At 65.3% G+C, this 55,442-nt stretch carries 56 protein-coding genes and 3 pseudogenes (2 of these 59 cut by a window edge); 28 read left to right on the top strand and 31 right to left on the bottom strand.

The genetic code is table 11. The features are described 5' to 3' along the window. From CP556_RS04395 to CP556_RS04380, 4 genes are all read right to left on the bottom strand, one after another. Positions 1–1,153, bottom strand: the 5' portion of a protein-coding gene (locus CP556_RS04395; RefSeq protein WP_098724518.1) for a DHH family phosphoesterase. It extends 38 nt beyond the left edge of the window; only the first 1,153 of its 1,191 coding nucleotides appear in the window; the start codon lies at positions 1,151–1,153; its stop codon lies off the left edge, out of view. Between the two features lie 145 nt (positions 1,154–1,298). Continuing rightward, positions 1,299–2,201: an NAD-dependent epimerase/dehydratase family protein gene (locus tag CP556_RS04390; protein ID WP_098724517.1), complete on the bottom strand. Its 903-nt coding sequence runs from the start codon at positions 2,199–2,201 to the stop codon at positions 1,299–1,301. 119 nt (positions 2,202–2,320) lie between these two features. Next, on the bottom strand, positions 2,321–3,568 hold the full coding sequence (locus CP556_RS04385) for a sulfite oxidase (RefSeq protein WP_098724516.1): 1,248 nt from the start codon (positions 3,566–3,568) through the stop codon (positions 2,321–2,323). Positions 3,569–3,670: 102 nt separating this feature from the next. Further along, entirely contained in the window at positions 3,671–4,096 is a 426-nt protein-coding gene (locus CP556_RS04380; protein ID WP_098724515.1) for a DUF5791 family protein, read from the bottom strand. 251 nt (positions 4,097–4,347) lie between these two features. On the opposite strand from CP556_RS04380, the gene CP556_RS04375 reads away from it, so the two are divergent. The 5 genes from CP556_RS04375 to CP556_RS04355 all read left to right on the top strand — a co-directional run bounded on the left by CP556_RS04375 (position 4,348) and on the right by CP556_RS04355 (position 10,813). Then, on the top strand, positions 4,348–5,430 hold the full coding sequence (locus CP556_RS04375; RefSeq protein ID WP_098727280.1) for a tubulin/FtsZ family protein: 1,083 nt from the start codon (positions 4,348–4,350) through the stop codon (positions 5,428–5,430). Positions 5,431–5,483: 53 nt separating this feature from the next. Further along, positions 5,484–7,406 (top strand): glycoside hydrolase family 2 protein, encoded by a 1,923-nt coding sequence (locus CP556_RS04370; RefSeq protein ID WP_098724514.1) that lies wholly within the window; start codon positions 5,484–5,486, stop codon positions 7,404–7,406. Positions 7,407–7,719: 313 nt separating this feature from the next. Beyond that, positions 7,720–8,601 carry a coiled-coil protein gene (locus CP556_RS04365; protein ID WP_098724513.1) on the top strand — a complete coding sequence of 294 codons (882 nt, stop codon included), beginning with the start codon at positions 7,720–7,722 and terminating at the stop codon, positions 8,599–8,601. 313 nt (positions 8,602–8,914) lie between these two features. After that, positions 8,915–9,349 (top strand): nuclear transport factor 2 family protein, encoded by a 435-nt coding sequence (locus CP556_RS04360; protein WP_098724512.1) that lies wholly within the window; start codon positions 8,915–8,917, stop codon positions 9,347–9,349. A gap of 90 nt (positions 9,350–9,439) precedes the next feature. Then, the gene (locus CP556_RS04355; protein WP_098724511.1) at positions 9,440–10,813 is read left to right on the top strand and encodes a carboxylate--amine ligase; all 1,374 of its coding nucleotides are present in this window, start codon (positions 9,440–9,442) and stop codon (positions 10,811–10,813) included. A gap of 56 nt (positions 10,814–10,869) precedes the next feature. Here the strand turns inward: CP556_RS04355 and CP556_RS26550 are convergent, their stop codons facing one another. Continuing rightward, positions 10,870–11,034 carry a hypothetical protein gene (locus CP556_RS26550; protein ID WP_255291402.1) on the bottom strand — a complete coding sequence of 55 codons (165 nt, stop codon included), beginning with the start codon at positions 11,032–11,034 and terminating at the stop codon, positions 10,870–10,872. Between the two features lie 301 nt (positions 11,035–11,335). Between CP556_RS26550 and sppA the strand changes: the two genes are divergently transcribed. The 3 genes from sppA to CP556_RS04335 all read left to right on the top strand — a co-directional run bounded on the left by sppA (position 11,336) and on the right by CP556_RS04335 (position 14,648). Next, positions 11,336–12,331, top strand: coding sequence for a signal peptide peptidase SppA (sppA, locus tag CP556_RS04345; protein WP_098724510.1), 996 nt, complete (start codon positions 11,336–11,338; stop codon positions 12,329–12,331). A 185-nt stretch (positions 12,332–12,516) separates the two neighbouring features. Continuing rightward, positions 12,517–13,875, top strand: coding sequence for a DUF373 family protein (locus CP556_RS04340; RefSeq protein WP_098724509.1), 1,359 nt, complete (start codon positions 12,517–12,519; stop codon positions 13,873–13,875). A gap of 47 nt (positions 13,876–13,922) precedes the next feature. Continuing rightward, entirely contained in the window at positions 13,923–14,648 is a 726-nt protein-coding gene (locus CP556_RS04335; RefSeq protein WP_098724508.1) for a diphthine--ammonia ligase, read from the top strand. 374 nt (positions 14,649–15,022) lie between these two features. On the opposite strand, the gene CP556_RS04325 is transcribed toward CP556_RS04335, so the two are convergent. From CP556_RS04325 to purH, 4 genes are all read right to left on the bottom strand, one after another. Further along, the gene (locus CP556_RS04325) at positions 15,023–15,229 is read right to left on the bottom strand and encodes a hypothetical protein (protein ID WP_098724507.1); all 207 of its coding nucleotides are present in this window, start codon (positions 15,227–15,229) and stop codon (positions 15,023–15,025) included. 102 nt (positions 15,230–15,331) lie between these two features. After that, positions 15,332–15,886 (bottom strand): metal-dependent hydrolase, encoded by a 555-nt coding sequence (locus CP556_RS04320; RefSeq protein WP_098724506.1) that lies wholly within the window; start codon positions 15,884–15,886, stop codon positions 15,332–15,334. 12 nt (positions 15,887–15,898) lie between these two features. Next, complete coding sequence (locus CP556_RS04315; RefSeq protein ID WP_098724505.1) at positions 15,899–16,093, bottom strand: hypothetical protein; 195 nt, start codon at positions 16,091–16,093, stop codon at positions 15,899–15,901. A gap of 367 nt (positions 16,094–16,460) precedes the next feature. Beyond that, on the bottom strand, positions 16,461–18,098 hold the full coding sequence (purH, locus tag CP556_RS04310; protein ID WP_098727279.1) for a bifunctional phosphoribosylaminoimidazolecarboxamide formyltransferase/IMP cyclohydrolase: 1,638 nt from the start codon (positions 18,096–18,098) through the stop codon (positions 16,461–16,463). 176 nt (positions 18,099–18,274) lie between these two features. Here purH and purB point away from each other — a divergent pair, with 176 nt between their 5' ends. The 3 genes from purB (at position 18,275) to CP556_RS04295 (ending at position 20,597) form a co-directional block, all read left to right on the top strand. Continuing rightward, positions 18,275–19,660, top strand: coding sequence for an adenylosuccinate lyase (purB, locus tag CP556_RS04305; protein ID WP_098724504.1), 1,386 nt, complete (start codon positions 18,275–18,277; stop codon positions 19,658–19,660). A 98-nt stretch (positions 19,661–19,758) separates the two neighbouring features. After that, on the top strand, positions 19,759–20,181 hold the full coding sequence (locus tag CP556_RS04300; protein ID WP_098724503.1) for an EamA family transporter: 423 nt from the start codon (positions 19,759–19,761) through the stop codon (positions 20,179–20,181). Continuing rightward, positions 20,181–20,597 (top strand): EamA family transporter, encoded by a 417-nt coding sequence (locus tag CP556_RS04295; RefSeq protein ID WP_098724502.1) that lies wholly within the window; start codon positions 20,181–20,183, stop codon positions 20,595–20,597. Before CP556_RS04300 ends, CP556_RS04295 begins: the two co-directional genes overlap by 1 nt. Positions 20,598–20,660: 63 nt before the next feature. On the opposite strand, the gene CP556_RS04290 is transcribed toward CP556_RS04295, so the two are convergent. The 8 genes from CP556_RS04290 to dapA all read right to left on the bottom strand — a co-directional run bounded on the left by CP556_RS04290 (position 20,661) and on the right by dapA (position 28,079). Further along, a complete protein-coding gene (locus CP556_RS04290) occupies positions 20,661–21,731 on the bottom strand; it encodes a DUF7972 family membrane protein (RefSeq protein WP_098724501.1) in 1,071 nt (356 codons plus the stop codon). 120 nt (positions 21,732–21,851) lie between these two features. Next, entirely contained in the window at positions 21,852–23,015 is a 1,164-nt protein-coding gene (locus tag CP556_RS04285) for a M20 family metallopeptidase (protein WP_098724500.1), read from the bottom strand. Then, the gene (dapF, locus tag CP556_RS04280; RefSeq protein WP_098724499.1) at positions 23,012–23,842 is read right to left on the bottom strand and encodes a diaminopimelate epimerase; all 831 of its coding nucleotides are present in this window, start codon (positions 23,840–23,842) and stop codon (positions 23,012–23,014) included. The genes CP556_RS04285 and dapF overlap by 4 nt, the downstream gene beginning before the upstream one ends. Before the next feature lie 10 nt (positions 23,843–23,852). After that, positions 23,853–25,175: a diaminopimelate decarboxylase gene (gene lysA, locus CP556_RS04275; protein ID WP_098724498.1), complete on the bottom strand. Its 1,323-nt coding sequence runs from the start codon at positions 25,173–25,175 to the stop codon at positions 23,853–23,855. Positions 25,176–25,223: 48 nt separating this feature from the next. Beyond that, positions 25,224–25,445 (bottom strand): AbrB/MazE/SpoVT family DNA-binding domain-containing protein, encoded by a 222-nt coding sequence (locus tag CP556_RS04270; protein WP_098724497.1) that lies wholly within the window; start codon positions 25,443–25,445, stop codon positions 25,224–25,226. 107 nt (positions 25,446–25,552) lie between these two features. Beyond that, positions 25,553–26,389, bottom strand: a complete 837-nt coding sequence (locus CP556_RS04265; RefSeq protein ID WP_098724496.1) for a 2,3,4,5-tetrahydropyridine-2,6-dicarboxylate N-succinyltransferase — start codon at positions 26,387–26,389, stop codon at positions 25,553–25,555. After that, a complete protein-coding gene (gene dapB / locus CP556_RS04260; protein WP_098724495.1) occupies positions 26,386–27,156 on the bottom strand; it encodes a 4-hydroxy-tetrahydrodipicolinate reductase in 771 nt (256 codons plus the stop codon). Before dapB ends, CP556_RS04265 begins: the two co-directional genes overlap by 4 nt. Continuing rightward, positions 27,153–28,079: a 4-hydroxy-tetrahydrodipicolinate synthase gene (dapA, locus tag CP556_RS04255; protein WP_098727278.1), complete on the bottom strand. Its 927-nt coding sequence runs from the start codon at positions 28,077–28,079 to the stop codon at positions 27,153–27,155. Before dapA ends, dapB begins: the two co-directional genes overlap by 4 nt. A 351-nt stretch (positions 28,080–28,430) precedes the next feature. Here dapA and CP556_RS04250 point away from each other — a divergent pair, with 351 nt between their 5' ends. Together CP556_RS04250 and CP556_RS04245 are read left to right on the top strand one after the other, a co-directional pair. Next, positions 28,431–29,255 carry a M48 family metallopeptidase gene (locus tag CP556_RS04250; protein WP_098724494.1) on the top strand — a complete coding sequence of 275 codons (825 nt, stop codon included), beginning with the start codon at positions 28,431–28,433 and terminating at the stop codon, positions 29,253–29,255. A gap of 72 nt (positions 29,256–29,327) precedes the next feature. Then, entirely contained in the window at positions 29,328–29,825 is a 498-nt protein-coding gene (locus CP556_RS04245; protein WP_098724493.1) for a LabA-like NYN domain-containing protein, read from the top strand. A 134-nt stretch (positions 29,826–29,959) separates the two neighbouring features. Here the strand turns inward: CP556_RS04245 and CP556_RS25795 are convergent, their stop codons facing one another. After that, entirely contained in the window at positions 29,960–30,136 is a 177-nt protein-coding gene (locus CP556_RS25795) for a hypothetical protein (RefSeq protein ID WP_176548118.1), read from the bottom strand. Positions 30,137–30,330: 194 nt separating this feature from the next. On the opposite strand from CP556_RS25795, the gene CP556_RS04240 reads away from it, so the two are divergent. The 4 genes from CP556_RS04240 (at position 30,331) to CP556_RS04225 (ending at position 33,129) form a co-directional block, all read left to right on the top strand. Further along, positions 30,331–30,819 carry a PUA domain-containing protein gene (locus CP556_RS04240; RefSeq protein ID WP_098724492.1) on the top strand — a complete coding sequence of 163 codons (489 nt, stop codon included), beginning with the start codon at positions 30,331–30,333 and terminating at the stop codon, positions 30,817–30,819. A gap of 165 nt (positions 30,820–30,984) precedes the next feature. Further along, complete coding sequence (locus CP556_RS04235; protein ID WP_098724491.1) at positions 30,985–31,842, top strand: SDR family oxidoreductase; 858 nt, start codon at positions 30,985–30,987, stop codon at positions 31,840–31,842. 82 nt (positions 31,843–31,924) lie between these two features. Next, on the top strand, positions 31,925–32,314 hold the full coding sequence (locus CP556_RS04230) for a nascent polypeptide-associated complex protein (RefSeq protein ID WP_098724490.1): 390 nt from the start codon (positions 31,925–31,927) through the stop codon (positions 32,312–32,314). A gap of 5 nt (positions 32,315–32,319) precedes the next feature. Then, a complete protein-coding gene (locus CP556_RS04225; RefSeq protein WP_255291401.1) occupies positions 32,320–33,129 on the top strand; it encodes a methyltransferase domain-containing protein in 810 nt (269 codons plus the stop codon). 266 nt (positions 33,130–33,395) lie between these two features. On the opposite strand, the gene CP556_RS04220 is transcribed toward CP556_RS04225, so the two are convergent. Further along, positions 33,396–33,704 (bottom strand): transcription factor S, encoded by a 309-nt coding sequence (locus tag CP556_RS04220; protein WP_098724488.1) that lies wholly within the window; start codon positions 33,702–33,704, stop codon positions 33,396–33,398. Between the two features lie 87 nt (positions 33,705–33,791). Next, positions 33,792–34,046, bottom strand: a complete 255-nt coding sequence (locus tag CP556_RS04215; protein WP_098724487.1) for a DUF5789 family protein — start codon at positions 34,044–34,046, stop codon at positions 33,792–33,794. 115 nt (positions 34,047–34,161) lie between these two features. Here CP556_RS04215 and CP556_RS04210 point away from each other — a divergent pair, with 115 nt between their 5' ends. Then, the gene (locus CP556_RS04210; protein WP_098724486.1) at positions 34,162–35,451 is read left to right on the top strand and encodes an MFS transporter; all 1,290 of its coding nucleotides are present in this window, start codon (positions 34,162–34,164) and stop codon (positions 35,449–35,451) included. 25 nt (positions 35,452–35,476) lie between these two features. On the opposite strand, the gene CP556_RS04205 is transcribed toward CP556_RS04210, so the two are convergent. Beyond that, positions 35,477–36,598, bottom strand: a complete 1,122-nt coding sequence (locus CP556_RS04205; RefSeq protein ID WP_098724485.1) for a hypothetical protein — start codon at positions 36,596–36,598, stop codon at positions 35,477–35,479. A 125-nt stretch (positions 36,599–36,723) separates the two neighbouring features. On the opposite strand from CP556_RS04205, the gene CP556_RS27525 reads away from it, so the two are divergent. Both CP556_RS27525 and CP556_RS04195 read left to right on the top strand, forming a co-directional pair. Next, positions 36,724–37,485, top strand: a complete 762-nt coding sequence (locus tag CP556_RS27525) for a DUF8170 family protein (RefSeq protein ID WP_486187769.1) — start codon at positions 36,724–36,726, stop codon at positions 37,483–37,485. Positions 37,486–37,533: 48 nt separating this feature from the next. Next, the gene (locus CP556_RS04195) at positions 37,534–38,034 is read left to right on the top strand and encodes a DUF5797 family protein (protein WP_098724484.1); all 501 of its coding nucleotides are present in this window, start codon (positions 37,534–37,536) and stop codon (positions 38,032–38,034) included. A gap of 36 nt (positions 38,035–38,070) precedes the next feature. On the opposite strand, the gene CP556_RS04190 is transcribed toward CP556_RS04195, so the two are convergent. Further along, positions 38,071–39,120 carry a DUF5787 family protein gene (locus tag CP556_RS04190; protein WP_098724483.1) on the bottom strand — a complete coding sequence of 350 codons (1,050 nt, stop codon included), beginning with the start codon at positions 39,118–39,120 and terminating at the stop codon, positions 38,071–38,073. A gap of 189 nt (positions 39,121–39,309) precedes the next feature. Then, the gene (locus tag CP556_RS04185) at positions 39,310–39,753 is read right to left on the bottom strand and encodes a bis(5'-nucleosyl)-tetraphosphatase (RefSeq protein WP_098724482.1); all 444 of its coding nucleotides are present in this window, start codon (positions 39,751–39,753) and stop codon (positions 39,310–39,312) included. A 186-nt stretch (positions 39,754–39,939) separates the two neighbouring features. Here CP556_RS04185 and CP556_RS04180 point away from each other — a divergent pair, with 186 nt between their 5' ends. Further along, on the top strand, positions 39,940–40,275 hold the full coding sequence (locus CP556_RS04180) for an uS10/mL48 family ribosomal protein (RefSeq protein WP_098724481.1): 336 nt from the start codon (positions 39,940–39,942) through the stop codon (positions 40,273–40,275). Positions 40,276–40,364: 89 nt separating this feature from the next. After that, positions 40,365–41,339 (top strand): annotated as a pseudogene (locus CP556_RS04175) (amidohydrolase); the annotation flags it as partial. A gap of 178 nt (positions 41,340–41,517) precedes the next feature. Here CP556_RS04175 and CP556_RS04170 read toward each other — a convergent pair. Then, complete coding sequence (locus CP556_RS04170; RefSeq protein WP_098724480.1) at positions 41,518–42,663, bottom strand: ISH3 family transposase; 1,146 nt, start codon at positions 42,661–42,663, stop codon at positions 41,518–41,520. Positions 42,664–42,709: 46 nt separating this feature from the next. Between CP556_RS04170 and CP556_RS04165 the strand changes: the two are divergent. After that, positions 42,710–43,027, top strand: a pseudogene (locus tag CP556_RS04165) (M20/M25/M40 family metallo-hydrolase); the annotation flags it as partial. Positions 43,028–43,055: 28 nt separating this feature from the next. Here the strand turns inward: CP556_RS04165 and CP556_RS04160 are convergent. After that, positions 43,056–43,853, bottom strand: coding sequence for a DUF4397 domain-containing protein (locus CP556_RS04160; protein WP_098724479.1), 798 nt, complete (start codon positions 43,851–43,853; stop codon positions 43,056–43,058). 83 nt (positions 43,854–43,936) lie between these two features. Here CP556_RS04160 and CP556_RS25185 point away from each other — a divergent pair, with 83 nt between their 5' ends. Next, positions 43,937–44,116, top strand: coding sequence for a hypothetical protein (locus CP556_RS25185; protein ID WP_141551628.1), 180 nt, complete (start codon positions 43,937–43,939; stop codon positions 44,114–44,116). 118 nt (positions 44,117–44,234) lie between these two features. On the opposite strand, the gene CP556_RS04155 is transcribed toward CP556_RS25185, so the two are convergent. Continuing rightward, positions 44,235–45,641: a geranylgeranyl reductase family protein gene (locus CP556_RS04155; RefSeq protein ID WP_098724478.1), complete on the bottom strand. Its 1,407-nt coding sequence runs from the start codon at positions 45,639–45,641 to the stop codon at positions 44,235–44,237. 210 nt (positions 45,642–45,851) lie between these two features. Here CP556_RS04155 and CP556_RS04150 point away from each other — a divergent pair, with 210 nt between their 5' ends. After that, positions 45,852–46,184 carry a 2Fe-2S iron-sulfur cluster-binding protein gene (locus CP556_RS04150; protein WP_098724477.1) on the top strand — a complete coding sequence of 111 codons (333 nt, stop codon included), beginning with the start codon at positions 45,852–45,854 and terminating at the stop codon, positions 46,182–46,184. Between the two features lie 66 nt (positions 46,185–46,250). Here the strand turns inward: CP556_RS04150 and CP556_RS04145 are convergent, their stop codons facing one another. Continuing rightward, positions 46,251–47,492: an MBL fold metallo-hydrolase gene (locus CP556_RS04145; protein WP_098724476.1), complete on the bottom strand. Its 1,242-nt coding sequence runs from the start codon at positions 47,490–47,492 to the stop codon at positions 46,251–46,253. Positions 47,493–47,598: 106 nt separating this feature from the next. Here CP556_RS04145 and CP556_RS04140 point away from each other — a divergent pair, with 106 nt between their 5' ends. Continuing rightward, entirely contained in the window at positions 47,599–48,234 is a 636-nt protein-coding gene (locus CP556_RS04140) for a rubrerythrin family protein (RefSeq protein WP_098724475.1), read from the top strand. A gap of 190 nt (positions 48,235–48,424) precedes the next feature. Here CP556_RS04140 and ftsZ read toward each other — a convergent pair. The 3 genes and pseudogenes from ftsZ to CP556_RS25790 all read right to left on the bottom strand — a co-directional run bounded on the left by ftsZ (position 48,425) and on the right by CP556_RS25790 (position 51,516). After that, a pseudogene (gene ftsZ, locus CP556_RS04135) lies at positions 48,425–49,593 on the bottom strand (cell division protein FtsZ). Positions 49,594–49,751: 158 nt separating this feature from the next. Further along, positions 49,752–51,110 carry a D-aminoacyl-tRNA deacylase gene (locus CP556_RS04130; RefSeq protein ID WP_098724474.1) on the bottom strand — a complete coding sequence of 453 codons (1,359 nt, stop codon included), beginning with the start codon at positions 51,108–51,110 and terminating at the stop codon, positions 49,752–49,754. A 232-nt stretch (positions 51,111–51,342) separates the two neighbouring features. After that, a complete protein-coding gene (locus CP556_RS25790) occupies positions 51,343–51,516 on the bottom strand; it encodes a hypothetical protein (RefSeq protein WP_176548117.1) in 174 nt (57 codons plus the stop codon). 325 nt (positions 51,517–51,841) lie between these two features. On the opposite strand from CP556_RS25790, the gene CP556_RS04125 reads away from it, so the two are divergent. Then, the gene (locus tag CP556_RS04125; protein WP_098724473.1) at positions 51,842–54,262 is read left to right on the top strand and encodes a PAS domain S-box protein; all 2,421 of its coding nucleotides are present in this window, start codon (positions 51,842–51,844) and stop codon (positions 54,260–54,262) included. Between the two features lie 67 nt (positions 54,263–54,329). After that, the gene (locus tag CP556_RS04120) at positions 54,330–55,313 is read left to right on the top strand and encodes a DUF7344 domain-containing protein (protein WP_098724472.1); all 984 of its coding nucleotides are present in this window, start codon (positions 54,330–54,332) and stop codon (positions 55,311–55,313) included. Positions 55,314–55,347: 34 nt separating this feature from the next. On the opposite strand, the gene CP556_RS04115 is transcribed toward CP556_RS04120, so the two are convergent. After that, positions 55,348–55,442, bottom strand: partial view of a calcium/sodium antiporter gene (locus tag CP556_RS04115; RefSeq protein WP_098724471.1) — the 3' end only. 850 nt of this gene lie beyond the right edge of the window; the window shows 95 of its 945 coding nt (coding positions 851–945); its start codon lies beyond the right edge, outside the window — the gene reads right to left on this strand; it ends in the stop codon at positions 55,348–55,350.

The following is a 55,442-nucleotide window of genomic DNA, read 5'->3' as shown; positions in this document are numbered from 1 at the left end:
CGAACTCGTCGCGACTGATCCCGTCGGAGGGGCCGATTCCGTTCATGTGGTCGACCGAGAGCTGTCCGCCGCCCATCCGCGCGTGGCCGCCCGCGCTGGCCATCGGAATGTCGCTGATGGCGTGGCGTAGCGTCTCGCCCATGTGGACCCGGTCGTCGCGCGATCGGCCGGAGAGGTGGAGCGTCCCGTCGTGTTCGCCGTAGACGACGACCGCCGTGACTCCCTCGAGATGCATGAGTTCGTCCGCGGCCTGGGGAATCGCGTCGACGTTGCCGATCTCGCCGACGTCGCAGACGGCGAAGGGGCCCTCGACGCGCTTCTGGGTGATCGCCGTCGCCTTGACCTGCAACACGTCGTCGCTGACCTGCGGGTTAGCGATCCGGTCGAGCAGGTCCTCGTCGATCCCGGAAAACAGGGCAGCGCAGGCGTCGAACTCCGCCCGCGAACAGCCGTTCGTCAGGTGGTTCGTATCGGACTGGATACCGTAGAGTAGTCCGGTCGCCAGCTCCGGCGAAATCTCGAGCCCGCTCGAGTCCTCCTCGTCGGCCATCGTCGCGCCGATGTCGTGCAGGTACTCGACGATGATCGTCGACGCCGCACCGTAGTCCGTCCGCACGTCGGTGAACTTCGTGCCGGCCCCGTTGCCGGGATGGTGGTCGACGACCGCGATCGGTTCGACGGTCTGGGCCCCGGTGAACCCCCGCGGCGTGTTGTGATCGACCAGCACCACCGCGTCCGACTCGAGTTGCGAGCTCGCGTCGACGGACTCGATGTCCAGATCGAGGACGGTCCGGAACGCGCGGTTTTCCTGGTGGCGGATCTCGCCGGAGAACTGCAGGGCCGCGTCGGTGTCGACCGACTCGGCGATCTTCGCGACGCCCATCGCACAGGACATGGCGTCGGGATCGGGGTTCGGATGCATCAGGACCGTCACGTCGTCGTGCGTCGCTAGCACGCGCTGGAGCCGAACGCCCGGCGGTCGCCGAAACCACCGAATCACCCACCAGCCACCCAGGACGAGCGCAACGACGGCCAGAACCAGCAACGAGAGAACGAGCGGATCGAGGGACCGGATCGAGTCGCCGACCGACTCGGACACCAGCGGGTTCGCCCCGACGAACGTCGCGGCTGTCGGGGCGCTCCGTAAGCTCATATCAGAAACTCAGATCGAACCACCATGAAATTTCCCCCGATTTCTCCCGATTCGGAGTGGATTATTACCGGTGGACCCGTCTCCGTCGGTCTCGAGCGAGGTCGGTGGCCTCGGCCTCGGTACAGTCGACCTCGAGTTATAGTGACTATCGGTCGGCGTCGTCGGCTCGATAGCGTTCGATCGCGTCGCGATATCCCTCCCGAAAGGTCGGATAGGCGAACTCGTAGCCGAGATCGCGCAACTTCTCGTTCGAGCAGCGCTTGCTCGTCAGAATTCGGCGGCGGCCGGCCGCGGAGACGTCGTCGTCCGCGAGCCGCTCGGCCTTCGTCTGCTTCGGCGGATTTTCGACGCCGCATTCGCCGGCCAGCCAGTCGGCGAACGCCCACTTGGACGCCGGCTCGTCGTCGACTACTTGTACGACCTCGCCGCGTGCGAGGTCCTCCTCGAGCAGGTAGCGGACCGCTCCGGCGGCGTCGTCCCGATGGACCATGTTCAGGTAGCCCTCGGTGACGGGGCCCTCGAGGTAGCGCTCGAGCCGGTACCGATCGGGCCCGTAGAGGCCGGCGTAGCGCGCGACGGTGCCCTCGTAGCCGTACTCCGGCGGGTGCTCGAGCGCGATCCGCTCGGCCTCGGCGAGCACCTCGGTCTTGTCGGTGGTGGGCTCGAGCGGCGTCTCCTCGTCGACCCAGTCGCCGTCGTGGTCGCCGTGGACCCCCGTCGACGAGGTGTAGACCAGTCGCTCGGGGGCGTGCTCACGCTCGCCGAACTCCTCGATCGCCGTCCGCAATCCGTCGACGTACACCTCGCGGGCAGCCTCGGCACCGCGACCTCCGCTGCTGGCGGCGAAGACGATCGCGTCGACATCCGGAACCGCCGCGAGTGACTCGCGGTCGGTAATATCTGCCTGCACCCCCTCGAACCCGGCCGATTCGATCCGTTCGATTCCATCCGCCGATCGGCGAACCCCGATCGGCTCGTGGTCTCGAGCCGCGAGCTGTCGACCCAGCTCGATGCCGACGTGTCCGCAACCCAGAATTGCGACCTTCATAGCCGGACTCGTGGCCGACTGCACATAATTTCACCGCTCGAGCGCGGGGTTCCGGTCGATTGCAGCGCTATTTCCGCACCTTTTCAATCGGCCACTCGAGGTCAGCGGCGGGTTGTCACTCACTCGACGGTGACTTCGACCGCGTGGGGAAGCGACGCGTTCTCCGCGTAGCCGCCCTCGTTCCACGGATATTCGCCGTCGGCGTCCTCGTCCGGCCCGGCGATCCGCGCGGGCTGGCGGCGGCCGCGTTCGTCCGTGGCTCGAGAGACGAGTTCATACGTGCCGGGCGACGGCTCCCACGCGTCGCGAAACAGCCGCCACGCGCAGTCGTAGTTCGGGCCGAAGAACTCTCCCTCCCGCCAGCTGTCGCCGCCGTCGGTCGAGACCTCGATCGCCGTCACCTCGTCGTCGCCGGCCCAGGCGACGCCGACGATCTCGACGACCCCGTCCTCGTGTGGGGTGACGGTCGCGCCGTCCGCGGGACGACCGATCGTGGACTTGACGTTCTCGTCGAAGGTGTAGGGGTGGTCGATCTCGTCGGACTCGAGTTGGTCCCAGGTGTCGAACGTCGAGATCGTCGCGTTGGAGTCGGGCTCGACGCCCTCGGGATGGATCCGGTAGGACGACTGCTGCCACTGGGTAAAATCGTCGCCGTCGCGGTCGGCCCACTCCTCGCCGTGGACCATCGTCTCCGTGACGTGGAGCTCGGTGACCCACTTGACGCTGTTGACGCCGTACCAGCCGGGAACGAGCAATCTGATGGGATGGCCGTGTTCGGGCGGCAGCGCCTCGCCGTTTACCTCGTAGGCGAGGATGCAGTCCTCGAGCGCCTTTTCCATCGGGATCGAGCGAGCGAACCGGTCGTTCTCGCCGTCGACTTCGGGGTGGTCGCCGCCGACCGCGGTGAGCCACAGTCCGTCGTCGGTCGTTGCACCGTGGTCTGCCAGAATCGCGCTCAGTGGCGCGCCCGTCCAGATCGCGGTGCTGACGGCTCCGTACTCCCACTGGACGCTCCCCGTCTCGGGGTCGAAGTAGCCCCGGCCGTTGCCCGCACACTCCATCGTGTGCGCGACCGCGACCGTGGGGTAGTCCTCCCGAAGCTCGGCCATCCCCAGTTCGGCCTCGCGCTCGAGGCCCCCGTCGAGCGCGACCGTCCACTCGTCAGCCGCCGGATCCAGCGTCTCGTTGCGGTGGCAGACGTAGTGGTCCTCGATCGGCGTGACCCAGTTCGCGTACGTCGATCGATCGGCCGCGCCGACGACCCGATACCGGTCCTCGAGATCGGTGACGGCCTCGGTGCCGGGTTTCCGATCCAAGATTGCGTCGACCTCCCGTCGACGGTTCTCGCTCCGCTCCGAATTCGACATGGCCGTTCCACATCATCGACTGCGATAAATCTGTGTGGTGGTACCGATTCGCACAGGTGTCGGTGGCGCTCCCGATATCGAGACGGGTCGTGCCGAACTCGCCTACGACGCACCGTCCGCGATCACGTACTGGATGTGGACGTACTCGTCGAACGACATCGGCGCTCGCCCCTCGATCTTCTGGTGAACCTCCTTCGCGTCCAGCTCGATCTCGAGGTGGCTCTCGACCGCGTCCACGTCGAGCACCGCCGTCGACATCCCCAGCAGGAGATGCTCGAGCGCCATCGTGACGATCGTCTCGGGATCCGGCGTCCCCTCGGCGAGGGACTGAATCTCGGCCGCCTCCTCGAGGGTCAGTTCGGGCGATTTGCCGGCCGAAAGCGCCTCGAGCGTCTCCGCCTCGAGGCCGGTTTCGCTCGCGACGGCCGCGGGGCCGCGATCGTCGACGATCACTGCGAGGTCGTCCTCGTACTCGGCCCGGAGCTCGTCGGGCGAGTCGGGGACGGTCATCCGCTGTTCGTAGAACATACCGAACACGACGGGGATACGGCAAAAAGGTGTTGTGACCTCCGCTGATCGGTGCGGAGGCTCCGATCGTCTTCGCTCGGAAATCGGCGGTCGGCGATCGCCGGTTGGCGGTCGGCGGTCGGCAGTCGGCAGTCGGCAGTCGGCAGTCGGCGGTCAGTGGTCGACGGTCGGCCGCCCGCTCGAGCGCGGTGATACAACCTCCATATCGGCTCACCGGAACGTTCAACAGGACTCACTCAAATGGAAGTGATATGAAAGTTGCCCTGATCGGAGTCGGTCAGGCCGGTGGGAAGATCACTGAACGGCTCGCCCGGTTCGATGCGGACATGGGTTTCGGAGCCGTTCAGGGTGCGCTGGCCATCAACTCCGCGGACGCAGACCTCCAGTCGCTCGACATCGTCGACACGCAGCTGATCGGTGCCGACCGCGTCAACGGCCACGGCGTCGGCGGTGACAACGAACTCGGCACGGAAGTCATGCAGTCGGACATTCAGCAGGTGCTGGGCTCGCTCGACGGCCGCGTCACCTCGACGGCGGAAGCCATCTTCGTGGTCGCCGGCCTCGGCGGGGGCACCGGAAGCGGCGGCGCACCCGTGCTCGTCCACCACCTCCAGCAGGTCTACGACGTCCCGATCTACGCGCTCGGCGTCCTGCCCGGACGCAACGAAGGGGCGCTCTACCAGGCCAACGCCGGCCGCTCGCTGAAGACGCTCCTCCGTGAGGCCGATTCGACGCTGCTGATCGACAACGACTCGTGGCACGAACAGGGCGAGAGCGTCGAGGGTGCCTTCGAGACGATCAACGAGAAGATCGCCCAGCGGGTCGGCCTGCTCTTCGCCTCCGGAGAGGCCGTCGAAGGAGTCGGCGAAAGCGTCGTCGACTCGAGCGAGGTCATCAACACCCTCCGCGCGGGCGGCGTCGCGGTGCTCGGCTACGCGACCGAGATCGCGAGCGAGGACAGCGGCGAGAACATCACCACCGCGATGAGCGTCTCGAGACAGGCGCTGTTGACGGGGACGAGCCTGCCGGACGCGACGACGGCCGACTCGGCGCTGCTCGTCATCGCCGGCCGCCCCGACGCGATCCCCCGCAAGGGCGTCGAGAAGTCCCGGCGCTGGCTCGAGGACGAGACCGGCAGCATGCAGGTCCGCGGCGGGGACTTCCCGCTTGACAGCGACCGCCTCGGCGCGCTGGTCTTACTCGGCGGCGCGGAGCGATCCGATCGGATCGAGGCGTTCATGGAACGGGCCCGGGAGGCAAAAGAAGCACAGGAGACGGAATCGACCGACCACGCCGACCAGTTCGCCGACGACCGGCTCGAGAACCTCTTCTAGACGGTTCTGAACCGTCGGAAGGGCTTTTTACTTCGGGTTCGCTGACAGTGACAATGACCGAGGAGTGGACCGGCGGAATCGTCACGGACCGCGGCGATGACGGCCCGCCGACCGTCGCGGAGTGGGAACCGGTTTTGGTCCCCGGACGACCCCCATCGTTCGCCGGAGCGGGACCGATCGCCTATCGAACGCGGTTTCCGGACCCTCGAGACGACGAGACCGAACGCGCGATGCTCGAACTCCGCGGAGCCTACGACCGCGCGGAAATCTGGCTGAACGGTACGCGTTTGGCCACTCACGAACCCCACTTCGTGCCAGCCAGCCTCGAGTTCGATCCCCGACCCGCGAACGAACTGATCGTCGTCTGCGAGCGCCCCGAGTCGTTCGCGGGCATCTACGGGACCGACGCGGTACCCGATCGGCTCGGGACGCCCGGTATCTGGTGGGGCCTCGAGGTCGAATCGCGGCCCCGGACGCTCCTCCGGCAGTTCGAGGCGCGGCCGCGACTGGGCGCGGCTCGGGACGCGTCCGCGAGCGCGGAGGCTGCCGCGACCGGGGTCACGAACGCGACCGCTGACGGCGGTGGCGCGGCGATCGACATCTCGTTCGCGGTCGATACCGACGTGACGATCGACGACGCGGTGACGCTGTCGCTGCGACCGGAGGGGTTTCGCGGGGGTGCCTCGATGGAGCGAATACCGATCGAGAGCGAGGCGGGCGAGCGAACGACGGTCTCCAGGACGCTGTCGATCCGGGAGCCGTCGCTGTGGTGGCCCCGCGGATACGGCCCGCAACACCGGTACACGGTGCGGGCGAAACTGGGCGGCGACGCCGTCGAACGGACCGTCGGGCTCCGCCACGTCGAACGCGACGACGACGGCCTGCTGGTCAATGGGAGGCACGTCCGCGCCCGCGGGTTCACGCGACTCCCCGGCGGTGACCCGCGCGAGGACGTCCGCCGGGCCGTCGACGCGAACGCGACGCTGCTTCGTGCTCGCGCGCACGTCCCACGACAATTGTTCTACGAGGCCTGCGACGAGGCCGGGGTGCTCGTCTGGCAGGATCTGCCCGCCAGCGGAGCCGAGCTTCCCGTCGACCGGGGGACGGAGCTGGCGTCCGCGCTCGTCGAGACGCACGGGCATCATCCGAGCCTCGCGATGGTTGGCGTGCAGGACCAGCCGACGGACCCGTACGAATCGCCGCTGGGGAGCGGCTTCCTCGCGAAACTCGCCGTTCGGTATCGGGCGTGGCGGACGGCGGTTGATCACGGTTCCGCGACCGATATCGCCGCGGCCCTCCCCGACGAGCTGCCGGTCGTTCCCGTGACGGGGCCACCGGGAACCGACCCCGACGCAGCCCACCTCTTTCCCGGCTGGCAGTACCTCGAGGCCGCGGATATCGACTGGCTCTGCGAGACCTATCCCGAACTCGGCGAGATCGTCGGCGGGTTCGGCGCGGGCTCACTGGCGGACGGCGACGCCGATCCGACTGCGGTTCCGGGCCTCGAGCCGGCATTGCTCGAGCGCGGCGCGACCGACGTCGAGGGATCACAGCGCGAGCAGGCACGAACGCTGAAGACGGTCGCGGAGGCGCTCCGGCGGCGAGGCTGTGGCGTCGTCGCCGCGTCGACGCTCCGGGACAGCGCGCCGGGCGGTGGGATGGGGATCCATACCGTCGACGGCGACCCGAAGCGGGCCGCCGAGGCGATCGCGCAGTCCTACGAGCCCGTTCAGGCCGTCCTCGATAGGCCACCGGCTCCCGGGACGATCGGCATCACCCTCTGTAACGACACGCACGAGGCACTCGAGACGATCGTCGGCTGGCGGGCCGGCGACCGCACGGATACCGAGCGAGTCAGCGTCGGGCCGCTCGAGACGACGTCCGCCGGATCGGCGCGGATTCCGCCGGAGGCAGACCGGGTCGACCTCGAGATCGCCGTCGGTAATCAGACGGTTCGAAACGGGTACCGGATATAAGTACGAGGCCCACTCAATGGTACCGTCTAACACGGCGGAACGAGGGCCCTGCTAACGGTTTCCAGGGGTGTTGTGACCGGTACATTTAAATTACAAGGGCCAGTATTCACAGATACCAGAACGCCACCGGGGCGCGTATCGCTCGACGATCGATGACAGGAAATCTTATTCACCGAGGTTTCGCAGATCGTGAGCAGTCGCTTCGAACAGGGAGACGGCCACTGTTGAGTCACTCGCCGAATCGTCGGCGAACGGCTCAGGCGGCCGTCAGACCGGTTCTCCGGTGCGGGTATGGCACAGAGGTTTGAGTAACATGGTAGACGAATCGAAAAACATCGAACTGACAGAGGACGACCTAGCAAACAAATCGAAAGGGCAGCTCATCAAGATGGCCGGTCAACTGCGAGACCGGCGAAACGAGCTGAACCAGATGGCTTCCGAGCGCGCTTCCAAACGCGACGATCTCAACGCGAAGACTCGCGAGAAGGTCGACGAAGCCCAAGAGCACCGCGAGCAGCGCGACGAGCTCAACGAACAGGTCCAAGAACACAAGGAAAGCCGCAACGAGCTCAACGCCGAAGCCAACGAGCTGTTCGACAAGGTCGAGCAGCTCAAATCGGATATGGAGCTCAACGAGGGGAAAGATCTCGACGAGCTCGAAGAAGAGATCGAGCAACTCGAGTTCAAACAGCAGACCGAGGTCCTCTCGAGCGAGGAGGAAAAGGAGCTCATCGAGAAGATCGAGGGAAAGCGCGAGGAGTACGAGGAGCGCAAGCAGAAGCTCGATCAGAACGAGGACCTCGAGGAACTCGTCGATGAGGCCGAGGAAGTGCGATCGGATGCCTCCCAGCACCACCAGAAAGTGACGGAGCTGGCGGACAAGGCCCAGGAACACCACAACCAGATGATCGAGGCCTATCGCGAGGCCGACGACATCCGTGACGAGGCCGACGAGATGCACGAGAAGTTCGTCGAGGCTCAGGAGGCTGCCGACCAGCACCACGAGGACTTCGTCCGCGTCCAGAAGCGCCTGCGCGAACTGGACAAGGAAGAAGAAGAGGAGCGCAAGTCCGAGCGCGACAAGAAGAAAGAGGAGGCCAAGGAGGAGGCCGAGGAAATCTATCAGAAGTTCAAGGAAGGCGAGACCCTCGACACCGAGGACCTGATGAAACTCCAGAAGACGGGACTGCTCTAAGTCGATTCCGTCTACCGCGATCTCTCTCCCGATTTTCGGATCTTTCGAGCGGTTTTGACTCGTTTTTCGTTCCGACAGGACGACGTCCGTGACTGTCCGACTGCTCCACTTTCGTGACAACCACCGCTGGGCGATACGCTTCCAGTAGCGACCAGTTCAGAACCGGAACGCACCAGTAGCGACTCTCGGAATCGGTCGACATCGCACGGTAGTCCTCACGAGCAACGTACCAGCTGATGTGACGTTCTCAGAACGTGTGACGCAGGTACTGTTCTTTTGTCCGCGCACGTTTTCACCAGAAGCTAGCAGAGTCATGACATCGAACGAGCACCGGTCGGTCGCGAGTCCGACCGCTCGAGAACGGGTGACCGAGTTCTACGCCGGGTTCAATCACGCCGTAGCGAACAGCGGGGAAACGGACGAGTTAGCCACAACGCTGGCGGACGACGTTTGCTGGACCGACGCCACGACCGGCAGCCACGCCGATCGAACCTATACGGGAATCGAGGCCGTCCTCGAGAACGTAATCGAGGGGCCGGGCCGGCGGGCCGATCACCTCCAGGCGCTGCCGGAACGGGTCATCGAGGCGGACGAAACGACGGTCGTAACGGGTGCCTACGTGGGCACGATCGACGGGCGGAATTTCGACGTCGCGTTCGCCCACGTATTCGACCTGGACGACGGACGGATACGGACGTGTACCGCCTACAGGGATACCGCCCTCGAGCAACGGGTATTCGATGCCTAACACTGGCCGGCGGGGGCTAACGCGGCGTGTCCCACTGCGGGATGAAGTATACAATCCATAACAATGGAACGGGACCCACAGTCACTGCTCATGCAACGATATAGGGACACCGTGGACGACGCAGGCGTGGTCGTGCCGGGGATCGACGCCCCGAGTACCGTCGCCTGTCTCCGCTCGCTCCGACCGCGCGGCGTCCGCACGATCGTCGGTTCCGAGTCGCGGTCGACCCCGGCGGCCGCCTCGGCGTACCGCGACGAGTTCGTCGGCCTGCCGGACCCGGACTCGGATCTCGCTGCGTACGGAGACGCCCTCCTCTCACTTGCCGAGCGTTCGGATGTCGAGACGATCGTTCCGGTCCGCGAGGAGGATGTGTACGTGCTCGCCGAGCGCAAGGACGCGTTCGCCGACGAGGTTGCGACCCCGTGGCCGGACTTCGAAACCCTCCGACAGGTACAGGATCGCGTCGAACTGTTCGCGGCCGCCGACGAGGCCGGCGTTGCAGCTCCCGACACCGCGCTCCTCGATCAGTGGGACGACTGGGACCGGGAGACGATCGTGAAACCGCGCTACACCGTCGCTTCGTCCGACTATCTCGGCGCGCGGTTCGACGACGCGGATATCGGCTCGACGGAGTTCCAGCAACAGGGCACACGACCGGACCCGCAGGCCGAACTCGAGCGACGCGGCCACATCCCGATCGTCCAGGAGCGGATCCCTAACGTCCGCGAGTTCGGCTTCTTCGCGCTCTACGATCACGGCGAGCCGGTCGCGACCTTCCAGCACTGTCAGCGGCGGGCCTGGAAGTACTGCGGCGGCCCCAGCGCGTACCGGGAGTCGGTCCACATTCCCGAACTCGAGACTGCCGGCCGCGCCCTGCTCGACGAACTCGAGTGGCACGGGCTCGCGATGGTCGAGTTCCTGCGCGACCCCGCGGACGGCGAGTTCAAGCTGATGGAGATCAACCCGCGGTTCTGGTCGTCGCTGCCCTTTTCGGTCCGGGCGGGCGCGGACTTTCCCTACTACTACTGGCAACTGGCCCGCGGCGAGCCGATCGCGTCGGAGCCGACCTACGAGGTCGGGATGGGCGGGCACCTCCTGCGGGGCGAACTCAGCTACCTCCACAGCGTGGCGACCGAAGAATACCCGCTCGTCGACCGCCCGTCGCTCCGGACGGCCGCGCGCGAGGTCGCCGCGTCGCTCGTTCGCCACCCTCGATTCGATTACGCGGTCCCCGACGATCCGGTGCCGTTCTTCCAGGACGGCGTGAACCTCGTCCGGGCGTGGCTCGACAGCCGTTCCGACGCGGAGCCGCCGGCCGAGACCGAGGCGAGCATCAAGACCGAGGCCGAACTCGCGGACGAAGACGGGACGGAGTCGGCCGACGCGAGTCCGACCGCCGACGGCGACTCGACGCGCTCGGCCCAGACCGACGGCGGGTCGCGATCCGACTCGAGGCGGCCCTGACGCGGGACGGACCCGCGGGTATCCGAATGCGACCGCTAGCGACTTTCGTTTGTGCGTTATCCCGAAGGAATCGACTCCGAGGCCGAGTCCGAGAGCCACCGCTCGAGCGTATACCAGCCGCCCGTGGCGAGAAGGACGCCCAAGAAAAACGCTCCGAGGACTTCGAACCACGCTCCGGCGGAAACGAGCATACCGATGATCCCGCCGGCAACGGCGGCCATGCCGCCTCCAGTATCGTACTATCCCACACGTATTCGGTGACGGCACCGGTCGTTCCGAGAACGGCCGCGACGAGGAGACCGCCCGCATTCGTCTCGATTTCCCCGACTCGACCGGTGATGGCGGCATACGTTCCGAGGACGAGCATCCCGCCGCCCGCGACGAGTAGTTCTCTCCTCCGTTGATCCATCGATTAGCGATACTGTTCACCGTTAGTTAAAACCATCTGACGCATTTCTCCTTGGAACGTCAACGCTTAACGGGAATCGCCCCCAGGTATCGGTATGACTCGAGGTGCTGTCCGTGGTCAGTAGTGGCGGGATCGATCGACTCGTGACGGTCGCTCTCGGCGGACTCGCGTCCGCCGCCGTCGCGGTCGCCCTGTTCGTCGTCTATCCGGAGACACTGACGGATCTGTTCGGGGTGTTGGTCGCTCTCGCGGCCGTTCTCGTCGGGTTACGGTTCGCGAGCAATATCGCCGGCTCGCTGTTTCCGGCCTACGATGTCGCCGAGGTCGCCGTCGAGGGCCCGATCAGCCGGGACGGCGGTGGCGGCCCGCTCCCCACGAGTCCGGGCGCGACACCGGCAGACGACGTCGTCGAACAGATCGATCGCGCGAACGACGACGACAACGTTCGGGCGCTGCTCCTGAAGCTGAACACGCCCGGCGGCGAAGTGGTGCCGAGTGATGACATCCGCCTCGCGGCCGAGCGATTCGACGGACCCACGGTCGCCTACGCGACGGACGTCTGTGCCAGCGGCGGCTACTGGATCGCCAGCGGCTGCGACGAGCTCTGGGCGCGAGAGGGCTCCATCGTTGGTTCGATCGGCGTCATCGGTTCGCGGGTCAACGCCAGCGACCTCGCCGAGAAGGTCGGCCTCTCCTACGAGCGATTCGCCGCCGGCGACTACAAGGACGCCGGCACCCCGCTGAAGGACCTCGAGGACGAGGAACGCGAGTACCTGCAGGGGATAATCGACGACTACTACGACACCTTCGTCGAGCGGGTCAGCGACGGGCGGGACCTCGAGCCCGAGTTCGTCCGCGACACGGAAGCGCGGATCTACCTCGGCGAGCAGGCGCACGACCTCGACCTGGTCGATCACCTCGGCACGCGGCGAGAACTCGAGACCGAACTGGCAGACCGCCTCGACACGGACGAAGTGACCGTCGAAGAGTTCGAACCCGATCGGCCGCTGATGGCCCGCGTCGGCGCGGGAGCGCAGCAGGTCGCGTACGCCTTCGGTGCCGGGATCGCTGGCCTCGGTGATGGGCGCGGGTTCCGGCTGCGAAGCTGAGGCGGTAGTCGATCTCCGTTGCGGAGCGACGGTGATTGCCGGTCACCGCTGCGGTGTTTGGGCGGCAGTCCAGCCCAGAACCGGTACTGCAACCGCCCACAGCCGGGGTCGCCTCGCGCGACGGCGGCGTGGCCGCGCTCGAACGAGTAAGTGGTTTTATCGTTGCACGGAATGCATCGCCTACCGTGACAACGCTGGTCGTCTGCCTCGACCGGACCGACGATGTCGGCCGGAAGACTGGCCTCCGCTCGCCCGTCGTCGGCTGGGAGGCAGTCCGCGCGCTCGTGACCGATGTTGGCCTCGCGGATCCGGAGGACTCGGGAGTGAATACCTTGCTCGAGTCGCTGCGGGTCGCCCAGGACCTGCGCGACGAGAACGAGGAGGTCGTCGTCGCGGTCGTCTCGGGCGACCGCGAGTCGATGGTGTCGGCCGATCGGGCGGTCGCCGCACAGCTCGACGACCTCATCGCCGACTATGACCCTGACTCGGCGGTCGTGGTGACCGACAGTGCGGACGACGAACGGCTGATTCCGATCGTCGAGAGCCGCGTTCGGGTCGACTCTGTCGACCGCGTCGTCGTCCGGCAGGCCCGCGACATCGAGTCGACGTACTACCTGCTCAAGCAGTTCCTCGCGGACGAGGAACTGCGCCAGACCGTCCTCGTTCCGATCGGGTTGACCCTGCTCGTCTTTCCGCTGCTCGCGACCACCGTCGGCCCCGCGGAGGGAGCGGCCGCGATTACCACCGTCATCGGACTCTTCTTGCTCTACAAGGGGTTCAACGTCGACGAGATTCTGGCGAGATTCGCCCACCAGACGCGGGAGTCACTGTACTCCGGCCAGGTGTCGGTCGTCACCTACGTGGTCGCGGCCGGACTGACGTTCATCGGTCTGTTCGTCGGAGCGCTCGGCGTCTCGAATCTCGGAGACACGCCGGGGGTAGTCATCCCGGCGACGCGCTTCGCGTTCGACAGCGTCCCCTGGCTAGCGATGGCCGCACTGACCGCAAGCGCCGGCCGACTGCTCGACGAGGCGATCGGCGAGGACCCGATCCGCCGGTCCTTTCTCAACCTGCCGTTTATCGTCGTCGCCGTTGGGCTGGTGGTTCGGGGCTTCTCCGCGTACTTCCTCGAGGAACAGGGCGTGATCGATCCGTTCGTCGTCCCGGCTAACGAGTTCGGGATCTTCTCGAACGAGCAGTTCGTGATGGTCGCCGGCGAACGGCTCGCGCTGTTCGTCGTCACCGCGATCGTGATCAGCCTCGTCGGAGCGCGGATCGCCTCGTCCGTCAGCGGCTCGCACGAGGACGCCGAGCGCGGCGACGGCGGTCCGGAGACGGACCCCGCGGACGGTGACCCGCCGTCGCCGGACGGTCCCGAGTACGACGCGCCGGCCGCTACCGAGGCGGTCGCCGATCGCGAGGCCGATCCGACGCCGGAGCGGTTCGATCCCGAGCGCACCGACGGCGGGGCCGACTCGAACGCGAGTCCCGATGCCGGTACCGACCCGAGTACGGGATCCGACGCCGGCGGTCGGGACCCCTGATCGTCCGGACTCGGTATTCCTTTACCCGCTCCTGCCCACCACCGACCATGAGCGACGCAGACGGCGCGTGGGTAAGCCTCTTCTCCGGCGGCAAGGACTCCTCGTGGGCGCTGTATCGGGCCCTCGAGCGAGGGCTTCCCGTCGAACGGCTCGTCACCGTCCATCCCGCGGGCGACTCGTACATGTATCACGTCCCCGCGACGGAACTGGCCGCGCAGGCGGCGGAAAGCATCGGGATCGAACTGGTCGATGTCGAACCCGACGACTTCGCGGCCGACGCGGCGACCGACTCGAGCGCGCAGGGCGACGACGAACTCGAACCCCTCGAGGCCGCCCTCGAGCAACTTGACCGCGAACTCGCGGACGGCATCGCCGGCGTCACGGCGGGAGCCGTCGAGAGCGAGTACCAGACGAGCCGCATTCGGGGGATGTGCGACCGCCTCGACTGCGACCTCTTCGCACCGCTGTGGCAGGAAGATCCCCGCGAACTGGCCGACGCGATGCTCGAGGCGGGCTTCGAAATTACGATCATTCAGGTCGCCGCCCACGGACTCGACGAGTCGTGGCTGGGTCGGACGCTCGACCGCGAGGCGATTTCGGATCTCGAGGATCTCCACGAAGAGTACGGCGTCCACATTCTGGGAGAGGGCGGCGAGTTCGAGACGTTCGTCGTGGACGGGCCGCACATGAATCGGCGGATCGATCTCGAGTACGAGACCGAATGGGATGGGACACGCGGACGGTTGCGGATTACTGACGCACGGCTCGAGTGACAGTAATTGTACCGCGAGCGAACGGAGTGAGCGAGCGGTCTTCCTCGTGACCGAAGGGAACGAGGGCCCGGAAGAACGGGGTTCTTCCGGTGTCTTTTGGTCCATATTTTTGCGCCGAGAGGTGAGGGAAGCGAACCCGAGGCGCAAAAAGGTGGTTCTGAGACGTTCGCCGTGGACGGGCTGCACATGGATCGGCGGATTGCTCTCGAGTACGAGACCGAATGGGATGGGACACGCAGGCGGTTGCGGATTACTGACGCACGGCTCGAGTGACGTGTGCGTCTCGAGCGGAGTCGAATCGGCCCCATCAAGGAGACTATTGGATAGTTCGGCCACCGTTCGTGATTGTTCGTCGAACGAACAGTGTAGCCCACTCACAACACGCTTTCATCAAACACTGCATACCAAATAGCATCAAAAATAACGAAGGCGACAAAGATTGTGATGACGTGTAATATGAACTCGGTGATAAGTGGTGTCAGAGTAGTTATGTCGCCAGTATAGATGTTGAAAAGTGCAATTATGACTGATGCCACCACTGCCATAGGGAGATGTGTGGAGATCAAGTCACGGAACTCCATGGATAAATCTAGCTCTGTTTAACTAAAATAGATATCGGTCACCGCTTACTATCGAGTAGACGAAAGATCTCGAAGAGAGGACTCTCCAACACTCCGTCCGGTTCAGCTACTGATTCGGTAGCGCGTCTCGAGCGGCGCGCTTTCGTACCGGGCGAGTACCAGGTGAAGGCCGATGGCCACGGCGAACAGCCCGAAATTCCAGATCGGCGAATCGTAGTAGATGACGTCGACGATCACCGGCTCCGAGTACAGGGGCCAGAAGGGCTCGAGCGGGGCCGCGATGTCGGGCGCTGAGAGAACGTCCGCGAACAGGTGGCTGATTCCGCCGAGAGCCAGCCCTCCGGTCGCGAAGACGAAGACGGTCTCCGTCGTGATCTCGGTGCTTCGGATCCAGCGGGTGGCAGCGAACCGGGGGGTGAGCCACTTCGCGACGGCCGCGCCGACGAGAACGCTCATCAGGAGCACGAACACCACGGTGTGGGTCATGCCGTGGTGGGTGATCGGGAGCACCTGCTGTAAGACGAGATCGGTGTCCGGGAGCATCGCGGTGAGTAACGCAAAGCCCGTGAATCCCAGAGCGCCGCGTCGACCCCAGACGAGCCACGCCGGGGCGGCGAACAGCAGCGCCATCGCGAGATGGCCGGTGATATCGACCATTAGTGCGGTCGCCTACCGGAGCCTCCGGGCGATCCGGAGGAACAGCGACACTGCCGTCCCGAGACCGGGAACGCGGGACGAGAGCGCGGCCGCACCGAGAAGCAGGAGACCGCTCTTCGGCCGCCCGCGCCGAAACGCCAGCAGGCTGTCGATCAGCGTCGATACGATGCTCAGTTTGTTCGCCGACCGCGAGTTCAGGTTCGCCATAGGTACGTTTGACAACGTAGGGTTCGTATAGTCAAATCCGACACCGCTGCAGTAGCAGGCCGCGGAATCGATCGGTTTCGACCATAAAGCCGCTTGCTCACTGACTCGCGACCAGAGCCGCTCGTCTTTCGAGCTTTCGGCACTCCTTCGCTCCCGATCAGTCGTGCCGGAAACTCCGCTGGCCCGTAAACGCCATCGCGGCATCGACCTTTTTCTCGTCGGGTTCGTTCGCTCTGCTTACTCACCGCTCCTCGAAAAATCTCGACCAAAAAGCCGCTCGCTCCCGCTCACGGGCGCGTTATGCCCGTTCGCATTTCCGCGGTTCTCGCTCACGACGTTCGCTCCGAACCGCGCTTCGCTCGCGGTCCTAATCGTGTCTGAAGGACCGCTTGCCCGTAAACGCCATCGCCATGCCGTGTTCGTTCGCCGCCTCGATCACGTCCTCGTCGTTGACCGAGCCGCCGGGCTGGACGACCGCTTCGATGCCCACCTTCGCGGCCTCCTCGATGCCGTCCGGGAACGGGAAGAACGCGTCCGAGGCCATCACCGCTCCTTCGGCGTCCTTGCCCTCCGCGTGTTCGTCGGCCTTCATCGCCGCCAGCCGAACCGCGTCGACGCGGGAGACCTGTCCCATCCCGACGCCGACCGTCTCGGTTCCCTTCGTGAAGAGAATCCCGTTCGATTTGACGTGTTTGAGCGTCTGCCACGCGAACACCATCGACTCGAGTTCCTCCTCGCTCGGCTCGCGCTCGGTGACGACCTCGAGGTCGTCGACCGAAATCGACTGCAGATCTCGTTCCTGCACGAGGCGGCCGCCGACGAGGGGCTTTTCGGTGAAGCGCTCGGTGCGCTTGCCCAGTTCACCGACATCGAGCACGCGGAGATTGTCCTTCTCGAGGAGCACCTCGAGCGCGTCCTCGGTGTAGCCGGGCGCGACGACGACCTCCTTGAACGAGTCGATGACCTGCTCGGCGGTTGCGGCGTCGCACTCGCGATTCAGCGCGACGATGCCGCCGAAGGCGCTCATGGGATCCGTCGAGAGGGCCTTCTCGTAGGCCTCGGCCAGCGAGTCGGCGGTCGCACAGCCCGCCGGGTTGGTGTGTTTGATGACCGCCGCCGCGGGCTCGTCGAACTCCTTGATCAGGTTGAGCGCGCCGTCGGCGTCGTTGTAGTTGTTGTACGACAGCGCCTTCGCGCCCTCGTTCAGCTGATCGGCGTGGACGACGCTGGCCTCGTCGCAGGTGTAATCGGTGTAGACCGCAGCGTCCTGATGTGGGTTCTCTCCGTAGCGGAGCGTGTCCGCGCGGTCGTCGGAGACCAACCGCCGAGCCGGGAGACCGTCATGGTCGTCCGCATCGGTACTCGCCACGTCGGCGTCGACGGTGACCTCGTCCGCCTCGAGATCCACGTCGACTGCATCCTCGGCGAACCACTTCACGGCCCGCGGGTACGCGCGGAACTCGCCCTCGTAGAGGACGCGCTCTTTCAGCCCCTCCTCGTCGTCGCCCTCGTAGACCGGGATCGGCTCCTGCGTGACGATCGGGCCGGCGTCGACCTCGCTCTCGAGGACTTCGCCCTCGGCGTCGGTCGCGTCGGTGACGACGTGGACCGTACAGCCCGTCACCGAGACGCCGGCCTCGAGCGCGTCGCTCCACGCGTCCATCCCCGGGAACGACGGCAGCAGTGCGGGGTGGACGTTCAGCGTGGTCGGCGCGGCGTCGAGGAAGGTATCGGAGAGGATCCGCATGTAGCCGTCCAGACAGACGAGGTCGAATTCGTACTCCGACAGCGCCTCGAGCACCGCCTCCTCGTGCTCGCTGCGGCTCATGTCATCCTCGAGCGGGACGACCTCGGTCGGGATCCCTCGCTCGGCCGCGGCCTCGAGCACCGGCGCGTCCTCGCTGTTCGTCAGGACGACGGCGAACTCGACCCCGCCCGGTCGTCGGTCGGCGATGTTCAACAGGTTGCGCCCTCGGTTGCCGGCCATCCCGGCGATTCGCGTCATGGTGGGACTCCCGCCCGCGAGCGGCAAAGTGGTTGCGGTCTCGACGGCCGATATATCCACGTCCGTGTATCGATCCGACGGTATTCGCGACCTGATCCGGAGAGGTATGCACGCTCGTGGCATCGAACGCTCCGGGTTTCGATACGCTTTTGCACCGCGCTGGACAGACTCGCACAATGACCGAGACCGACGCCCTGTACGCCGTCTCGCCGCTGGACGGCCGGTACGACGGCCGGACCGCCCCGCTGTCGCCGTACGCGAGCGAGGCTGCGCTCATGCGCGCCCGCGTTCGCGTCGAAGTCGAGTACCTGATCGCGCTCGCCGAACTCCCCGCGACGCCCCTCGAACTGGACCTCGAGGAGCGCGAACACCTCCGCGGGCTGTACAGCCATTTCGCCGAGGAGGACGCTCGGTTGATCAAAGAACTCGAGACGGAGGGCCACGCCGACTTCGAGGCGACGAACCACGACGTCAAAGCCGTCGAGTACTTCGTTCGGCACCGACTGCCCGAGGGCAGCGACGCCTCGGCCTGGATCCATTTCGGGCTGACCAGCGAGGACGTAAACAACCTCGCCCACCGGCTGCTCGTCCGGGACGCCGTCGACGAGGTGCTCCTCCCGGAACTGTACGACGTTCGGGACACACTCGCCGGGATAGCTCGCGAGCACCGAGACCTCCCGATGCTGGCCCGGACCCACGGCCAACCCGCCACGCCGACGACGTTCGGCAAGGAGATGGCCGTCTACGCCTCGCGGCTGGGCCGGGCGACCGGTCGCATCCGGCGGGCGACCGACAATCTGCGGGGGAAACTCGGCGGCGCGTCGGGCACCTACGCGGCCCACGTCGCGGCCTACCCCGACGTCGACTGGCAGGCCTTCGCGCGGGAGTTCGTGGAGGGGCTGGGCCTCGAGTTCGAACCCCTCACGACGCAGGTCAACCCCTGTGACGACCTCGCGGCGCTGTTCGACGCCTTCCGCGGCGCCAACGACGTCCTGCTCGACCTCGATCTGGATATGTGGCTCTACGTCTCCGACCGCTACCTCGGGCAGGAGACCGTCGCGGGCGAAACGGGGTCATCGACGATGCCACACAAGGTCAATCCGATCGACTTCGAGAACAGCGAGGGCAACCTCTCGAAGGCCAATTCGGATCTCTCCTTCCTCGCGGACTACGTCACCACCTCTCGGCTCCAGCGCGACCTCTCCGATTCGACGGTCAAGCGCAACATCGGCGGCGCCTTCGCCCACTGCCTGATCGCCTACGGCAAGACCGCGTCGGGGCTCTCGAAAGTCGTCCCCAACGAGCGGGTCATGCGCGACGACCTCGAGAACACGCCCGAGATCATCGGCGAGGCCGTCCAGACGATCCTCCGGCGCGAGGGACAGGCCGACGCCTACGAGCGGGTCAAGGCCGTCACTCGCGGGAAGGATGTGACACTCGCAGACTTCCGCGAGATGTTCGATGACCTCGAGGTCGACGAGGACGTCCGCGAGGAACTGCACGCGCTGACGCCGGCCGGGTACACGGGCGTCGCGAGCGAGTTGGTCGACGACCTCGAATAGGTTGCTTCTCACTGTCCTCGATTCCGATCGCCAGTCACGATCTCGGCACACGGTTCCGGGATCGTGACTCTATAGGTCGCCGTTGTCCGAGACCCCGTATGGAATATCTCCTCTGGGTGCTCGTCGCCCTCCTGGCCTACGGACTGATGGCGCCCCTGACGAGCGTCGTGACGTCGGACGTGCCGCCCGCGGTTGCGCTCTTCCTCTCGACGACGATCTTCCTCGGGCTAACGACCGTCGTGCTCGTCGCGACGGAGACCGGCCACCCGTCCGACGCGGTAACGCCGTCTGCGGGAATCGTCTACACCGCCGGCATCTTCCTCTCGTCGGGCATCCTCGCGTACTATCAGGCGCTCGAGCGAGGTCCGGTCAGCGTCGTCGTGCCGATCTACGGCCTTTTCATCGTCGGGAGTTCGATTATCGGGATCGCGTTTCTCGGCGAGGAACTGACCGCGACTCGCGGCGCCGGCATCGTCGCCGCAGCGGGCGCGATCTACCTCGCCGCCGGAGGTGAGGAGTGATGCGACGGTACGTCGGCCTCTCGCTGTTTTCCTGTCTCGCGTACAGCCTGGTCGCACCCCTGATCTCGATCGCGATGGCCGATATGTCCAGCACGATGGCCGTGTTCCTCTCGAACTCGGTGATGTTCGTCACCGTCGGCCTCGTACTCGTCTATCGCGGGCTGTCGGTACGGCCGTACCTCCGACACCCTCGGACGCCACACCTCGTCGCGATGGGCGTGCTGTTGACTATCGGCCTGCTGACCTACTATCGAGCGCTCGAGCTCGGTCCGGTAAGTATCGTCGTCCCGATTTACGGGCTCTTCATCGTGATCAGTTCGCTGGTCGGGCTCGTCGTCTTCGACGAAACCGTGACCGTCCGCAAACTCGCCGCGATCGGATTGAGCGTGGTGGCGATCGCGCTGATGTCCATGTGACGGGAGTGTCGGAGTGGCCGAACCGGCGGCGTCGTCACTTCCGGTCGCCGCTTCCGAACGCGGTCACCGGTTCGACTGAATTTCGGTCGACTCCTCCTGACGCACTGCTTCCAGTTGTTCCGTCTCTCGGAGGATGAACGGGCCGATGGCGAGCGTTCGCTTCATGACCGTGAGGACGCGGAGCAGATAGGCGAGCAACACGGCGAACGGGGCGAGCGTGGCGACGTAGAGAGCGCTGACGACGAGGTAGGCGGTACTGACGCCGAACGCCGTCCCGGTGACCTTCGCGGGGTCGAACTCGAGCATCATGTAGCCCGCGATCGCCAGCGCCGGCATCGCGCCGTAGAGGACTGCTCGAGAGATATTGATGATCTCCCACTGGACGTAGAGCGTCTTGAAGTGTTCGCGCGCCGGGCCGAAGAACCGCAACGCATCGATCAGGTCGTCGAACGCCGCCGCGGCCTCGGTCGACAGCGACTCGTCGTACTTGTCTCGGAGCGTTCGCGCGGTGAAGATCTTCCAGGAGTAGTTGTAGTTCAGGACAGGCAGCAGCGTTTCGAACGAGCCGAAATCCGCGTCTCGAAGATCGTTGCTGACCATCTTGCTGTGTTCGACGAGGCCGTCCGTGAACGCGGTGATCTCCTCGTGTTGTGCCGACCCTGCGCCGGCGGTGACCGCGTCATTGAGGGTCACCGCGCGCGTTTCGGCCGTTTCGATGAGCGTCCGGAGGAAGCGGGAGGGCTCGACCGGGCTCACGCCGATCCCCGCGGCGTCCTCGACCTGCTCGCGGAACTCGGTCTCGTTCGTCATCCGCTCGCGCTGCTGTCCGAGCGGGCCGATCTCACCGGCGAGGACGAACTGCGAGACCGACAGGACGAGGGTGACGCTCGTGACGGTCGCGATGATCATCGAACTGAACAGCGAGGAGACGCTCCCGGTCGTCACGAACCGCTGTGGGGTCGTCGGGCCGAAGACGTGGCAGAGGAGGAGCAGCGCGTACGTACTCGCGAGAATGACGCCGGTGACGAGCCATCGGTTCGCGCTGATCAGGAACCAGATCTTCACGCGCGTTTCGCCGACGCGTTCGCGCATCGTATCGGCCGGCCGCGAGACGGCGTCCGGGTCGCTATTCATGGAGTCCGTTGTACATCGACCCCGCGGGTAAAAGGACTGCTGCCGTCGGAGACAGGTCGGCGGGCCCGACGATCGCAACGGGACGACGCGAGCGAGCGCGACGACGGCCCGAGGCCGCCCTCACCCGACCAGTTCGACCAGCGTCGCCTCGAGCGCTCGCGCCGCCTCACGGACGTCCGCGACCCCCACGTACTCTCGCGGGGCGTGTGCGACGGCCCCCTCGTCGTCGGCGAGCACGCCGGGGCCGAAGACGACCGTCGTCGCGTCCGCCGCGAAGTACGAGGCCTCCGTCGCCGCGGTAAACGGACGCACCTCGCCGTCGGACGCGCTCGCGAGCGCCTCGACGATTGTTGCGTCGGGAGCGGTGTCCCAGGCCTCGAGGAACGGCGTCGGCCGGTCGGTAAAGCGAAACTCGAGGCCGATATCGTCGGGTACGGCGGCCCGAAGGTGGGCGGTCAGCGCCTCGTGAAACTCCTCGGCCGTCTCCGGCGGGACGCTCCGGCGGTCGACCGTCAGCGCGCAGTCGGCCGGCACCTGATTGGTCGCCTCGCCACCCTCGACGACGGTCGGCGTCAGCGTCGCCGCGCCGAGTCGGGGGTGGGCCGGCGGCGCGTCCGCGCGCTTGTCGAAGGTTCGAACCGCCTCGAGGACGGACTCGAGTGCCGCGACCGCGTTGCTCCCGGTCTCGGGTTCGGCGGCGTGGGCGTTGGCTCCCGAGAGGTGAATCGTCCCCTGGAATCGTCCCTTCGCCGCGGTACAGACGTCGAGGTCGGTCGGTTCGCCGACGATAACCGCGTCCGCGTCTCGAGTGGGCGACTCGTCGCCCGACACCAGCGCGTACGCTCCCGTCGAGAGCACCTCCTCGTCGGGGGTGATCGCGAGCGTGACTCGACTCTCGGTCGGCTCGACCGCGACAAAGGCCGAGAGAATGGCCGCGAGTGGCCCCTTCGCGTCGCAGGAGCCTCGGCCCCGAATCACGTCTGGACCGTCGGCACCCTCCCCACCGTCGCGCTTGTAGGGGACGTGCGGCGACACCGTATCAATATGCGTGTTCAAAACGACGTGTGTCTCGGCGTCGCCCGCCGGGAGTCCGCGGCTCGCCAGCACGTTCCCGGCGTCGTCGACGCGGGGCTCGATACCCCGGGCCTCGAGCGTCTCGCAGAGAAAATCGCGCATCGGGCCGACGGCCTCGTGGGAGGGATGCTGGACGGCACCCTCGAGAAACGCGACGGGGTCGAACGCGTCGTCGCCGTCGGGTCCGGCGGCGGAACGACCGTCCGTCACGGCTCGATCGGCGGCTCGACGGCCACCTCGCCGTCGAACTCGTGTTCGACCGGCCCGGCGAGCGTCGGACGCCCGCGGTCGTTGAAACTCACTCGCAGATGGCCGCCCGGCGGGTGAACGTCGACCGGGTCGGCGTCGGTGAGTCCGAGACGACGGGCCACGACCGCGACGGCGACCGCACCGGTGCCACAGGAGTCGGTTTCGCCCTCGACGCCGCGCTCGTAGGTTCGCTGGCGGAAGCCACCCGAATCGTCGGGGCTGGCCACGGTGACGTTCGTTCCGTCGGGGAAGACGTCGGCGTGTCGCACCGGCGGCGCGATTTCCTCGAGGTCGACATCGTCCACATCGTCGACGAAGCTCACGGCGTGGGGGACGCCGGTGTTGACGACCGACACCTCGAGGCCCTCGATCTCCGTGTTGAAGACCGGTTCGTCGGCCACGACCGGGATTTCGCTGGGGTCGAACGTGAGGCCGGTCATTTCGATGACGATGTCCTCGCCGTCGCGATCGGCACGCAGGGTGCCCGCCTGGGTGTCGATCATCACGCTGTCGGTCCCGGTCCGGTCCATCGTCCACTCTGCGGCGCAGCGAGCGCCGTTGCCGCACATCGGTGCCGTCGCGCCATCGGGCTGGAACAGCGTCATCACGACGCGGGGCGGGTTGAACGTCTCTTCGGGAGCGAGAAAGAGGACCCCGTCGGCACCGACGCCGTTCGTCCGGTCGCACTCGCGCTCGGCGAGGGCACCCCGGTCCGGGACGTGTTCGTCCGCATGGATAATTAGAAAGTCGTTGCCGGTGCCGTGGTACTTCTGGAATGGGATGCTCATCGTGCTTTCGTCAGTCGTTGTCGATGTCGCTCGCTCGGCCGTGGTCGTTCTTTCGGTCCGCGCTCGGGCCACTCCGTGCCTCGCGCTCCGCTCGCGTCACGTCGTCGACCGTCTCGCGGCGACGGGAGAGTCGAACGTGGCCGTCCTCGAGGACGATCGACGCGGGCCGGGGTCGGGTGTTGTACTGGTTCGCCATCTCGTAGCCGTAGGCCCCCGCATTGCCGATTGCGAGGATATCCCCACGTTTGCTTACCGGTAGTTCGCGCTCGGCACAGAAAACGTCGCCGCTCTCGCAGATCGGGCCGGCAACGGTCTGCGGGATCCGTTTGCGGTCGTCATCACCAGCTGCCGTCAGGTTCCGAATCGGATGGTACGCGTCGTACATCGCGGGCCGAATCAGGGTTGTCATCCCCGCGTCGACGCCGGCGACAGTCGTCTCGCGGGCGTCCTTGACGGTGTTCACTTCGGTGAGGAGCACGCCCGCATCCGCGACGAAGTAGCGACCGGGCTCGATCGCCAGCTCGGCGCCGATCTCGCCGATCGCGTCTCGAGTGGCGTCCGCGACAGACTCGAGGTCCAGCGGATCCTCGTCCTCGCGGTACGGAACCCCGAACCCGCCGCCGACGTCGACGAACTCGAGGTCACCGACTGTGTCGGCTCCCTCCCTCGAGAGGTCGCCCATCCGTGCCACGAACTCCCGGTGATCGTCGAGCTGGTCGCTCGAGACGCCGGAGCCGACGTGGGCGTGGATTCCGACGACGTCGAAGCCGCGCTCGGCGGCGTCCGCGAGCACGTCGACCGCACGCTCTGCGGGGACGCCGAACTTCGCCGCAGCACCTGTCCGCACCTTCTCGTGGTGGCCGGCACCGATACCGGGGTTGACCCGCAGACAGAGCCGGCCGTCGTAGCCGCGGTCGGCCAGCCGATCGATCGTGTCCTCGGAGCCCGCGGTGACGGTCAGTCCGGGGTGGTCCGCCCAGGCGTCGACGATCCAGTCGAGGTCGCCAGCGGGCGGGTTGACCGCCGTGTAGTGGACCGCCGAGCCCGATGCGCCGGCCTCGAGCGCCCGCTTCACTTCCCCGGCGGAGGCACACTCGAGGCCGGCTCCCTCCTCGCGAAGCGTCGAGAGGACGTCCCCCAGCGCGTTCGCCTTCACCGCGTAGAGGATCTCGGCGTCGGAAAAGGCAGCCTCGAGTCGGCGGTAGTTCTGGCGAACTCGCTCGAGGTCGAGGACGTACAGCGGCGAGCCGTACTCCGCCGTAAGGGCCCGTAGTTCGGCCGCGTCCCACTCGGAGAGGCGGCGGACGGAAAGCGAAGCCACAGCGTCAGTCATTGTCAGTTTCAGGTGACCGCGAGAATTCAAGCTTTGGGTTCCGTTCGGCTACTCGGCGTCGCGCGCTTCCCGTTTGATCTCGTCGATCGACTTGCCGTCGAACGCATCACCGACGGCGTCTCGAAGGCCCTCGATCGGCTCGTCTCTCAACGGAATCAGTTCGACCCGATCGTCGAGTTCGACGACGCGGTATCGATCGCCGTGTTTCTCACGGATGTCCCGCGGGATGACGATTCGACTTCGATCGTCGGCCTCAGCCCGGTTGCTCATTTCGGTCCGACTACGAGGAGAACGGACAAAAACCTCCCCACGCTTCGTCATTCTCCCCGCGGCGATCGAAACTCAGTTCACGCGAGGCCCGTCCGCCAGTGTCACGTCTATTCTCGCAACGCGTCTTCGCGTTCGGTCGCCTCGAGCGTCTCCGTCTCGATATCGGTCGCGACGACGGCGGGCTTGTACGCGCCGCCCTCGAAGAGGTCGTGGTCGCTGATCGAGGACTCGACGAAGCGGGTGAACGCGCGCCGGTCGGCGGGCAGTTCGCCGTAGAGGACCTCCTCCTCGACGAGGTCGTAGACCGGAATGCGCGGCGTCAGGAGCGTGTTCTCGCCGACGACGCTGTTCTCGCCGACGACGAAGCCGCTCGTGACGCGACAGCCCGCGCCGAGCGAGACGTTGTCCTCGACGATGACCGGTGCGCCCTCGACGGGCTCGAGGACGCCGCCGATGAGCGTGTTCGCGCCGAGCTTGACGTTGTCGCCGATCTGCGCACAGGAGCCCACCGTATCGCAGGAATCGACGAGCGTGCCGTCGCCGACGCGGGCACCGATGTTGACGAACGCGGGGCTCATCAGGATACAGTCCGAGCCGATGTTCGCGCCGCGGCGGACGACGGTGCCGTCCGGCGTGTTGCGGCTCCCGCGGTCGCCGTATTCGCTCGAGTCGGCGAGCGGCAGGACGTCGTTGTACGTGGTTCCGCCGTGGTCGTACTGACCGATCGAGCGGAGGCCGAAGTTGAGCAGAATGCCCTGCTTGACCCACTCGTTCGCCTCCCAGGAGTCCCCTTGCTTCTCGGCGGCGCGGATCTCGCCGGACTCGAGGGCGTCGAGGAAGGCCTCGAGGGTGGCGTACGCGTCTTCGCCGGCGGTCTCGGCGTCGATCTCGTCGTTCTGCTTTCGCTCCCACAGCTCGTCGATTTCGGTCTCGAGTGCGCTCATTCCGTAATCACGTCCGAAAAGTCGTACCAGCCCGCCTTTTGTCCAGCGATCCAGACCGCTGCGTCGACCGCGCCCGCGGCGAACACGCCGCGATCCTCGGCGCGGTGCGTGAGCCGAACTTCCTCGTGGTTGCCCGCAATGACGATTTCGTGCTCGCCCGTAATATCGCCGGCACGGAGCGCGTGGACCCCGATCTCGGCGTCTTCACGGGGTGCCTCGCCCTCGCGGCCGTGCGTGCGCTCGGTGAAGTCCCCGTTGGCCTCGATCTCCTCGAGCAGCCGATTCGCGGTGCCACTCGGCGCGTCGCGCTTGTCGTTGTGATGGGTCTCGACGAGTTCCACGTCGTAGCCGGGCAGGTTCCGGACCGCCTGACCGACGACGTTGACCAGTGCCTGCACGCCGCGGGCGAAATTTGGCGCGTGGAGGACGGCGATATCCTCGCTCGCCGCCTCGAGCGCTTCGTACTCCTCGTCGTCGAACCCGGTCGTGCCGGTGACGAACGCGACGCCCGCGTCGGCGCATGTCGTGGCGTAGCCAGCGGCCGACTCGGGGCCGGTGAAGTCGATCACGGCGGTCGGTTCGCGCTCGGCGACGAGCGAGTCGAACTCGGCCGCGGACTCGATGGTGATCCCCCCGACGGTCGCGTCGCCTCCGGGCTCCCGGTTGACGGCGAAGACGATCTCGCAGTCCGCTCGACCGGTCGCAGCGGCGATCACTTCCCGGCCCATGCGGCCCGTCGCGCCGGTGATGCCGAGCCTGACCGTCATCGATCACCCTCCGCCGCGTCCGCCACTTCGGTCGATTCCCGCTCGAGGTCGGCCAGCACGGTCTCGAGGTCCTCGCGGTACTCGTCGGCCAGCCGGGAGAGCGGCGAGCGCATGCGGGCCGGACCGTAGCCGCGGATCTGCATGGCCTCCTTGACCGGGATCGGATTGGTCTCGACGAAGAGCCCGCGGAACAGCGGCCCGAGTTCGTGGTGGAGGTCCCGTGCGCGGGCGTAGTCGCCGTCCAGCGCCGCGCCGACCATCGCGCAGGTCCGCTCGGGTTCGATGTTCGCGGCGACGCTGATCGTCCCGGTCCCGCCGACCGAGATGGTCGGCAGGGTGAGCGCGTCGTCGCCCGAGAGCACGGCGAACTCCTCGTCAGTCGTTCGTTCGGTGATCTCGCCGATCTGTCCGAGGTCGCCGCTTGCGGCCTTGTAGCCCGCGATGTTCTCGTGGCTCGCGAGTTCGACGGCCGTGTCGGGTTCGATGTTTCGCCCCGTCCGCGAGGGGACGTTGTAGACGATCTGGGGCAGGTCGACGGCGTCCGCGATCGTCCGGAAGTGCTCGACCAGCCCGCGCTGTTCGGGCTTGTTGTAGTACGGCGAGATGAGCAACAGGCCGTCCGCGCCCGCGTCGGCGGCGCGTTCGGAGAGCTCGAGGGCCTCGCGCGTGTTGTTCGAGCCGGTGCCCGCGATGACCGGCACGTCGTCGACGGCCTCGATGACCGCCTCGACGACGCGGACGTGCTCGTCGTGGGTCAGGGTCGCCGACTCTCCCGTGGAGCCGACGGGGACGAGCCCGTCGACGCCCGCGGCCTCGAGGCGCTGGGCGTCGGCCTGCAGTGTTTCGAAGTCAATTCGCCGGTCTTCGTCGAAGGGCGTGCACATCGCCGGAAAGACGCCCGAAAGGTCGATAGCTGAACTCATGTGTTGACTGTGGTGTCGGTGGATCGTGTGTCGGCCCCCGATCGGTAGGGTGTGTCGGTTCCGATCGGTGGCCATCTGTGGTCGGTTGCGTGCGGTCGGCCGTGCGGTCGAATCGTACCCGGGACGGGATGCCACGCCCGCCGCGAGCACACTCACGCACGTTTACGTTTGAGAAAACGAAGGGGGACGCCGCTCACGACGGAACCGACGGTCGGATGAGCGACACGGCGCATATCCGATTCGTGGATCTGAACCAACTTATCCGTTGTGTCTTTGACCGACCATCGTGCTATTCAATACCTGACATGCAATTTCGCGTAATTTATCCCTGAGCGTTACTTACCATCCCCCATGACAGATTTCGGACTGAAAGTGCGAATGGCGATCGTCGGCTCGATCCTGTTCGCGTTCTACATGCTCGTCGGCGGCTTCGGGCTGCTCTGGCTCGGCACCGGCGCGTGGCCGTTAGTCCTTGTCGGACTGCTCGTGCTACCGGTTATTCAGTACAAGATCGGGACGTGGTCGGCGACCAGAAAGGCCGAACCGATGCCCGAAGACGGCCAGTATCAGGAGATCCATCAGATGACCGACTCCCTCTGCCGAGATATGGGCATCAAAAAACCCAAACTGATGGTCATGGACATGGGCGTCCCCAACGCCTTCGCGACCGGTCGGAAGGGCAAGGGCGTCGTCGTCGTTTCGACGGAACTCATCCGGCTCCTCCAGCGCGACGAACTCGAGGGCGTGATCGCCCACGAACTCGCTCACATCAAGAACCGCGACGTCCTCGCGATGGTGGTGGGGAGTTCCATCGCGATGATGGTCGGCTGGGTCGCCTATATGGTCTACATCATGAGTAGCGAGCGTGGCATCGGCGGGATCATCGTCGGCATGGTCATCTCGAACATCGCACAGATGCTCGTCATGGTCTTCGTCCTCGCCATCTCGCGCTACCGCGAGTTCGTCGCCGACGAGGACGCCCGTCAGTATATCGGCAGCGGCGACCCGCTCGCCCGCGCCCTCGAGAAGATATCGAGCGGTGCACAGGGCCGCGAGTCTCAGATCGACGATAGCATGAGCGCGTTGTGTATCTTCAACTCGGAGAAAGGCCTCCTGCAGTCGCTGTTCGCGACCCACCCGCCTACGGAAAAGCGCATTCAGAAGCTCCGAAGCTGAGACCACCGACGGTCACAACGCGATCAGAGCGAACGCTGCGATTTTTTATGGTCGCGCGCGACATGCTAGAATATGACGGAAATTCATCCGGGGCAGCGCGTCGCCGTTCTCGTCGACGCCCAGAACCTCTACCATACTGCACAGAGTCTCCACAGCCGGAATATCGACTACTCCGCGCTGCTCGAGAAGGCCGTTCAGGACCGCCAGCTCACGCGTGCCATCTCCTACGTCATCCGCGCGGACTCGCCCGAAGAGGAGAGTTTCTTCGACGCGCTGGTCGATATCGGCTTCGAGCCGAAGATCAAGGACATCAAGACGTTCTCCGACGGGACGAAAAAAGCGGACTGGGACGTCGGGATGAGCCTCGACGCGGTGACGCTCGCCAACCACGTCGACACCATCGTCCTCTGTACGGGTGACGGCGACTTCTCGCGGCTCTGTTCGCACCTGCGACACGAGGGCGTCCGCGTCGAGGTGATGGCCTTTGAATCCTCGACGGCCGAGGAACTCATGGCCGCGGCCGATTCGTTCCTTGACCTCGGCGACCGCCACGAGACGTTTCTCCTCTGAGGCGTCGACGAACCGAACGAAGGTCGGCTCGAACTCCCCGAAGCGGGAGACCGGTCTCACCGTCTCTCAGTGACTGCTGCCCGGAACCGGTGGACGGCTCTCGGTTCCTGACGGCCCTTCGGATGGAAGCGACCCTAGTTCGGCTGCCGGCTCTGCCAGAGTCCGATCAACAGCGCGTACCCCGTGACGAGCAGCGTCGCACCGGTAACGAGGTACGTAAGCGGCCCGGAAACGAGTGTGGCCGGTCCGATCAGTGTCAGGGCCCCGATGACGAGCAGCGTCACCCCGAGACCGATTTGCGTGACGTCCATGCGATACCGATAGTAATAAATCGATCATTATAACATTCCCCATCTCGTTCCAGTTCGTTTTCTAACCAAATGGGACATTCGCCGCGAGCAGCTGTCGGCTCACCCGGCGGACGCGGTGTCGGATTCTGCCTCGAGTGCCATCGCAACGCCGGCAGGTCGAAGGGCTTTCGACGCACCGGGTCGAACGCCGGTCAATGAGCGAGCCAGCAGACGGGCGCGCGGGTCTCCCGGAACTCCGGACCGTCGGCGACTACCAGTTCGGCCGGGGCGCAGGTGCAGCCCTGTTCCCATCCGAGGAATCGCTGACGATCAAACGCACCACCTCGGGGCGGCCACAGCAGGTCCACGCCGAGGCGGGCCGGATCGTCTCCTTCGGCACCGATGGTCGATTCACCCTCGGACTCGAGGGCGGTCGCCGACTCGACGCTGCGCTTGCACACCCCGCGTATCGCGTCGTCATCGACGACGAGAGCGAACCGTTCGTCCGCGACGAGAAGAACGTCTTCACGAAGTTCGTGCTCGAGGTCGGCGACGAGATCCGCCCGGGCGACGAGGTGCTGATCGTCCACGAGCGCGGCGAGTTGATCGCCGTGGGGACGGCGCGTCTCGACGCCGCGGCGATTCGGGACTTCGAGACGGGGATGGCGGTGAACGTGCGTGAAGGTGCGCCAGCGGAGACGTGACGGAGGGTCGTTCGAGGACCCGGAGGACCGTTCGAAGACCTCACCAGGCCGTCGAACTCCTCGGACGCGATGTCCGGTCGTGCGTCGGCGCGGATCGAAAACCTCGATCGGCGGTCCGTGAGTTTGAATGGACTATTATGATGTGGGTGTGAGCAATGCACACGAATGCGACAGCAACCAGATCTGAGCGGCCAGGCTGCGTTTATCACGGGAACGACGCGAGGCATCGGGAAACAACTCGCACTCGAGCTCGCCGAACGGGGCTGTGACATCGTCTCGACGGGAAAGACCGTTGACGATTCGGACTCCGACCTCGAGGGGACGATTCACAGGACGGCCGAGGAGTGCGCCGAAAAGGGCGTCGACACGCACGCGATTCAGTTAAACGTCCGCGACGAGGACGCGGTCGAGGCGGCCATCGCGGAAGCGATCGACGAGATGGGCGAGATCAACATCGTCATCAACAACGCCTCGGCGATCCAGATAGGCTCAGTCGAGGATCTGCCGGCGAGCCGGTACGACCTCCTGAACGAGGTCAACGTGCGCGGGACCTATCTCGTCTCGCGGGGATTCATCGATCACCTCAGAGGCGTCGAGGACGACGCCTGGATCCTGACGAACGCGCCGCCGGTCGAGATCGATCGCGCGCCGGGAGCGGCGGCTTACTCCTGGTCGAAGATGGGGATGTCCTTCGTCACGCTGTCGCTGGCGCAGGAACTGGCGGACGACGACGTCGGCTGTAACACCTTCTGGCCGGTAACTGCGATCGATACGCGCGCGACCCGCTACTTCGAGATGGGGACCGAGGAGGACTGGCGCACCCCCGATATCGTCTCGGACACAGTCCTGGAGATTCTCAAGCGCGATCCGGGCGAGTTCACCGGCAATCACGTCTACGACGAGGAGTTCCTCCGCGAGGCCGGCGTCGATGACTTCTCCGAGTACAATCTCACCGAGGGAGATCCCGAACCGACCTCGGCACAGCTCTTCGATCCGAGCTACTCGCGCTCGAGTGAGACGTAAGGATTCCTCATCACTCCGTCCTCGCCATCTGGCGCTCGACCGAACGACAAAGTAAAAGGGAACCCGCGGCGACGTGTCGAATATGTTTGGAGGAGGCGGCGGCGGACTCAATCCGCGCAAGATGGAACAGATGATGGAGCAGATGGGGATCGACGTCGAGGACATCGACGCCGAAGAGGTCATCATCCGCACCGACGAGTACGACCTCGTCTTCGACGACGCCGAAGTCACGAAGATGGACGCTCGCGGCCAGGAGACCTATCAGGTCATCGGCTCGCCCGAGGAGGTCGAGGCTGGGTCCGCCGGCGGAAGCACCGGGAGCACCGATTCCGGAAGCGACGCCGAACCGTCGATTCCGGACGACGACGTCGAACTCGTCGCCACGCAAGCCGGCGTCGGCGAGGACGAGGCTCGCGAGGCCCTCGAGGACAACGACGGTGACCTCGCCGCAGCGGTCGCCTCCCTCGAGTGACTCGAGTGAGCGGCGACGAGAACGCGGACGACGGGACCGATACCGAGACGGAAACCGACGCGGGGGCCGAGGGCGGCGACGACCGCGTCCCGGTGTTGCTCGTCCGTGACGACCGCGAATACCTCGTGAAACCCGGCGGAGAACAGGGGACTGACCTCGGCGTGCTCGAGGTCCCCGAGGACGTGCAGTCGGGCGACACCATCGAGACGCATCTGGGCGACGAGTTTCACGTCCGCCGACTGCGGGGCCCGGATCTCTTTCACCAGTTCGAGCGGACGGGCGCGCCGATGGTGCCCCGCGATATCGGCCTCGTGATGGGCGAGACGGGGATCGCCCGCGGTGATCGGGTCCTCGACGCCGGGACCGGTACCGGCGTGCTCGCGGCCATGATGGCCCGCGCCGGCGCGTCGGTCGTGACCTACGAACGCGACGCCGAGTTCGCCGATGTCGCCCGCGAGAACATGGCGCTGGGCGGCGTCGAGGACGCGGTCGACGTCCGAACCGGCGACGTGCTCGAGCACCTCGACGACCTCGAGTCGTCGTCGTTCGACGTGTGCACGCTCGATACGGGCGACGCGCCCGCGATGGTCGAGCACGCGCCGGACCTGCTCGTCGACGGCGGGTTCCTCGCGGTCTACAGCCCGTTTATCGAGTCGACGCGAGCGGTTTCGGAGACGGCTCGAGAGGTCGGCCTCTCCGATGTCACTACTCGAGAAACAATTCAGCGCGAGATGCAGTTCGACGAGCGGGGTTCGCGGCCGTCGACCGCCCCCGTGGGCCACACGGGGTATCTGACGATCGCGCGCAACGAATAGCGCGGTTTCTCTTTCCTCGAGTTGCAGTGGATTCAGGAATCGATTCAGTATGACCTCGAGTGAGCGGTGGCCGGGAACGGACTCCGAGCACCGCGAGGAGTCCGTGACTCGGGGAAGGGCAGGCGGTTACCCGATTACGACCGCGAGCGACCCCGAAGGGTGAGCGAGCGGGCCGACGACCGACCCAACGGGGAGGGAGGAGTGCTTTTCATCGAAGTTTTGCCGAGGGCGCGGCGAAGCCGCGCCCGCAGCGCAAAAGTTCGGTTCTAGTTATCATCCTCGCGCCACTTGTGCTCACATTCAGTACAGATAAAGAAGCGCGTCTCGGACTCGTCGGCCGCGCGGATCTGTTGCATGTACCAGAGGGCGCGGTCGTTGTTACACTCCGGACAGATAGCGTTCGTCTCGGGCAGGGAGGTCTCACCGGAGGACTCGATGACCTCGCTCGCTTCCTGATCGTCGGTGACGGTGTACTGGGAGGCGTCGCCTTTCGGCTTCGTAAAGCCACAGCTGTCGCACGCCCAGAGCCCGTCGTCGGCTTTCATCATCGAACCGCAGTCGTCGCAAAATTCCATCGTTGTCCGGGCTACGGAGGTGGAGCGACTTAAGGGGCCTGTTTCAGCCCGTTGACCGGTTTCGGCTCCGATCCCGGCGCGAGGCGCTTATCCCTCGCCCTCCGACTGATACGGCTCGCCGACGGCTTCCCGCGGGAGGACGTTGTTGAGCTCCGACTCGAGGTCGTCCATCGATTCGAAGCGATCACTACCGCTGCGTTCGATGAGCGTCCCCAGATTTCGCTCGCCGTCCGCGAGGAGGAGGGTGACATCCTCGAGTTCGGCGGCGGCTCGATCGTTGGTAATGGGGTACTCGAGGTCCTCGAGGACGGATTCGATGCGGCTGAGTTTGACGTCGGCCATGGCTGGACGGACGCGGGCCGGCGGCTTGTAGTTCTGCCGTACTCGCACGTACTGTCGCGGATACTAACATTTCGATTCGAAACTATAATCGGGCCCGATCACGCAGATACGGTCGATGCGGAGAGTCGTCGAGCGGGTTATCGCACCGTTTGCCGTGGACCGACGGGTGCTCGCGTTGGCGGGTGCCCGCATGGCGGACGGGATCGGCAACTCGTTTCTGATCATCGTCATTCCGCTGTACGTGACCAGCGGTATCGTGAGCGGGACGGCGTTCGGCCTCGGTGAGTCGATGATTACCGGGGTCATCCTCTCGATTTTCGGCTTTCTCAACAGCAGCTTTCAGCCGTTTACCGGCCGGTTGTCGGACCGCCTCGGGCGGCGCAAGCCGTTCATTCTGGTCGGCCTCGCCGGGCTGGCGGTCACGAACATCACCTACGTCGTCGCGGAGACGTACGTCTCGTTGCTGGTCATCCGCGGGCTACAGGGCGTCAGCGTCGCCTTCATTATCCCGTCGTCGGTCGCGCTTGTGAACGAACTCGCGACGACTGGCGATCGCGGGGGGAACATGGGCGTCTACAACACCTTTCGACTGGTCGGCTTCGGTGCCGGGCCGGCGGTGGCCGGTGCGGTCGTCAGTCAGGGCCCGTACGCGCTCCCCGGCGGGGTGACGGTCGACGGGTTCGCCGCCGCCTTCTACATCGCCACGATCACGGCCGCGGTCAGTTACGTGCTAGTGACGGTGCTCGTCTCCGATCCGGAGTCGACGGTCGCGAACGCCGGTGCGGATCTCTCGATTCCCGTCTTCGATCGGTCGGGACCCAACCTGCTCGATCCGATCTTCACGCTCGGCGTCGCGTCGCTGTTTATGGCGACCGCGATCGCGCTGTTCGCGACCATTCAGCCCCAGGTCAACGCCCGCCTCGAGCAGGGGTCGACCTGGTTCGGCCTCCAGTTCGCGGCGTTCATCATCGCCCAGGTCGCGCTGCAGACGCCGATTGGACGGGCCTGCGACCGGTACGGCCGTCGCCCGTTCATCGTCGTCGGAATGGTCCTGTTGATCCCGACGACGCTCGTCCAGGGGTTCATTCTGTCTTCGGCCCTCATGTTCGTCGCCCGGTTGTTCCAGGGGATCGCGGCCGCGATGGTCTTCGCCCCGTCGCTGGCGCTGGCGGGTGATCTCGCCGGCGAGGGCGAGTCCGGATCGAAGCTGTCGGTGCTCACGATGGCCTTCGGCTACGGAATCGCCATCGGGCCGCTGTCCTCGGGTGCACTGGTGGGCTTCGGCTTCAGAGTCCCCTTCGTCTTCGGAACGGTCCTCGCCGTCTTCGGGGCGATTCTGGTCTATACGCAGGTTGAGGAGACGCTCGAGTCGACGGCCTCGGTGCCGGTCGTCGGGAGCGATTGATTAACAGCAAACGAACGGAGTGGCGCTACGAGAGCAGTTCTACCGCTCGGTCCGTGAGCCGATATCGATATGCTTGGTGAACGAAGACGATTCGACCATACTCTTCGGATTGTGTAACCTCTCGAGAGGATTCAATCGCATCGATCGCGGCGTTCAATCGGTCGATCGGACTTTCGGAACGGAGGTATTCGGGTACGGCTTCGGGAGCCACGTCGAATTCCGTCGCGAGGATACTTCGAACCGTTCGGCCTGCACCGTCGGCCAGCGCGATGGAGGGTTCGGCTGCCATTGCCCGCGAACCGTCTAGCTCTGCCGCTTCGTCGTCCAACTCGACAGACTGTAACTCGTCGTCGATGTGTGCGATGAGCGCGTCGATATTCGTCTCAGCTTCTTCCGTGACCTGACCGTTCACGATCTCATCGAGACGTTCGCTAATCGCGAAAATATCTGGTCCTGACGGCGTCACTCTCTCGACAAGATCGACATCAATGAGTTGGTCCAGAGCAGTTTCCGGACGACATTCGAGGGATCCAGCGACCGTATCCGACAGATCCGACCGTTTGATTCCATCATGATCCGGTCCGATATCGTTCTTGTAGAGTGCGGTTACGATTTCGACCTGATTCGCTACAGTCCGTGAGGACGACTTCTCCTGACGAAGATATCGTTCGATTCGATCGACGTTTGGAGTGTCCGCCGCTTCCTCGATAGCGAGTGCTTGATCGACAGATGTGGGGAGATCCGGACGTGGTGCATCGCGATGCCGCTGCGCTTTCTCCGACAGCCGCGTATTGTCGTACACCGCACGCGCGACTGGCAACCCGCGAAGATAGTTATATTCGTCGAGTACGGAAACACCGTGTTCGCTCAGCCCGTAAAACTGGGATGGCAAGTCCCGAGAATCCTCGTTTGGTGGATGGTCGTATCGATCGAAGATATTTGCCTCGTCAAGTACCTGTAACTGGTCGCGAATCGCCGCTTTGTTTTTTGGTATCAGGTACGCTAGCTCGTCAAGCGAAGGAAGATGCGTTGGATGGGCGAGGGTGTATTGCAGAATCAAATGACGCGTCTCCTGTGACAGTAGCTTGTAAATCTGCCGCTGCTCTTCGAATGGGCCAGTATCTTTCGCGGCAGGGGCGTCGCTCATAGATCTCTTGTACGGAGATTACATCCCGATACGAATAATAGTTCGGATGAACTGGTATGGTTCATTCCCGATATAGCTAAACCGATTACGAACGTATTTACTGCGGGGTCCTCAACCCGAAAGAAATGACCGATCTCGAGCCACCCGAAAACGCTGCAGAAATTATGGACCAAGTTGACGAGACACTGCAGGGACTCGAACTTGAGCCACACGAATCATCGGAAATTCTCGGGTTTGCTAACCGCGAAATACCACACCTTCAAACCCCGGAAACGTCGTATTTCGTTCTCGGAAGTTACCGAGATCCGTTCATCCGTCGGCTCCGTATCGTCCAAAACGAGTTGGACAAACGACTCGGGACGTATCCGTTTCTTATGGGCGATCTCCGAGAGATCGGTATCGACCGCCTTCCTACCTTTCGAATCAGGTTCCATCTCCTCGCAGCCTATATGGACCATATCGTTGCCATATACGAGCAAGATGCAGGCGGGGAGGTGACCGAACTCGGGAAGATCAGTTCGACGCCGTATTTCGAAAAGTCAACTGTATTGCCGAGGGACTATGCGTGGATGACCGCTCGAAAACTCGAGTCGCATGCTGACGTGGTCTCAGCCGCCGTAAACATCTATTTCAACGGAGACCTCGATCCGGAAGCCATCGAGACCGAACTCGATGCACTCGTAGACCGAGCTCGCCGAAACGGAGTCGATATTTCGGTTGACGAACTCATGGAGCAGCTAGATACTCGGGAGAATGCGGACCGGGACGCCGTTTCGTATAGTTGGGTCCACCTCAACGAGTTTCGTCTTTTCGAACTACATGATCGGTGTTTTCCGTGGTCGATCCCCGAAGAGCTACGAGACGTGACTGACGAATTGCCGAAATAACGGACCGGGACGCAACGCAAAAGTACCGGTTACCCATACGGTTCGACGATGACGCTCTCGGAGGAGGCCAAGGACCGGTTGGCGGACGTGGTGGAGCTACAGCCGACGAAGAATTCCGAACTGCAGGAGCGATGGGAGATGGACAGCGGCAGTGAGGTCCACCAGTTTCTCGAGAACGAACTCGGCGACTACTACTTTCGGGACGACAACAGCCTGATCCGGGCGACCGCGGAGGCGGCCGACCTGGTCGATGTCGAGCCGGGGATCGAGAGCGATCCCGACGACGGAGCTCCGTCCAAGATCCGCGTTCCCGAACTGCAAGCGCGGATCGTCGCCGTCCTCGCCGGGCCCGAGGAGGAGTCAGAGAGCGTCGTCTCGGTGCTGCACAAGCTCCGAGACGAGTACGACGTCGATGCTGAGGCCGAGGACGTCCGTTCGGGCCTCCAGAGCCTGCGTCGGAAGGGCGTCGTCGAGGTCGAGTACCGGACCGTCCCCACGTTCCGACTGGCGGTCGAGCGCGACGACCTCGAGGTCGCCGTTTCCGACTGACGTCTCGCCTTCGAGCCGCCGACCGGTGCGACGAGGTTACAGTCCCGGCCGTCGTCGCCGGCGCCGCTCCTCGAGGAGCTGCTGCGATCGTTTTCCGGGGCCGCCCTCGATCGGCCAGCCGCGGGTGCGCCAGACGGGCGGCTCGGGTTCGAAGTCGTGACAGGAGCCGGCGCACTCGGCTGCCGTCTGGCACCGGCCCTTGGCGGCGCAGTACGGCAGCGCCTGGTGAGCGTCTCGAGCGCGTAGCTGAAAGTGTCGGCAGTCGGGACGCATCGTGTCGACGAACGAGCGCCAGCCGCGTTCGTAGGCGCGTTCGGCGATCGCGAGCCGTTTGTCGCCCTTCCAGTCGGGATCGACGGACTCGAACCGAGCGGCGGAGCCGTCTCGCTTTCCGCCGTCGGGTCGCTCGAGGATCCGTGTTCCCGGCTCGTCGACCGCGAGCGAGCGGGGATGCCACGCGACCTCGGCAGTGAGGTCGTCGGGTGCGAGCGCGAGGATACCCGCCTCGATCGGCAGATCCTCGAAGAGAACCGGTTCGACGCGCTCGCCGGTTTCTCGGGTTGCGACCCAGACCTCGTCGGCTACCCCCATCGAGACGTCGTACTCGAGTTGTGCGCCGAGCGCGCGGGCGGCGCTGGCGTCGAGATCCGGCTTGTTCTCGATCGCGACGATTCGCTCGAGCCAGTCCGGATAGGCCCACTTGCGCCGGATCTCGATACGATTGCCGTTCTTTCTGGTTGCGAGGATGCCCCGATCGTCGGCGCGGTGGATCGCCTCGCGGACGTAGCGCCACGGATAGCCGGGATGGGGGAGCGCGTCGCGGTAGTAGGTCCACTCGGCGGGGGCATTGCGGACGAGATGGAGGAGGTCGCTATCGAGCCGGTCGGGACCGAAGTTCGCGCGGCGGCGGAGGGCATCCGGGTCGCACTCGAGGACGATGGTGTCCCAGCGCCGGCGCTTGGTCCCGAGCTGGCGGGCGACGACGAACGCGCGGTCGTCGCTGGCGGGCTCGTCCGGGGGCCACTCGCGTTCGGCCCACCGGCAAGTTCGCAGTTCGAACCCGAACTCGGCGGTGTGTGGGTCCACGCAGGCCCTTGGGAACGCGGGTGCAAAAACGCTGCTCGATCTGTCGGCGGTCGGTCAGTCGGCCAGCGACGGCAGCGGCGCTATCAGCCGAGTCTCCGACTGGGACGCGATAGCGCGCCGTCGAACTGTCACCTGCCGGTGGCGAGGTGATGTTCGACTGAATTCGACCCGACGATCGGCAGCTGTCGACTACTCTTCGTTCTCGTCCTCCTCCTCGCGTTCGTCGAGGAACTCGTGGGCGTCCTCGAGGATCTCTCGGGGCCCGTCCTGCGTGACGGTGTTGATCGCCTGGTCGTAATCGCGCCACTGGAGGTCGCGATGCTCGTTCGATAGTTCCGCGCTGGCCTCGAACGACTTCGCGATGAAGAGGTGAACGGTCTTGTGGATCGTCTTGCCGTTCGCCTCGAAGACGTAGTCGTAGTCCTTGCGGAAGCCGTCGAGTAGTCTGAACTGTTCGATACCTGCCTCTTCCGTTACTTCGCGGATCGCCGTCTGCTGAAGTTCTTCATCTCCTTCGACACCGCCCTTGGGAAACTCCCAATCGCCTGGGCGGCTCTTGAGTAGAAGATACTCGCGCCGGCCCCGCGTATCGCGGAAGAGGATCGCGCCTGCGCTCGTAGCTTCGACTGCCATTAACTGGGATAATAGGTGAGACGTTAAGAGAATATCGGACTGTTCGTCCAGCGTACACTGATTCCGGACTCGATTTTCACGACGTCGTCGGACGACTACTCGCAGTCGGTCACCGCCGGTGGGGCGACCGGTGCGTCTCAGCAAGTTTTTACGCGCCGACCGTCGATGTATTCGACACCCCTAGCCATGACTTTCGTCACCCGTCTCACCCTCCAGAGCGGCGATCGAGCCGCGCTCGATAGTATCGTCGACGACATCAAAACCAACGCGGAGCGAAAGGGAGCGGCGCTGAAAGGTCCCCACTCTCACCCCCCCGAGACGTTCTCGGTCCCACAGCGGTGTCGGCTCCACGCAGACGACGACCGGGAGTTCTCCTCGTGGAAGTACACCGTCTTCACGCGCGAACTCGAGATCCACGGCCACGACAGCCTCGCACGCAACATCGCCTCGCAGAGCTTCCCCGACTCGGTCCACATTGAGGCCGAGGTCGAGCAGATCCACGGTGCGGGCCGCGGCAACTGAACGCACCCGGTCTCGCTGTCGTTTCGAATCGCTTCTCTCGAGATGCCACCGTCGACAGGGCTTTTTATCGTTCCCGACGAGTGCTGTATATGACCGCAGACAACCTAGTTTCGCTTCGCCGAGACCTCCACCGAAAGCCCGAGCCCGCCTGGTGTGAATTCTATACGACCGCACGGATCGTCGCGGAACTCGAGTCCCGGCTGGGCGACGACCTCGCCGAACTCCACGTCGGCCCCGAGGCCATCGCGGGCGAGCATCGGATGGCTGTCCCGGACGACGCCGAGCTCACTCACTGGTACGAGCGGGCGCGGGAGGCGGGCGTCGACGAGACCGTCCTCGAGCGACTCGAGGGCGGCTATACGGGCGCGGTCGCCGTGCTCGAGCGCGGCGAGGGGCCGACCGTCGCCCTCCGCGTCGACATCGACGGATTGCCGCGGGCGGAGTCCGATGACCCCGACCACGCTCCCGTCGCCGAGGGGTTTCGCTCGGAACACGAGGGCGCGATGCACGCCTGCGGTCACGACGCCCACGCGACGATCGGAATCGGCGTGCTCGAGCGGATCGCTCGGAGCGACTTCCGGGGCACACTAAAGGTCTTCTTCCAGCCCGCAGAGGAGGTCGTCGGCGGCGGGAAGTCGATGGCCGAGAGCGAGCACATCGAAGACATCGACGCCCTGCTCGCGATGCACATCGGACTCGACCACCCGACCGGCGAGATCGTCGCCGGCATCGACGGCTTTCTGGCGGTGTCGCACCTCGAGGCCGAGTTCACGGGCGAATCGGCACACGCGGGCGGCCATCCCGAGCAGGGACGCAACGCCGTGCAGGCGATGGCGACGGCCGTCCAGAACCTCTACGGCATTCCCCGGCACAACGACGGCAAGACGCGCGTCAACGCGGGTGTCGTCGAAGGTGGCAGCGCCGCGAACGTCATCCCCGACGAGGCGCGGATCGTCGCCGAAGTTCGAGGCGAGACGACCGAGCTGATGGAGTACATGAAGCGCCGAACTCGACGGGTGCTCCGGAGCGCCGCCCAGATGCACGATTGTACGGTCTCAGTCGATCACACCGAGAGACTCACGATCTCCTCCAGTAGGCGCTGAATCTACGTCCGTGATGTCTGGATAGCCTTCGGAACGATGGTGGTGGCGGGATCTGACATCAGTCAGTCGCTGTCGGCGGCGGATCGCCGCCGACGCGACAGTGTAGCCACTCACGAGCGCTGTCCCAATTCAGAGACAGCTACCGGAAGAACCGGTCGTCGGGTGGTTGATTCGCTGGGACAGCTCTGCGCACACCGAGAGCTGTCCAGGCAGCACGAACCACCATCTCACAGAACTCCGTGAACGACCACTCCCAGAGGCGGCGCCCCCCACGGCGGGGCGCCGCCACGTACATCCAGTGAAGGTATCGCCAGACGTTCTGCAGCAACAGACTCACGACAAACAGCAATAACCGAAGCCCAGCGTCTCGAGAACTGGTGAGAGCAAGGCTCTGCTTGGCTAATCGATAGCTTGACTCGATGCCGAAGCGCTTGCGATAGTGTTCTCGTGCATCCTGTGGTGTGTCGATGAACGGCGCGTCAGCGGCGTAGCCGTGACGCGCCACCCCGTGCTCGTCGTATCGTCCTCGCTGGTAGACACAGTCGATGAACACAGGGAATGTGACCCTTCCAGCGAGTTCGTGTTCGATCACGCGACTCCAGCCTCTGCTAAGTTCGTCTTGAATCGTTTCGCCCCACTTGACGATTGGCATGATGTAGGCGTAGTTGTGCGCGTACAGCAGTTTGAGACAGGTGCTGTTGTAGAATCCGCGGTCAAGGTAGACGGCCTTGACGCGCAGGTCAAGGCCGGCGAGGAGTTCGAGGAACTCATCAAGAGCATCGCTGGTGGCTTCGCCAGCGACCAGCTGGCGAACCGCCAGTGTATATCGCTTGTTACGCACCCGTGCGTAGAGCGTGACGTAGGCGTGAAAGGCGGTGGTTCCTCGTTTCGCCTGTGAGAAGTACAGTGACTCCGTTTCGTCCTCGTCACCGTAGTAGGGATCGAGGTGGAGGTCGGCGACGACCTCCACCGGTCGATCTGGAAGCGTCTCAAGGACATCTCGTTGAAGGAGCGTGTTCCCAACCGCTTCAACGGTATCAAGATCGAACTGATCGGTAAGATATCCACGGACGGTATTGGCGTGGGGCGAGTCGTTCGTTTTCTCGCAGACGTGATTGATCGAGGTCCCGCCGGCGCTGGCGCCGGCGAGGACCTCGTACAACTCCTCCGTCGTGACCGCTACACTCTCTCCGAGCTCCAGCGACAGTTCCTCATCGAGACTGTTGACGACAAAATTAAGCAGGTGCTCTTCTTTTAGCTCGTTGTCTGCTTGGGTTGATTGCACACCTTCGCCAAGCAGACACTCATCCTAATCCAATGTGATCGACTGGGTCTCGATCGAGACCGGTGCGGAAGCTCCCAGCGCGACGAGCGATGGGGCGCTCGTTTCGGTCGTCGCCGACGTGGCGAGCGACACGGCGGGCGTCAAGCGCGTTCTCGAGCGCGACGAACTCGGCGGCAGCGAGGACGCGACCTTCCTCATGCGGAAGGTTCAGGAAAACGGCGGCACCGCCTGCTACGTCGGCGTCGGCACCGACCACCCCGGCGGCCACCACACTGCGACGTTCGACGTCGACGAGGAGAGTATCGGCCACGGGATCGACGTGCTGACGGGGGCGATCGAGCGGATCGGTCGCGAGCGCCCCTGATCGGGACGGTCGACCGGTTATCGGCCGCTCAGTGATCCACCACGACCTCGAGGTCAAAGGGTGCGTCGGCGGGAGCCGACTCGGGCTCGAGGTAGCCCACGGCGAATGCGGTGTAGACGTTCCCGGCCTCGGGTGCCACGTCGAAGGTCGCGACCACGTCCCCGTCGTTGTTCTCGGTCGCCGGCCGGACCTCGAGCGCGTACTCGCCGCCCGGCACCTCGGTCGTCGCCGCGTCGCCGAATTCCGCGCCCTCGAACAGCACCGTCTCGCCGTCGCCGACCGTCACGTCGACCGCAGGGGCGTCCGGCGAGGCGTGGACGAGGCGAACCCGTGCACTGTCGCCGGGGTCGCTGACATCGTCCTCGAGGACCGCCGGTGCGAAGGGCTGGTTCTCCTCGCTCAGTTCGCCCAGCGCCGCGACGGTGAATGCTCCTTCTGCGATCTCGAGTTCCTCGTCGAACACGACGGTGTCGGCGTCGCCCGCGGCGGTGATCATCACCTCGTAGCTCGCCGGCTCGAGTTCGAGGTAGTCGCTCACCGCGCGGTAGGGAACGTCCTCGAGAACGGTGTCGCCGTCCACGTAGACGTCCACGTTCGGCGCGTCGGGCGAGAGGTGTGCGACGCGGACGTTCGCGCCCGCGTCCCCCGTCTCGTCGTCGGTCTCGGAGTCGTCGTTCATCCCGTCATCACTCGTTCCGTCGTCCGACCCGTCGTCGCTCATCTCGGTGCCGTCGTCACCATCACCGCCCATGCAGCCGGCAAGCGCGATTCCGCCTGCGGTTCCGATCAGTGTCAGTGCGCGTCGGCGTGTGTGGTTCTGTACCATCACGACTGGTTACTTGAGGGATAGGAAAGTCGAAATCTCCTAACAGAGTAGGGATATAATCTCAAAATCTGATATTCGAAGCCATGGTAGAGTTACAAAACTGCTGTCCCTGTGGGCCGAACCGGCTCACTCGAGCGGCAGTGGCCGGGAGCGGGCTCCGAGCAACGCGAGGAGCCTGCGACCCGGGGGAGGGCAGGCGGTTCACCGATACCGACCGCGAGCGACCGCAGGGAGCGAGCGGGCCGACGACTGACTCGGAGTGAACAGCGTGAACGGAGAGGAAGGAGGAGTGCTTTTGATCGACCTTTTACCGAGGGACATCGCGCTGTGCGACAGCTACGCTGCCGTCAGCGCGACAGACCGCAGAGTAAAAGGTCGGTGCTAGTACTTCGGTTCCGCCCCGGTCGTCTCGTAAACCTTCTCCATGAGTTCGTCGCGTCGGTCCTGCCAGCCTGCGAGCCCTGCGGGGCTGGTCGGATAGTTCTCGTAGTGGGCGAGCAGTTCGTCGGCGCGGCGCTTGGTCTGGTAGAGGTTCCAGATGGTGCCCCAGTGACCGCGACTCTTGACCAGGGCCTCGAGTTTGAGTTTGAGCCCGATATCCGTACTGCCGGAGTACAGCGCCTCGGCGAGCTTGTCGCCGGGCATCGCGGCGAGTAACCCCATCAGGTCGTCGACGTCGACGGCCGTCGAGAGGATGTTGTAGACGTCCAGTGCGGCGTAGCGCGCGCCGAAGTGGTCCATCACCTTCTCGTTGTACGCCCAGAAGGTGTCCTCGCTGTAGTCGCCGGTCTCGAGGGCCTCGATGGCCTGCTCGGCGGCGTACTTGCCGCCGTAGGCGGCACCGGCGATACCGCCGCCCGTGGTCGGGTTGACGTGACCGGCGGCGTCGCCGATGGCCATGTAGCCCGGATGGACGGCGGAGTCGTAGGGTCGTCGAGTGGGCAGCGCCGCGCCGAGTTTGTCCTCGACTTCGGCACCCTCGAACTCGGGACGGTTCTCGAGGTCGCGTTTGAGGTCGTCGACCAGTTGCATGGGCTCCTCGGTCATCTGGAAGCCCAGGCCGGCGTTGATCTCGGTGTCGGTCCGCGGGAAGTACCAGAGGTAGCCCGCCGCGCGCTCGGTGGGCTTGAAGACGAGCGCGTCGTCCCACTCGACGGGTTCCTCGACGTGAACGATCTCGCGGTAGGCCGAACAGAAGTGGCTGTAGTCGACGTTCGTGTCGAACGTGGAGTCCGAAAAGTCGACGTTGTCCTGCAGCACCGACAGCGAGCCCGCGGCGTCGATGACGATATCGGATTCGTACTCGAGGGGCTCCCCTTTGCGGATCGTCTCGACGCCCGTGACGCGGCCGTCGTCATCCTGGACGACGTTTTTGACGACGGTATCGTAGTGGAAGTCGACGCCGGTGTCTTCGGCGCCGTCGATGATCCGCCGGCCGTACTCCCAGCGGTCGATGACGGCGAGCTCGCCGGGCACCGGAATCTCGAGGACGGTGTCCTCCTGGGGGATCTCGAAGCGACCGTGGTCGACGCCGGTGTTGGTGAAGGCCGGCTCGAGTTTCGATTTCGGAATCGCCTCGGGGAAGGCGTCGGCACCCTTCAGCGCGTCCCCGCAGGCGATGTGGCCGGCTTCGGTCTCGGACTTTCGCTCGAGGATGACGACGTCGTACCCCTCCCGTGCGATGGTCGCTGCGGCGTAGCACCCTGCAGTACCGGCTCCGACGACGACGGCGTCCGGCGACTGCGTTCCCGTCGTCGCGGTCGCGGCCGACTGTTCCTGCGTACTCATACCAACACTGTGAACACCGCGGTAAGAAAACGTTTTATGTGTGAATTGTCGGATCAGCGGGGTCGAAACCGGGCGACGACGGATCGGTTTCAGTCCGGCCGTTTGCGTCGAGTTCATCCGGGCGAGCGAGTGTCGGAGATCGATTCCCGCCGTCCCCATCACGACAGCGGGGAGTAAAGAGTTTTAGTGCGGTCTTTCGTAGCGGCCTGTATGACAGCGTACACGATCGAGTTCGTCGGGACGGGCGAGACGATCACCTGTACCGACAAGGAGACGATCCTGAGTCGGTGTCTCGAGGAGGGCATCGCCCAGGAGTACTCCTGCCGAGTCGGGATGTGTCTGGCCTGTTCGGCCGAAATTCTCGAGGGGGAGGTCACCCAGCCCGCCGCCCGCGGACTGACCGAGGAGGAGGCGGAGAACTACGCGCTGACCTGCATGGCGCGTCCGCAATCGGATCTGAAACTCGATCGCGGCAAGTACCCGCCGAGCATCGAGGGTGACCTCACGGGCGGTGCGAACGACGGCGCGGTCGCCGACGACTGAACGCGCCGCCGTCCGTCTCGCCGCTCGTTTCTTCGGCTCGTCGCATCGTTTCTGCCGCAGTCGCCGTCAACCGGCGACCGCGCAGTTGTTCGGCCCGAGCTCGAGTTCGGACGCCGTCTCCCCGTCGACGTCCTCGAGGCCGAGATTCACCGCCACGATCCGCTCGTGATTCGATGGTCGCGGCGGGAGATCGTTCGTCGCGTGGGCGACGAACTCGGCTTCGTCCATCGAGAGCGCCGCGAGGCGGTCTGATAGGGTCTCGAGTCGCGCGGTATACGTCCCGTCAGCCCGCGGCTCGGCGGCGTCGCTGTAGTGGCCCGGTGCGATGATCGCGTCGTCGGGTACCTCGAGGAGGCGATCCTGCACGGTCTCGTGCAGCCGTCGTGCCGCGTCGGCCGCGCCGTCGTCCCCGCGCTCGAGGTCCGGCCGGCCGACCCCCTCGAGAAAGAGCGTGTCGCCGGTGAACAGGAGGTCGTCCAGCCGGTACGAGAGCGATTCGGTCGTGTGACCGGGCGTCGCGACCGCGGTCAGCGTCGCGTCGCCGACCCGCAACTCGTCGCCGTCCTGCCGAGCGTGCGAGGCAGGGCTCGCGGAACTGTGTTCCGCGGCGTCGCCGATCGTCGTCGCGTCGAACGCCAGCCCGCGGTCGGTCGCGCCCTCGGGGACGACCGCTTCGGCGTCCGTCCGTTCCGCGAGGGCTCGAACGCCGCTGACGTGATCGGCATGGACGTGCGTGTCGATCGCGTACTCGATCGTCGCGTTCCGATCGTCTGCGGCGTCGACGTACCTGTCAGCGAACGCTCGAAGCGGATCGATCACCGCCGCCTCGCCGTCGCTGTAGATCGCGTAGGCGAGACAGCCGCTCGAGGGCCGATCGTACTGCACGACCGTCGCGGGCGCGTCGGTCTCGAGTTCGCGAGCGACGGACAGATCCGCCCAGGCGTCCATCCCGCCGGCGAGGTTGGCCGCGTCGATGCCCGCCTCCCGGAGGAGGGAGACGGCGTGCGCGCTCGCCTCGCCGCGCCCGCAGACGGCGAGGATCGGTTCCTCGAGGTCGGCCACGAGATCATCCGCGCCGCCAGTGGCTTCCGCCTGAATGAACTTCATGTGGGGAATGTGGACGGCCGTGACGCCCTCACCCTCGAGGTGCCAGCGCTCGAACTCGTCGCGGTCGCGGACGTCGAGGACGGTCAGTTCGTCGCCGGATCGCAGCCGATCGGCCAGCGCGTCGGGGGTGATCGACGGCGTCTCGTCGGCCTCGTCGGCCGATGGATCGGCGTCGTCGTACCGGTCGTTCCGGTCGCTCATGGGAGGCGATACGCGCTCGAGGCGGGTAAAGCCGCACCACGTTGTACCGACGCTGATCGCTCGCGTCGCCACCAACGTTCAACACGCTCGACGGCGTCGTTTCGGTATGGACGCCGACGAATTCCGGCGAACGATCGAGGAATCGATGTCGGTCGAACTCGAGCGCCTCGGTTCGTCGAAGCTACTGGTGGCTCAGACCAACGCGAATCTGACGGCGGAGGCGGTTCTCGGGGCGGTCGCGGACAGCGAACGCAACGCCGCGGATACCTTCGAAGCGTGGGTCGACGACGAGGACCACGACGACGCGCGGGCCGCGTTTGCCGAGTATCGAGAGCAGGAACGCGACCACTACGACCGGGTCGTGGCCCTCCTCGACGGCGAACACGAACCCGACGATGCGGACGCCGACCCGATGCACGACCGCCTTGGGACGCTCGAGACGACGGCGGGCCGCCTCGGTGGCGTCGTCGGGCGATCCCTGGTCGCCGACCGGGCCCACCTACAAGTGGTGAGCTTCTTCGTCAACGAAGGCGACGAACGGCGCGCCGACACCGTTCGAGCGCTGCGATCCGAGACGGCGGCGCAGGGCGACCGGGGGCTCGAGGTGCTGGCGGACGTCTGTGAGGGACGCGACGACTGGGACCGCGCGCGGACGGTCGCCGAGGACGTGATCGACATCGCGTACGAGGCGTACGCGGACTCGCTGGACGACCTCGGTCTCGATCCGAAGCCGATCTGTTGAGCCGGTCCCGCGCGTCGGTCGACCGCTCGCCGTCCGAGAGTTCGACCGTCATACGCACTCCGAGTGAAAGAGAGACCGCGCCGGATCGGTGACGAATGGACTGTCGATATCGGTGTCGTGTATGGATCAACGAGGCGTTGCGATGTGACAACCGGCGTGTGCGGCGAGGGGAGAGAGGGTGGCCGTCGACTCAGTCGACGAAGTCGATGTCCTCGCCCTGGGCGGGTTCGGGCTGGACGGCGTCCTCGTCGTCGGGCCGGCCGTAGATCTGCGGTGACTCGACGCCGGTGACGACGATCATCGTCCGCATACTGCCCTCGAGGCTCTCGTCGATCGAGGTCCCCCAGATGATGCGGGCGTCGGGGTCGATCCGGTCGTAGATCTCCTCGACGACGCCTTCGGCCTCTTCGATGGCCATGTCGTTGCCGCCGGTGACGTTGACGAGGGCGGAGCTCGCACCCGAAATGTCGACGTCCAGCAGCGGCGAACGGAGGGCGGTCTTGACCGAGTCCTCCGCTTTCGCCTCCGAGTCGGATTCGCCGAGCCCGATCATCGCGACGCCGCCGCGCTCCATGACGGTGCGGACGTCGGCGAAGTCGAGGTTGACGAGGCCGGGTTTCGTGATGAGTTCCGTGATGCCCTTCACCGAGCGCATCAGCACCTCGTCGCTGACCTTGAACGCCTGCCGGACGGGGAGTTTCCCCACCGAGTCGAGCAGGCGGTCGTTGGGAACGACGATGACGGTGTCGCTCACGTCGCGCAGGCGCTCGAGGCCCGCTTCGGCGTTCGTCCGCCGAACTTCACCCTCGGCGGTAAACGGCGTCGTCACGATCGAAATCGTCAGCGCGCCGGCCTCGCGAGCGGCCTTGGCGACGACGGGGGCGGATCCGGTCCCGGTTCCGCCGCCGAGGCCGGCCGTGACGAAGACCATGTCGGAGCCGTCGATGGCGTCGTAAATATCCTGTTGACTCTCGAGGGCGGCCTCCTCGCCGACCTGCGGGAGCGACCCGGCCCCGCGTCCGCCCGTTTTCTCCTCCCCCATCAGGATCTTGGTGTCGGCGTCGATCTCGACGAGGTGCTGGACGTCCGTGTTGGCGGCGACGAGCTTCGCGCCGTGGATGCCCTCCTCGTGCATTCGGTTGATGGTGTTGCCGCCGGCACCGCCGCAGCCGACGACCGTGATGTCGGTCTGGAGGTCCTGCAGGACGTCTTCCAGTTCGTCGTCGGTCATCGTTCCCGTCTGATGCCCGTCTTCCGGGCCGCCGTCTGCCGATCCGCCACCCTGTGGCGCGGCGTCGTCGGGGCCGTGGCCTCCCCGTCCTCGGCCTCGTCGATCGCGTTGTCGATTATGGAGTCCATTCTTGGCCCTGTCTAAACAATGGAGCATAATTACCTTTCCCCCACACGTCAGACGGATGTCTGACACGTTAATTTATTCTTATGTGTCTGAATGAATGGAAGATGGATTTGAAGGAGGATACCTAATAACTACGTATTACTATCGTTTTTCGCACCTATCAAGTCGGAAATCGCCGCGTCCGTTCGGTCGTAACTCTCTCGGGACTGACCGTTTCCCCGTCGACGGTGACCGACTCGCCGTCGGCGAGTGCGCCGAACTTCGGTCCCTCGGGAACGCCGACCTGGTGTGCCAGCGCGGGGTCGAACGCCGTCTCCTCGGCCACGACGGCGTCGTCCTCGATCGTCACCGCATCGTATTTCTCCTCGAGTACGCCAGCCAGTTCCGCGATGATCGCCGTCCGGCGGTCGCTCGAGTCGGTGTCATCCCCGATTTCGCCGTCGACAGTAGTATCGGGGACCGCCGCCCGCGAACCGACGCGACTCCCGCCGTTATCCGTCGCGAAGGCGACGGTGTTCGCCTCGACGATTTCACGGACGCGATCGGGGTCGATCCCTTGTGCAGTACTCACGAGATCGGCTGGCAGCCCGATGAGGGTGACCGACTCCGCGAGCCGGTCTCCGAAGCGGATCCCGTCGTCGACGGCCCCCAGTTCGGACTCGACCGCGTCGACGACCGCAAGCGGGCGGTCGTCGACCTCGCGAAGCCACGTCTCGCTCACGATGCGGCAGTCGAGGTCCGCGAGCGTCTTCTCGAGGACCGGCCACTCCCCGTCCAGCAGCGCGATGTCGGCGTTGCTGGCCTCGAAGGCCCGCTCGAGGACCGCTCGGTGGGCCGTCGGATGCCCCATCGCCTCGAGCGCCCAGTCGGCCGCGACGTGGCCGACCGCCCACGCCGTCTCGCGGACGACCCGTCCGAATCGCGGCGCGTAGTGGTTGCCGCCGAAGCCGACGACCTGTCTGGATCGATGTGGGTCGACGGTTCGCAACTCGAGGATGGCGCGCGCCACGGCGTCGGCACCGGCGGGATCGTCCCACTGCTCGTCGCCGCTGCCGAGTTCCGCGAACAGCGACGGGCAGCCCACTTCGGAGGGGCCGTGGTGCGTACACTCCATTCCAACGTCGTACCGCTCGGGGGCGTATTCGTCGAACGCCTCGAGCAGCCGATTCAGCGCGTTCGGCGCGGCCTCGGCCAGCGCGTCGGACTCGCCGCCGAACTCGGCCGGGCCGAAATTGCCCGTGAAGTGGCCCGTCAGTAGCGCGCCGGTGTCCCCCGAGTGCCGGGAGGCGAAGACGAGCAGGTCCGGGTCGCAGTCGAAGGCGTCGGCGGGGCGCTCGAGGTCGATGTGTAACTCGTCGGACGAGCGGAGTTCTGCCCCGTCGGTCCGGTAGTACGTGCCGCCGCCGTCGGCCGCCGGGAGGTCGTCGTCGGTCAGTTCCGTCCAGTCGGCGCGCTCGCGGAGGCACCGGCAGATATGCTCCGAGGCGCGGTCGGCACGGCTTTCGACGATCGCGATCACGGGAGGGCATCGGTGCCGGGCCGACGAATAGCCTGCGCTTTCGACGGCGGCGATACTACCTGTAGTAGCCACTGAAACGAGTTACACACTGATCACAACGCAGTCGTACGATCAGGTGTGCAGTGACTTTCAGTAGCTACTATATCGACCATTCCCCGTCGGAACGAGTGCGGTCGAATCGGTTCGTCCAGGCGTGCTACTCACCATCGGTCGTTCACTACCCGAATTATAGTCAGCTACCCGTTTCACGCCAGAATTTTCCTCCCAGAGAGAGTGTACAAATTCCGATTCCGAGAAATCCGATCGTCTCGCCCCACCTCGGAAATATAAGATCGAACTGGAGTGTGAATACGGCAAATAGCAGTACTGCAATCCCATACAGCAGTATCAGATCGATGGCTTCCATCTGTGATAGACACTCTGTCTTGAATGAAATTTTTTAAATACGGTTGTATTAAAACCATCTGGTTTGGTCTTCCCTCGACTCGCTTCCGGACGATATGCCATCCTTTCGACCGCTGATCAGGCACCGGCAACCGGCCCGAGGCCGGGGTAACGAAATGAGAGACAGCGGATCGATCGGCCGATCATCTTCCCGGACTGTCATCGACACCGGGCTGTTGACGCCGTCACCGGCGGCGATACCGAAATCGGGGAAATACCCGCAGCAACGGCTACCCGTAGCTTTTCGTGTGTGGCGGTAACATATAACGTATACAGCTGGTCAATCAATGACCGAGAACACGTCGAACGAACCGACCCGCACCGAAGCCGGAGATCGGTCGGGCGATTTCAATCTCGACATCGAAGATCTGAGTTCGCTCACCGGCGATTGCGCTATCGTTCCCTTCGACGCCGACGGACGCGTCACCGCGTGGAACGCGGGGGCGCGTCGACTCGTGGGGTACGAGGGGGAGACGATCGTCGGCTCTCACTATCGGACCGTCTTCCCGCCGGACGACTGCGACGACGGACGGCCGGAGCGGGTGCTCGAGCGGGCGCGATCCGAGGGAACTGCCGAAACTGATGGGTGGCGCGTCCGGAGCGACGGGAGCCGGTTCTGGGCTCGCGACGTGATCGCGGCGGTCCGGGAGGGTGACGAGGTCGGCGTCCCGGCCGATCGTTCGGACGCCGATCTCCGGGGGTACGTCTGGGTCGTCCACGACCGAACCGAGGAGCGCGAGCGGATTCGGGAACTCCGGGAGGAGAAGGCCTTCGCCGAACACGTCTTCGAGGCGCAACCGGACATCGTCTACGCGTTCGACGCGACGGGCAATCACCTCGAGTGGAACGATCGGTTGGTGGCGGTGACGGGCTACACAGAGTCGGAACTGGCCGAGATGGCCCCGCTCGAATTCATCGCACCGGACGATCAGGACCGAATCGCCGCGGCGATTCAACGCGTTCTCGAGGAGGACGAGTACGTGACCGCCGAAGCCGACCTCCTGACGAAGGACGGTCGTCGGATCCCCTACGAGTTCAACAGCGCCCGAATCATCGATGACGACGGCGATGTCCTCGGCTTTACCGGGACCGGCCGCGACATCAGCGAGCGCAAGGCCCGTGAGCGCGCGCTTCGCGAGGAGAAAGCGTTCACCGAGAGCATCCTCGAGGCGCAACCGGACCTGCTCTACGCGTACGACGCCGAGGGAAACCTGATCGAGTGGAACGATCAGTTCGAACGCGCGACGGACTACGAACCGGACGAACTCGCGGGCCTCGATCCGCTCACGTTCATCGCACCGGAAGACCGCGAACACATCGGCGACGCGATCGAGCGCATCCTCGAAGATGGAGAGCGCGTCACCGCCGAAGGGAAGATCCTCACGAAAGACGGCCGGCGAATCCCCTACGAGTTCAACAGCGCCCGAATCACCGACGACGACGGTACCGTGCTCGGCTTCACCGGCGTCGGCCGAGACGTTCGCGAGCGCAAGGCCCGCGAGCGCGAACTCGAGCGCCTGGAACGACTCAATACGGTTATTCGGACGATCGACGAGACGATGGTCGCGGCCGATACGCGCGACGAAATCGAAACCGCGATCGTCCGGGAGTTCGCGTCGACCGACGCGTACCGGTTCGCGGTCATCGGCCGAGCCGACACCGCGGCGGCGACCGACGGGGGCGCGTGGGAGCCCGTGGCCTGGGCTGGGATCGACGCCCAGTCTGCGTCCGTTCTCTCGTCGTTCGTCGACCCGCCGGCCGACGCGGACGGCGCGCCGGTGCTCGAAACCCGCACCGTCCAGCGGTATCGGTCCCTCAGTGAGAGCCCGGTCGAGACGTGGCGACACCACGCCGACGAGGAGGAGTACGGCTCCGTCGCCGTCGTCCCGGTCGTCGCGAGCGATCGGTCCCTCGGCGCGCTCGTGATCGCCGCGGACGAGCCGTCGGCCTTCGCCGACCGCGAGCGGGAGGTGCTCCAGGAGTTCGGGGGAACGATCGGCCACGCGATCAACGCGATGACGCTCCGCCGGCTCCTCTATCAGGACACCGTCATCGAACTCGAGTTCGAGTCGACCGATCGGGGCGATGCCTGTATCAGACTCTCGGACGAGCTCGGTTGTACGCTGTCGATCGACCACGTGTTGCCGCTGACCGACGGGGTGTTCGTCTACTATATCACCGCGTCCGACGCCGATCCCGAACGCATCCGCGAGGTCGCTCGCGACGACGACGCGTTCGCGGAACTGCGGCTCATCGACGCCGGCGACGAGAGCTATTGGGAGTGCGTCGTCCGCGGATCGACGATCACCGATTACCTCGCGGACTACGGCGCACGCCTGCAATCGCAAACGATCCGCGACGGTGTCGCCGATCTGACGGTCCAGGTCAGCCCCAATGCGGACCTTCGCGAACTCGTCGATCGGATCACGTCGACGTACCCCGACAGTCGACTCCGCTCGAAGCAAACCGTCGAGCGACCGGTCGAGACGCGCGGCGACTTCCGGCGAACCGTCGAGTCGATGCTGACCGACAAACAGCGCACGGCTCTCGAGGCGGCCTACCACGGCGGCTACTTCGTGTGGCCGACGCGAAACAGCGATGCGTCCGAGGTCGCGGATCGACTCGGCATCGCCCGACAGACCTTCCACCAGCACCTCAGAGTCGCACAGGCGAAGCTCCTCTCGGCGTATTTCGATGCGACCGACTGACGACCACTGCCGGATACCAGAGCATGCTGGTACACTCCTTTCCCCCGCCCGTTGTCTCTATCGGGCAATGAGTGCACCCCCATCCGCCGAACTGACGACGGCGCTGGACGTCCTCGCAGCGCCGCGACGGCGATACCTGCTCGCGACGCTACTCGAGCGCGAGGATACGACTTCGGTCGACCGCTCGTCGGCGTCGAAACGGTTGTCGATGGAGCGACTCGCGATCGATGTCACGACCGTGGAACACGACTGTCCGATCGTCACCAACGAGCAGTACGAGCGCGTCCACACGGACCTGATCCACGCCCACGTTCCGCGGCTCGTCGACGCCGGACTCGTGACCCGACGCACCGACGGTGGCGAAACGACTGTCGCCCTCGCGGAGCACCCCATCTTCGAGTCCGAGTGGGTCCGTTCCCTCCTCGCCGATCCGACCGGCGAAACGCTTCCCGTCGACGAGACGACGGTCAACCGGACCCTCGAGGCCCTTCGCGATCCGCGTCGCCGAACCGTCTGTGCCGTCCTCTCGAGGCGGCGCGGAACCGTCTCCGTCACCGATCTCGCCGCCGCGGTCCTCTCGCGAGAGGGCGGCGACGGGACGCGGCTCGTCGACGTCACCGAGCCCGAGTGTTCCTCCGTCTCGGCGGCGCTCGTCCACGAGCAGCTCCCGGTACTGTCCGACGCGGGTCTCGTCGAGTACGACGCCGAGGCGGCGCGGGTCGCGCTCGCGACCGATGCACCGCAGTGGCGGATCGACTGGCTGACCGAGGGGCCACTCGCCGACGTTGCGGATCCCGTCCGCCGTCCCGCCCGACGAAATCGCCGTTCCGACTCGAGCGGTACGTCAGACGGGGCGACGACCGAGTCGACGGCCGCGGACGCGCCGGCCCCGACGGCGTCAGCGGCGAACGGCGATCGGATGCTGTGGACGCTGGCGCGGCCGCGAGCCGAACGAGCCGCCGGCGGCGAATCGTCGTCTCCGCGGGAGGTCGCGAGCCTGCTCGGCGAGTCGTCGGCCGCGAGCGAGCAGCAGGACGGACCGTCGACGTGAACGCCGAAATGCGGTCCCGCGCTCGCTCCCTCGATCACGGAACGAGAAGGAAGATAAATCCGACGTAGCCGACGACGAGGATCGCGCCATCGACCCGCGTCAGCCGCCGACCGTACCACATCATCCCGA

Source organism: Natrinema sp. CBA1119 (genome assembly GCF_002572525.1).
Classification (GTDB): Archaea; Halobacteriota; Halobacteria; order Halobacteriales; family Natrialbaceae; genus Natrinema.
Note: the sequence above shows the minus strand (reverse complement) of the source record. Positions and strands in the feature narration are given on the sequence as shown.

What these genes read in the sequence shown, in the direction of transcription:
- CP556_RS04390 (WP_098724517.1), bottom strand. Translation starts at nt 2,201, where the DNA reads ATGAAGGTCGCAATTCTGGGTTGCGGACACGTCGGCATCGAGCTGGGT.
- CP556_RS04385 (WP_098724516.1), bottom strand. Translation starts at nt 3,568, where the DNA reads ATGTCGAATTCGGAGCGGAGCGAGAACCGTCGACGGGAGGTCGACGCA.
- CP556_RS04380 (WP_098724515.1), bottom strand. Translation starts at nt 4,096, where the DNA reads ATGTTCTACGAACAGCGGATGACCGTCCCCGACTCGCCCGACGAGCTC.
- CP556_RS04375 (WP_098727280.1), top strand. Translation starts at nt 4,348, where the DNA reads ATGAAAGTTGCCCTGATCGGAGTCGGTCAGGCCGGTGGGAAGATCACT.
- CP556_RS04370 (WP_098724514.1), top strand. Translation starts at nt 5,484, where the DNA reads ATGACCGAGGAGTGGACCGGCGGAATCGTCACGGACCGCGGCGATGAC.
- CP556_RS04365 (WP_098724513.1), top strand. Translation starts at nt 7,720, where the DNA reads ATGGTAGACGAATCGAAAAACATCGAACTGACAGAGGACGACCTAGCA.
- CP556_RS04360 (WP_098724512.1), top strand. Translation starts at nt 8,915, where the DNA reads ATGACATCGAACGAGCACCGGTCGGTCGCGAGTCCGACCGCTCGAGAA.
- CP556_RS04355 (WP_098724511.1), top strand. Translation starts at nt 9,440, where the DNA reads ATGCAACGATATAGGGACACCGTGGACGACGCAGGCGTGGTCGTGCCG.
- CP556_RS26550 (WP_255291402.1), bottom strand. Translation starts at nt 11,034, where the DNA reads ATGGCCGCCGTTGCCGGCGGGATCATCGGTATGCTCGTTTCCGCCGGA.
- CP556_RS04335 (WP_098724508.1), top strand. Translation starts at nt 13,923, where the DNA reads ATGAGCGACGCAGACGGCGCGTGGGTAAGCCTCTTCTCCGGCGGCAAG.
- CP556_RS04325 (WP_098724507.1), bottom strand. Translation starts at nt 15,229, where the DNA reads ATGGAGTTCCGTGACTTGATCTCCACACATCTCCCTATGGCAGTGGTG.
- CP556_RS04320 (WP_098724506.1), bottom strand. Translation starts at nt 15,886, where the DNA reads ATGGTCGATATCACCGGCCATCTCGCGATGGCGCTGCTGTTCGCCGCC.
- CP556_RS04315 (WP_098724505.1), bottom strand. Translation starts at nt 16,093, where the DNA reads ATGGCGAACCTGAACTCGCGGTCGGCGAACAAACTGAGCATCGTATCG.
- purH (WP_098727279.1), bottom strand. Translation starts at nt 18,098, where the DNA reads ATGACGCGAATCGCCGGGATGGCCGGCAACCGAGGGCGCAACCTGTTG.
- purB (WP_098724504.1), top strand. Translation starts at nt 18,275, where the DNA reads ATGACCGAGACCGACGCCCTGTACGCCGTCTCGCCGCTGGACGGCCGG.
- CP556_RS04300 (WP_098724503.1), top strand. Translation starts at nt 19,759, where the DNA reads ATGGAATATCTCCTCTGGGTGCTCGTCGCCCTCCTGGCCTACGGACTG.
- CP556_RS04295 (WP_098724502.1), top strand. Translation starts at nt 20,181, where the DNA reads ATGCGACGGTACGTCGGCCTCTCGCTGTTTTCCTGTCTCGCGTACAGC.
- CP556_RS04290 (WP_098724501.1), bottom strand. Translation starts at nt 21,731, where the DNA reads ATGAATAGCGACCCGGACGCCGTCTCGCGGCCGGCCGATACGATGCGC.
- dapF (WP_098724499.1), bottom strand. Translation starts at nt 23,842, where the DNA reads ATGAGCATCCCATTCCAGAAGTACCACGGCACCGGCAACGACTTTCTA.
- lysA (WP_098724498.1), bottom strand. Translation starts at nt 25,175, where the DNA reads ATGACTGACGCTGTGGCTTCGCTTTCCGTCCGCCGCCTCTCCGAGTGG.
- CP556_RS04270 (WP_098724497.1), bottom strand. Translation starts at nt 25,445, where the DNA reads ATGAGCAACCGGGCTGAGGCCGACGATCGAAGTCGAATCGTCATCCCG.
- CP556_RS04265 (WP_098724496.1), bottom strand. Translation starts at nt 26,389, where the DNA reads ATGAGCGCACTCGAGACCGAAATCGACGAGCTGTGGGAGCGAAAGCAG.
- dapB (WP_098724495.1), bottom strand. Translation starts at nt 27,156, where the DNA reads ATGACGGTCAGGCTCGGCATCACCGGCGCGACGGGCCGCATGGGCCGG.
- dapA (WP_098727278.1), bottom strand. Translation starts at nt 28,079, where the DNA reads ATGAGTTCAGCTATCGACCTTTCGGGCGTCTTTCCGGCGATGTGCACG.
- CP556_RS04250 (WP_098724494.1), top strand. Translation starts at nt 28,431, where the DNA reads ATGACAGATTTCGGACTGAAAGTGCGAATGGCGATCGTCGGCTCGATC.
- CP556_RS04245 (WP_098724493.1), top strand. Translation starts at nt 29,328, where the DNA reads ATGACGGAAATTCATCCGGGGCAGCGCGTCGCCGTTCTCGTCGACGCC.
- CP556_RS25795 (WP_176548118.1), bottom strand. Translation starts at nt 30,136, where the DNA reads ATGGACGTCACGCAAATCGGTCTCGGGGTGACGCTGCTCGTCATCGGG.
- CP556_RS04240 (WP_098724492.1), top strand. Translation starts at nt 30,331, where the DNA reads ATGAGCGAGCCAGCAGACGGGCGCGCGGGTCTCCCGGAACTCCGGACC.
- CP556_RS04235 (WP_098724491.1), top strand. Translation starts at nt 30,985, where the DNA reads ATGCGACAGCAACCAGATCTGAGCGGCCAGGCTGCGTTTATCACGGGA.
- CP556_RS04230 (WP_098724490.1), top strand. Translation starts at nt 31,925, where the DNA reads ATGTTTGGAGGAGGCGGCGGCGGACTCAATCCGCGCAAGATGGAACAG.
- CP556_RS04220 (WP_098724488.1), bottom strand. Translation starts at nt 33,704, where the DNA reads ATGGAATTTTGCGACGACTGCGGTTCGATGATGAAAGCCGACGACGGG.
- CP556_RS04215 (WP_098724487.1), bottom strand. Translation starts at nt 34,046, where the DNA reads ATGGCCGACGTCAAACTCAGCCGCATCGAATCCGTCCTCGAGGACCTC.
- CP556_RS04210 (WP_098724486.1), top strand. Translation starts at nt 34,162, where the DNA reads ATGCGGAGAGTCGTCGAGCGGGTTATCGCACCGTTTGCCGTGGACCGA.
- CP556_RS04205 (WP_098724485.1), bottom strand. Translation starts at nt 36,598, where the DNA reads ATGAGCGACGCCCCTGCCGCGAAAGATACTGGCCCATTCGAAGAGCAG.
- CP556_RS27525 (WP_486187769.1), top strand. Translation starts at nt 36,724, where the DNA reads ATGACCGATCTCGAGCCACCCGAAAACGCTGCAGAAATTATGGACCAA.
- CP556_RS04195 (WP_098724484.1), top strand. Translation starts at nt 37,534, where the DNA reads ATGACGCTCTCGGAGGAGGCCAAGGACCGGTTGGCGGACGTGGTGGAG.
- CP556_RS04185 (WP_098724482.1), bottom strand. Translation starts at nt 39,753, where the DNA reads ATGGCAGTCGAAGCTACGAGCGCAGGCGCGATCCTCTTCCGCGATACG.
- CP556_RS04180 (WP_098724481.1), top strand. Translation starts at nt 39,940, where the DNA reads ATGACTTTCGTCACCCGTCTCACCCTCCAGAGCGGCGATCGAGCCGCG.
- CP556_RS04160 (WP_098724479.1), bottom strand. Translation starts at nt 43,853, where the DNA reads ATGGTACAGAACCACACACGCCGACGCGCACTGACACTGATCGGAACC.
- CP556_RS25185 (WP_141551628.1), top strand. Translation starts at nt 43,937, where the DNA reads ATGGTAGAGTTACAAAACTGCTGTCCCTGTGGGCCGAACCGGCTCACT.
- CP556_RS04155 (WP_098724478.1), bottom strand. Translation starts at nt 45,641, where the DNA reads ATGAGTACGCAGGAACAGTCGGCCGCGACCGCGACGACGGGAACGCAG.
- CP556_RS04150 (WP_098724477.1), top strand. Translation starts at nt 45,852, where the DNA reads ATGACAGCGTACACGATCGAGTTCGTCGGGACGGGCGAGACGATCACC.
- CP556_RS04145 (WP_098724476.1), bottom strand. Translation starts at nt 47,492, where the DNA reads ATGAGCGACCGGAACGACCGGTACGACGACGCCGATCCATCGGCCGAC.
- CP556_RS04140 (WP_098724475.1), top strand. Translation starts at nt 47,599, where the DNA reads ATGGACGCCGACGAATTCCGGCGAACGATCGAGGAATCGATGTCGGTC.
- CP556_RS25790 (WP_176548117.1), bottom strand. Translation starts at nt 51,516, where the DNA reads ATGGAAGCCATCGATCTGATACTGCTGTATGGGATTGCAGTACTGCTA.
- CP556_RS04125 (WP_098724473.1), top strand. Translation starts at nt 51,842, where the DNA reads ATGACCGAGAACACGTCGAACGAACCGACCCGCACCGAAGCCGGAGAT.
- CP556_RS04120 (WP_098724472.1), top strand. Translation starts at nt 54,330, where the DNA reads ATGAGTGCACCCCCATCCGCCGAACTGACGACGGCGCTGGACGTCCTC.